62 protein-coding genes and 3 pseudogenes (2 of these 65 running past the window's edge) are annotated in these 53,132 nt (G+C 64.6%); 52 read left to right on the forward strand and 13 right to left on the reverse strand.

Annotated features, from left to right (window positions below; translation table 11 throughout):
* From rplB to I6F28_RS10930, 26 genes and pseudogenes are all read left to right on the forward strand, one after another.
* A protein-coding gene (gene rplB / locus I6F28_RS10805) for a 50S ribosomal protein L2 (RefSeq protein ID WP_024342450.1) crosses the window boundary here: on the forward strand, positions 1 to 41 show its 3' portion. The gene continues 793 nt to the left of window position 1, outside the view; only the last 41 of its 834 coding nucleotides appear in the window; its start codon lies beyond the left edge, outside the window; it ends in the stop codon at positions 39 to 41.
* Between the two features lie 12 nt (positions 42 to 53).
* Positions 54 to 332, forward strand: a complete 279-nt coding sequence (gene rpsS, locus I6F28_RS10810; RefSeq protein WP_008136357.1) for a 30S ribosomal protein S19 — start codon at positions 54 to 56, stop codon at positions 330 to 332.
* 10 nt (positions 333 to 342) lie between these two features.
* Positions 343 to 729, forward strand: coding sequence for a 50S ribosomal protein L22 (gene rplV / locus I6F28_RS10815; protein WP_008549264.1), 387 nt, complete (start codon positions 343 to 345; stop codon positions 727 to 729).
* Between the two features lie 17 nt (positions 730 to 746).
* Positions 747 to 1,472, forward strand: coding sequence for a 30S ribosomal protein S3 (gene rpsC / locus I6F28_RS10820; RefSeq protein ID WP_036011029.1), 726 nt, complete (start codon positions 747 to 749; stop codon positions 1,470 to 1,472).
* 30 nt (positions 1,473 to 1,502) lie between these two features.
* Positions 1,503 to 1,916, forward strand: coding sequence for a 50S ribosomal protein L16 (rplP, locus tag I6F28_RS10825; protein ID WP_008136349.1), 414 nt, complete (start codon positions 1,503 to 1,505; stop codon positions 1,914 to 1,916).
* Positions 1,917 to 1,921: 5 nt separating this feature from the next.
* On the forward strand, positions 1,922 to 2,128 hold the full coding sequence (gene rpmC / locus I6F28_RS10830; RefSeq protein WP_025036989.1) for a 50S ribosomal protein L29: 207 nt from the start codon (positions 1,922 to 1,924) through the stop codon (positions 2,126 to 2,128).
* A 13-nt stretch (positions 2,129 to 2,141) separates the two neighbouring features.
* Positions 2,142 to 2,390: a 30S ribosomal protein S17 gene (rpsQ, locus tag I6F28_RS10835; RefSeq protein ID WP_024342452.1), complete on the forward strand. Its 249-nt coding sequence runs from the start codon at positions 2,142 to 2,144 to the stop codon at positions 2,388 to 2,390.
* A gap of 84 nt (positions 2,391 to 2,474) precedes the next feature.
* Positions 2,475 to 2,843 carry a 50S ribosomal protein L14 gene (rplN, locus tag I6F28_RS10840; protein WP_007603030.1) on the forward strand — a complete coding sequence of 123 codons (369 nt, stop codon included), beginning with the start codon at positions 2,475 to 2,477 and terminating at the stop codon, positions 2,841 to 2,843.
* Positions 2,843 to 3,157 (forward strand): 50S ribosomal protein L24, encoded by a 315-nt coding sequence (gene rplX / locus I6F28_RS10845; protein WP_011088142.1) that lies wholly within the window; start codon positions 2,843 to 2,845, stop codon positions 3,155 to 3,157. Before rplN ends, rplX begins: the two co-directional genes overlap by 1 nt.
* Positions 3,150 to 3,707, forward strand: coding sequence for a 50S ribosomal protein L5 (gene rplE, locus I6F28_RS10850; protein ID WP_025036988.1), 558 nt, complete (start codon positions 3,150 to 3,152; stop codon positions 3,705 to 3,707). The genes rplX and rplE overlap by 8 nt, the downstream gene beginning before the upstream one ends.
* A gap of 46 nt (positions 3,708 to 3,753) precedes the next feature.
* Positions 3,754 to 4,059, forward strand: coding sequence for a 30S ribosomal protein S14 (gene rpsN, locus I6F28_RS10855; protein WP_028137018.1), 306 nt, complete (start codon positions 3,754 to 3,756; stop codon positions 4,057 to 4,059).
* A gap of 14 nt (positions 4,060 to 4,073) precedes the next feature.
* Positions 4,074 to 4,472, forward strand: coding sequence for a 30S ribosomal protein S8 (gene rpsH / locus I6F28_RS10860; protein WP_024342456.1), 399 nt, complete (start codon positions 4,074 to 4,076; stop codon positions 4,470 to 4,472).
* Positions 4,473 to 4,488: 16 nt separating this feature from the next.
* Positions 4,489 to 5,022 carry a 50S ribosomal protein L6 gene (gene rplF, locus I6F28_RS10865; RefSeq protein WP_036011036.1) on the forward strand — a complete coding sequence of 178 codons (534 nt, stop codon included), beginning with the start codon at positions 4,489 to 4,491 and terminating at the stop codon, positions 5,020 to 5,022.
* Positions 5,023 to 5,033: 11 nt separating this feature from the next.
* The gene (rplR, locus tag I6F28_RS10870) at positions 5,034 to 5,396 is read left to right on the forward strand and encodes a 50S ribosomal protein L18 (protein ID WP_024342458.1); all 363 of its coding nucleotides are present in this window, start codon (positions 5,034 to 5,036) and stop codon (positions 5,394 to 5,396) included.
* A gap of 44 nt (positions 5,397 to 5,440) precedes the next feature.
* Positions 5,441 to 6,034, forward strand: coding sequence for a 30S ribosomal protein S5 (gene rpsE, locus I6F28_RS10875; RefSeq protein WP_025036985.1), 594 nt, complete (start codon positions 5,441 to 5,443; stop codon positions 6,032 to 6,034).
* 25 nt (positions 6,035 to 6,059) lie between these two features.
* Positions 6,060 to 6,254, forward strand: coding sequence for a 50S ribosomal protein L30 (gene rpmD / locus I6F28_RS10880; RefSeq protein WP_025036984.1), 195 nt, complete (start codon positions 6,060 to 6,062; stop codon positions 6,252 to 6,254).
* A 75-nt stretch (positions 6,255 to 6,329) separates the two neighbouring features.
* On the forward strand, positions 6,330 to 6,815 hold the full coding sequence (rplO, locus tag I6F28_RS10885) for a 50S ribosomal protein L15 (RefSeq protein ID WP_036011044.1): 486 nt from the start codon (positions 6,330 to 6,332) through the stop codon (positions 6,813 to 6,815).
* 149 nt (positions 6,816 to 6,964) lie between these two features.
* Positions 6,965 to 8,296, forward strand: coding sequence for a preprotein translocase subunit SecY (secY, locus tag I6F28_RS10890; RefSeq protein ID WP_036011045.1), 1,332 nt, complete (start codon positions 6,965 to 6,967; stop codon positions 8,294 to 8,296).
* Positions 8,293 to 9,504: a preprotein translocase subunit SecY gene (locus tag I6F28_RS10895; RefSeq protein ID WP_036011047.1), complete on the forward strand. Its 1,212-nt coding sequence runs from the start codon at positions 8,293 to 8,295 to the stop codon at positions 9,502 to 9,504. The genes secY and I6F28_RS10895 overlap by 4 nt, the downstream gene beginning before the upstream one ends.
* Positions 9,501 to 10,369, forward strand: a pseudogene (locus tag I6F28_RS10900) (adenylate kinase). The gene I6F28_RS10895 and the pseudogene I6F28_RS10900 overlap by 4 nt, the downstream one beginning before the upstream one ends.
* A gap of 187 nt (positions 10,370 to 10,556) precedes the next feature.
* Positions 10,557 to 10,925, forward strand: a complete 369-nt coding sequence (gene rpsM / locus I6F28_RS10905) for a 30S ribosomal protein S13 (RefSeq protein WP_008549231.1) — start codon at positions 10,557 to 10,559, stop codon at positions 10,923 to 10,925.
* A 131-nt stretch (positions 10,926 to 11,056) separates the two neighbouring features.
* Positions 11,057 to 11,446, forward strand: coding sequence for a 30S ribosomal protein S11 (gene rpsK / locus I6F28_RS10910; protein WP_007603045.1), 390 nt, complete (start codon positions 11,057 to 11,059; stop codon positions 11,444 to 11,446).
* Positions 11,447 to 11,560: 114 nt separating this feature from the next.
* Complete coding sequence (locus I6F28_RS10915) at positions 11,561 to 12,592, forward strand: DNA-directed RNA polymerase subunit alpha (protein WP_057029637.1); 1,032 nt, start codon at positions 11,561 to 11,563, stop codon at positions 12,590 to 12,592.
* Positions 12,593 to 12,740: 148 nt separating this feature from the next.
* A complete protein-coding gene (rplQ, locus tag I6F28_RS10920) occupies positions 12,741 to 13,157 on the forward strand; it encodes a 50S ribosomal protein L17 (protein ID WP_025036979.1) in 417 nt (138 codons plus the stop codon).
* A 189-nt stretch (positions 13,158 to 13,346) separates the two neighbouring features.
* Positions 13,347 to 14,135, forward strand: a complete 789-nt coding sequence (locus tag I6F28_RS10925) for an SDR family NAD(P)-dependent oxidoreductase (RefSeq protein ID WP_109143365.1) — start codon at positions 13,347 to 13,349, stop codon at positions 14,133 to 14,135.
* Positions 14,136 to 14,145: 10 nt separating this feature from the next.
* Positions 14,146 to 14,442: a DUF1330 domain-containing protein gene (locus tag I6F28_RS10930; protein ID WP_036027590.1), complete on the forward strand. Its 297-nt coding sequence runs from the start codon at positions 14,146 to 14,148 to the stop codon at positions 14,440 to 14,442.
* A gap of 89 nt (positions 14,443 to 14,531) precedes the next feature.
* Here I6F28_RS10930 and I6F28_RS10935 read toward each other — a convergent pair whose 3' ends face one another.
* Complete coding sequence (locus I6F28_RS10935; RefSeq protein ID WP_109143366.1) at positions 14,532 to 15,545, reverse strand: zinc-binding alcohol dehydrogenase family protein; 1,014 nt, start codon at positions 15,543 to 15,545, stop codon at positions 14,532 to 14,534.
* A gap of 123 nt (positions 15,546 to 15,668) precedes the next feature.
* Here I6F28_RS10935 and I6F28_RS10940 point away from each other — a divergent pair, with 123 nt between their 5' ends.
* Positions 15,669 to 16,043 (forward strand): winged helix-turn-helix transcriptional regulator, encoded by a 375-nt coding sequence (locus tag I6F28_RS10940; protein ID WP_036011060.1) that lies wholly within the window; start codon positions 15,669 to 15,671, stop codon positions 16,041 to 16,043.
* 121 nt (positions 16,044 to 16,164) lie between these two features.
* On the opposite strand, the gene I6F28_RS10945 is transcribed toward I6F28_RS10940, so the two are convergent.
* Entirely contained in the window at positions 16,165 to 17,778 is a 1,614-nt protein-coding gene (locus tag I6F28_RS10945) for an OprO/OprP family phosphate-selective porin (RefSeq protein ID WP_225139877.1), read from the reverse strand.
* Between the two features lie 312 nt (positions 17,779 to 18,090).
* On the opposite strand from I6F28_RS10945, the gene I6F28_RS10950 reads away from it, so the two are divergent.
* The 8 genes from I6F28_RS10950 to blaOXA all read left to right on the forward strand — a co-directional run bounded on the left by I6F28_RS10950 (position 18,091) and on the right by blaOXA (position 26,121).
* On the forward strand, positions 18,091 to 19,497 hold the full coding sequence (locus I6F28_RS10950; protein WP_036011123.1) for a DegQ family serine endoprotease: 1,407 nt from the start codon (positions 18,091 to 18,093) through the stop codon (positions 19,495 to 19,497).
* Complete coding sequence (locus I6F28_RS10955) at positions 19,494 to 20,831, forward strand: replication-associated recombination protein A (protein WP_225139878.1); 1,338 nt, start codon at positions 19,494 to 19,496, stop codon at positions 20,829 to 20,831. The genes I6F28_RS10950 and I6F28_RS10955 overlap by 4 nt, the downstream gene beginning before the upstream one ends.
* Positions 20,832 to 20,883: 52 nt before the next feature.
* Positions 20,884 to 22,098, forward strand: a complete 1,215-nt coding sequence (locus I6F28_RS10960; protein ID WP_036011066.1) for an RluA family pseudouridine synthase — start codon at positions 20,884 to 20,886, stop codon at positions 22,096 to 22,098.
* 83 nt (positions 22,099 to 22,181) lie between these two features.
* Positions 22,182 to 22,439: a hypothetical protein gene (locus tag I6F28_RS10965; RefSeq protein WP_225139879.1), complete on the forward strand. Its 258-nt coding sequence runs from the start codon at positions 22,182 to 22,184 to the stop codon at positions 22,437 to 22,439.
* 74 nt (positions 22,440 to 22,513) lie between these two features.
* Entirely contained in the window at positions 22,514 to 23,299 is a 786-nt protein-coding gene (locus I6F28_RS10970) for an ATP12 family chaperone protein (RefSeq protein ID WP_036011070.1), read from the forward strand.
* 65 nt (positions 23,300 to 23,364) lie between these two features.
* Positions 23,365 to 24,966: a flagellar hook-length control protein FliK gene (locus I6F28_RS10975; RefSeq protein ID WP_036011072.1), complete on the forward strand. Its 1,602-nt coding sequence runs from the start codon at positions 23,365 to 23,367 to the stop codon at positions 24,964 to 24,966.
* A complete protein-coding gene (locus I6F28_RS10980) occupies positions 24,963 to 25,226 on the forward strand; it encodes an EscU/YscU/HrcU family type III secretion system export apparatus switch protein (RefSeq protein ID WP_025036968.1) in 264 nt (87 codons plus the stop codon). The genes I6F28_RS10975 and I6F28_RS10980 overlap by 4 nt, the downstream gene beginning before the upstream one ends.
* A gap of 64 nt (positions 25,227 to 25,290) precedes the next feature.
* Entirely contained in the window at positions 25,291 to 26,121 is an 831-nt protein-coding gene (blaOXA, locus tag I6F28_RS10985) for a class D beta-lactamase (RefSeq protein ID WP_370130464.1), read from the forward strand.
* Between the two features lie 59 nt (positions 26,122 to 26,180).
* Here the strand turns inward: blaOXA and I6F28_RS10990 are convergent, their stop codons facing one another.
* The 3 genes and pseudogenes from I6F28_RS10990 to I6F28_RS11000 all read right to left on the reverse strand — a co-directional run bounded on the left by I6F28_RS10990 (position 26,181) and on the right by I6F28_RS11000 (position 28,041).
* Positions 26,181 to 26,600, reverse strand: a complete 420-nt coding sequence (locus tag I6F28_RS10990; RefSeq protein WP_036011074.1) for a hypothetical protein — start codon at positions 26,598 to 26,600, stop codon at positions 26,181 to 26,183.
* Positions 26,601 to 26,790: 190 nt separating this feature from the next.
* The gene (locus I6F28_RS10995; RefSeq protein ID WP_036011077.1) at positions 26,791 to 27,381 is read right to left on the reverse strand and encodes a hypothetical protein; all 591 of its coding nucleotides are present in this window, start codon (positions 27,379 to 27,381) and stop codon (positions 26,791 to 26,793) included.
* A 258-nt stretch (positions 27,382 to 27,639) separates the two neighbouring features.
* A pseudogene (locus tag I6F28_RS11000) lies at positions 27,640 to 28,041 on the reverse strand (DUF4260 family protein).
* Positions 28,042 to 28,181: 140 nt separating this feature from the next.
* On the opposite strand from I6F28_RS11000, the gene I6F28_RS11005 reads away from it, so the two are divergent.
* Both I6F28_RS11005 and I6F28_RS11010 read left to right on the forward strand, forming a co-directional pair.
* Positions 28,182 to 29,714 (forward strand): acyl-CoA carboxylase subunit beta, encoded by a 1,533-nt coding sequence (locus I6F28_RS11005; protein ID WP_225124913.1) that lies wholly within the window; start codon positions 28,182 to 28,184, stop codon positions 29,712 to 29,714.
* Positions 29,715 to 29,824: 110 nt separating this feature from the next.
* Positions 29,825 to 30,172, forward strand: a complete 348-nt coding sequence (locus I6F28_RS11010; protein ID WP_036011086.1) for a hypothetical protein — start codon at positions 29,825 to 29,827, stop codon at positions 30,170 to 30,172.
* 120 nt (positions 30,173 to 30,292) lie between these two features.
* Here I6F28_RS11010 and I6F28_RS11015 read toward each other — a convergent pair whose 3' ends face one another.
* On the reverse strand, positions 30,293 to 30,445 hold the full coding sequence (locus I6F28_RS11015; RefSeq protein ID WP_193374987.1) for a hypothetical protein: 153 nt from the start codon (positions 30,443 to 30,445) through the stop codon (positions 30,293 to 30,295).
* Between the two features lie 75 nt (positions 30,446 to 30,520).
* Entirely contained in the window at positions 30,521 to 31,174 is a 654-nt protein-coding gene (locus I6F28_RS11020) for a glutathione S-transferase family protein (protein WP_036011089.1), read from the reverse strand.
* A 130-nt stretch (positions 31,175 to 31,304) separates the two neighbouring features.
* Between I6F28_RS11020 and I6F28_RS11025 the strand changes: the two genes are divergently transcribed.
* Positions 31,305 to 31,619 (forward strand): hypothetical protein, encoded by a 315-nt coding sequence (locus tag I6F28_RS11025; RefSeq protein WP_036011092.1) that lies wholly within the window; start codon positions 31,305 to 31,307, stop codon positions 31,617 to 31,619.
* A 143-nt stretch (positions 31,620 to 31,762) separates the two neighbouring features.
* On the forward strand, positions 31,763 to 32,050 hold the full coding sequence (locus I6F28_RS11030) for a twin-arginine translocation signal domain-containing protein (RefSeq protein ID WP_074448158.1): 288 nt from the start codon (positions 31,763 to 31,765) through the stop codon (positions 32,048 to 32,050).
* 150 nt (positions 32,051 to 32,200) lie between these two features.
* Here I6F28_RS11030 and I6F28_RS11035 read toward each other — a convergent pair whose 3' ends face one another.
* The 3 genes from I6F28_RS11035 to I6F28_RS11045 all read right to left on the reverse strand — a co-directional run bounded on the left by I6F28_RS11035 (position 32,201) and on the right by I6F28_RS11045 (position 34,517).
* Positions 32,201 to 32,452 carry a GCG_CRPN prefix-to-repeats domain-containing protein gene (locus I6F28_RS11035; protein WP_036011098.1) on the reverse strand — a complete coding sequence of 84 codons (252 nt, stop codon included), beginning with the start codon at positions 32,450 to 32,452 and terminating at the stop codon, positions 32,201 to 32,203.
* A 195-nt stretch (positions 32,453 to 32,647) separates the two neighbouring features.
* Positions 32,648 to 33,658 carry an alpha/beta fold hydrolase gene (locus I6F28_RS11040; RefSeq protein WP_036011126.1) on the reverse strand — a complete coding sequence of 337 codons (1,011 nt, stop codon included), beginning with the start codon at positions 33,656 to 33,658 and terminating at the stop codon, positions 32,648 to 32,650.
* 160 nt (positions 33,659 to 33,818) lie between these two features.
* On the reverse strand, positions 33,819 to 34,517 hold the full coding sequence (locus I6F28_RS11045) for a winged helix-turn-helix domain-containing protein (protein ID WP_036011101.1): 699 nt from the start codon (positions 34,515 to 34,517) through the stop codon (positions 33,819 to 33,821).
* 158 nt (positions 34,518 to 34,675) lie between these two features.
* Here I6F28_RS11045 and I6F28_RS11050 point away from each other — a divergent pair, with 158 nt between their 5' ends.
* The 3 genes from I6F28_RS11050 to I6F28_RS11060 are packed head-to-tail and all read left to right on the forward strand — an operon-like array spanning position 34,676 to position 36,220.
* On the forward strand, positions 34,676 to 34,984 hold the full coding sequence (locus I6F28_RS11050; RefSeq protein WP_036011128.1) for an NIPSNAP family protein: 309 nt from the start codon (positions 34,676 to 34,678) through the stop codon (positions 34,982 to 34,984).
* Between the two features lie 24 nt (positions 34,985 to 35,008).
* On the forward strand, positions 35,009 to 35,359 hold the full coding sequence (locus I6F28_RS11055; RefSeq protein ID WP_036011104.1) for an antibiotic biosynthesis monooxygenase family protein: 351 nt from the start codon (positions 35,009 to 35,011) through the stop codon (positions 35,357 to 35,359).
* A 51-nt stretch (positions 35,360 to 35,410) separates the two neighbouring features.
* Positions 35,411 to 36,220: an isocitrate lyase/PEP mutase family protein gene (locus I6F28_RS11060; RefSeq protein ID WP_036011106.1), complete on the forward strand. Its 810-nt coding sequence runs from the start codon at positions 35,411 to 35,413 to the stop codon at positions 36,218 to 36,220.
* Positions 36,221 to 36,379: 159 nt separating this feature from the next.
* On the opposite strand, the gene I6F28_RS11065 is transcribed toward I6F28_RS11060, so the two are convergent.
* A complete protein-coding gene (locus I6F28_RS11065) occupies positions 36,380 to 36,769 on the reverse strand; it encodes a hypothetical protein (RefSeq protein WP_036011109.1) in 390 nt (129 codons plus the stop codon).
* Between the two features lie 165 nt (positions 36,770 to 36,934).
* Between I6F28_RS11065 and I6F28_RS11070 the strand changes: the two genes are divergently transcribed.
* Positions 36,935 to 37,579: a trimeric intracellular cation channel family protein gene (locus tag I6F28_RS11070; RefSeq protein WP_225139880.1), complete on the forward strand. Its 645-nt coding sequence runs from the start codon at positions 36,935 to 36,937 to the stop codon at positions 37,577 to 37,579.
* Between the two features lie 48 nt (positions 37,580 to 37,627).
* Here the strand turns inward: I6F28_RS11070 and I6F28_RS11075 are convergent, their stop codons facing one another.
* Positions 37,628 to 38,875, reverse strand: coding sequence for a c-type cytochrome (locus I6F28_RS11075; protein ID WP_225139881.1), 1,248 nt, complete (start codon positions 38,873 to 38,875; stop codon positions 37,628 to 37,630).
* A 283-nt stretch (positions 38,876 to 39,158) separates the two neighbouring features.
* Here I6F28_RS11075 and I6F28_RS11080 point away from each other — a divergent pair, with 283 nt between their 5' ends.
* The 8 genes from I6F28_RS11080 to I6F28_RS11115 all read left to right on the forward strand — a co-directional run bounded on the left by I6F28_RS11080 (position 39,159) and on the right by I6F28_RS11115 (position 52,045).
* Complete coding sequence (locus I6F28_RS11080; protein WP_225139882.1) at positions 39,159 to 42,650, forward strand: indolepyruvate ferredoxin oxidoreductase family protein; 3,492 nt, start codon at positions 39,159 to 39,161, stop codon at positions 42,648 to 42,650.
* A 978-nt stretch (positions 42,651 to 43,628) separates the two neighbouring features.
* Positions 43,629 to 44,786 (forward strand): thiolase family protein, encoded by a 1,158-nt coding sequence (locus I6F28_RS11085; RefSeq protein ID WP_225139883.1) that lies wholly within the window; start codon positions 43,629 to 43,631, stop codon positions 44,784 to 44,786.
* Positions 44,786 to 45,175, forward strand: coding sequence for a Zn-ribbon domain-containing OB-fold protein (locus I6F28_RS11090; RefSeq protein WP_036011139.1), 390 nt, complete (start codon positions 44,786 to 44,788; stop codon positions 45,173 to 45,175). The genes I6F28_RS11085 and I6F28_RS11090 overlap by 1 nt, the downstream gene beginning before the upstream one ends.
* Positions 45,176 to 45,372: 197 nt before the next feature.
* Positions 45,373 to 46,233: a MaoC family dehydratase gene (locus I6F28_RS11095; RefSeq protein WP_225139884.1), complete on the forward strand. Its 861-nt coding sequence runs from the start codon at positions 45,373 to 45,375 to the stop codon at positions 46,231 to 46,233.
* A gap of 179 nt (positions 46,234 to 46,412) precedes the next feature.
* A complete protein-coding gene (locus I6F28_RS11100) occupies positions 46,413 to 47,291 on the forward strand; it encodes an SDR family oxidoreductase (RefSeq protein WP_057029663.1) in 879 nt (292 codons plus the stop codon).
* Between the two features lie 125 nt (positions 47,292 to 47,416).
* Positions 47,417 to 48,370: a dihydrodipicolinate synthase family protein gene (locus tag I6F28_RS11105; protein ID WP_225139885.1), complete on the forward strand. Its 954-nt coding sequence runs from the start codon at positions 47,417 to 47,419 to the stop codon at positions 48,368 to 48,370.
* A 4-nt stretch (positions 48,371 to 48,374) separates the two neighbouring features.
* Positions 48,375 to 49,169, forward strand: coding sequence for an NUDIX hydrolase (locus I6F28_RS11110; protein WP_225139886.1), 795 nt, complete (start codon positions 48,375 to 48,377; stop codon positions 49,167 to 49,169).
* A gap of 188 nt (positions 49,170 to 49,357) precedes the next feature.
* Positions 49,358 to 52,045 carry a PAS domain S-box protein gene (locus I6F28_RS11115; protein WP_036011152.1) on the forward strand — a complete coding sequence of 896 codons (2,688 nt, stop codon included), beginning with the start codon at positions 49,358 to 49,360 and terminating at the stop codon, positions 52,043 to 52,045.
* Here the strand turns inward: I6F28_RS11115 and I6F28_RS11120 are convergent, their stop codons facing one another.
* Positions 52,046 to 52,399 (reverse strand): GrlR family regulatory protein, encoded by a 354-nt coding sequence (locus I6F28_RS11120; protein ID WP_036011154.1) that lies wholly within the window; start codon positions 52,397 to 52,399, stop codon positions 52,046 to 52,048.
* Between the two features lie 255 nt (positions 52,400 to 52,654).
* Here I6F28_RS11120 and I6F28_RS11125 point away from each other — a divergent pair.
* Positions 52,655 to 53,132: pseudogene (locus I6F28_RS11125) on the forward strand (hypothetical protein) (it continues 19 nt past the right edge of the window).

Raw genomic sequence — 53,132 nt, forward strand, 5'->3', positions numbered from 1 at the left:
ACAAATTCATTCTCCTAAGCCGCCACAAGCGGAAGAAGTAAGGAACGCCGGACATGGTTCGTTCAGTCTGGAAAGGCCCGTTCGTCGAGGGTTCTCTGCTCAAGAAGGCAGATGCCGCGCGCGCGTCCGGCCGTCACGACGTTATCAAGATCTGGAGCCGTCGCTCGACGATCCTGCCGCAATTCGTCGGCCTGACCTTCGGCGTCTACAACGGTCAGAAGCACGTGCCGGTGGCCGTGAACGAGGAAATGGTCGGTCACAAGTTCGGCGAGTTCTCGCCGACCCGGACCTTCCATGGCCACTCCGGCGACAAGAAAGCCAAGAAGGCTTGAGGATTAAACGATGAGCAAACCTAAGCGCGAACGGAGCCTCGCCGACAACGAGGCCAAGGCGGTCGCCCGGATGCTGCGGGTGAGCCCCCAGAAGCTCAACCTGGTCGCCCAGCTCATTCGCGGCCGGAAGGCGTCTGCCGCGCTCGCCGACCTGCAGTTTTCGCGCAAGCGGATCGCGGTCGACGTGAAGAAGTGCCTGGAATCGGCGATCGCCAACGCCGAGAACAACCACGACCTCGACGTCGACGATCTCGTCGTGGCGCAGGCCTTCGTCGGCAATGGCCTCGTGATGAAGCGCTTCGCCGCCCGCGGCCGCGGCCGCTCGGGCCGTGTCTACAAACCGTTTTCGCAGCTGACGATCATCGTTCGTCAGGTCGAAGCTGAAGCCGCCGCTTAAGGGCGCAGGAGAACACGATGGGTCAAAAGATCAATCCGATCGGTCTGCGTCTCGGCATCAACCGGACCTGGGATTCCCGCTGGTTCGCCGGCAAGCAGGAATACGGCAAGCTGCTGCACGAGGACGTCAAGATTCGCGAGATCCTGCACAAGGAGCTCAAGCAGGCGGCCGTCGCCCGCATCGTGATCGAGCGTCCGCACAAGAAGTGCCGCGTCACCATCCACTCGGCCCGTCCGGGCGTGGTGATCGGCAAGAAGGGCGCCGACATCGACAAGCTGCGCAAGAGGGTCGCGGACATCACCTCGTCCGACGTCGTCATCAACATCGTCGAGATCCGCAAGCCGGAGCTCGATGCGACGCTGGTGGCCGAATCGATCGCGCAGCAGCTCGAGCGCCGCGTGGCGTTCCGCCGTGCCATGAAGCGCGCCGTGCAGTCGGCAATGCGTCTCGGCGCGGAGGGCATCCGCATCAACTGCTCGGGACGTCTGGGCGGTGCGGAAATCGCGCGCATGGAGTGGTACCGCGAAGGCCGCGTGCCGCTGCACACGCTGCGTGCCGACATCGACTACGGCGTTGCGACCGCGTTCACGACCTTCGGCACCTGCGGCGTCAAGGTCTGGATCTTCAAGGGCGAGATCCTCGAGCACGATCCGATGGCCCAGGACAAGAGAATGGCCGAAGGCGAGACCGGCGGCAGTGGCGATCGCGGTGGCCGTCAGCGCCGCGAGACGGCCGCTGCCTAAGGCCAGACAGGAATTTGAGGGCTTAAAGCCATGATGCAACCTAAGAAAACGAAGTTCCGGAAGGCGCATAAGGGCCGCATCCACGGCGTTGCGTCTTCGGGCGCGACGTTGGCGTTCGGCCAGTTCGGCCTGAAGGCGACCGAGCCTGAGCGCGTCACCGCGCGCCAGATCGAAGCCGCCCGCCGCGCGCTGACCCGCCACATGAAGCGCGCCGGCCGCGTCTGGATCCGCGTGTTCCCCGACGTTCCGGTGTCGAAGAAGCCGGCCGAAGTCCGCATGGGCTCCGGCAAGGGTTCGCCGGAATTGTGGGTCGCGCGCGTCAAGCCGGGCCGGGTGCTGTTCGAGATCGACGGCGTCAATACCCAGACGGCGCGTGAGGCGCTGACCCTGGCGGCCGCCAAGCTGCCGATCAAGACGCGCTTCGTCGAGCGCATTGCGGAGTAATGGCCATGGCACAGATGAAGATCGAAGACATCCGCGCGATGAGCCCCGACCAGCAGGATGAGGCCATCCTGAACCTGAAGAAGGAGCGCTTCAACCTGCGCTTCCAGCGCGCCACCGGGCAGCTCGAGAACACCTCGCGCCTGCGCGAGGCCCGCCGCGACATCGCCCGGATCAAGACCATCGCCGCGCAGACGCGCGCGAAGAAGAAGTAAGAGGCTTACGAAGATGCCGAAACGTACTTTGCAGGGCGTGGTCGTCAGCGACAAGCAAGCCAAGACCATCGTGGTGCGCGTCGACCGCCGCTTCACGCACCCGATCTACAAGAAGACGATCCGCCGTTCGAAGAACTACCACGCGCACGACGAGAGCAACCAGTTCAAGCCGGGCGACATGGTGTGGATCGAGGAAACGAAGCCGATTTCGAAGTTGAAGCGCTGGGTCGTGATCCGGGGCGAACACAAGAAAAGCGCCTGATCTGTTGGCTTTAGCCGACTGACTTCAGGGAAATGTTGAGCGCCGGCTGGGCTGGCGCAAAGAGAAAGAGGACGAGGTGCATCAATGATTCAGATGCAGACCAACCTCGACGTGGCCGACAATTCTGGCGCACGCCGTGTCATGTGTATCAAGGTGCTCGGAGGCTCCAAGCGCCGCTACGCCACGATCGGCGACATCATCGTCGTGTCGATCAAGGAAGCCATTCCGCGTGGCAAGGTGAAGAAGGGCGACGTGATGAAGGCCGTCGTGGTGCGCGTCCGCAAGGACATCCGCCGCGCCGACGGCTCGGTCATCCGTTTCGACCGCAACGCCGCCGTGCTGATCAACAACCAGTCCGAGCCGGTCGGCACCCGTATCTTCGGGCCCGTGCCGCGCGAGCTGCGCGCCAAGAACCACATGAAGATCATCTCGCTCGCGCCGGAGGTGCTGTGATGGCTGCGAAGATCCGCAAGGGCGACAAGGTCGTCGTGCTGACCGGCCGCGACAAGGGCCGCACCGGCGAAGTGTTCGAGGTTCGCCCCGACGCCGGCACCGCGCTGGTGCGCGGCATCAACATGGTCAAGCGTCACCAGAAGCAGACGCAGGCCCAGGAGGGCGGCATCATCTCGAAAGAGGCGCCGATCCAACTGTCCAACATCGCGTATGTCGGCAAGGACGGAAAGCCGACCCGCGTCGGATTCAAGATTCTGGCGGACGGCAAGAAGGTCCGCATCGCCAAGAGCTCGGGAGCTGAGATCGATGGCTGAGGCCGCTTACACGCCGCGCCTGCGCGCGGAATATGACGCGAAGATCCGCACGGCTCTGACCGAGAAGTTCGGTTACGAGAATGTCATGCAGGTTCCGCGCCTGGACAAGGTTGTGCTGAACATGGGCGTTGGCGATTCCGTCAACGACCGCAAGAAGGCCGAGACCGCCGCTGCCGAATTGACCCAGATCGCCGGCCAGAAGGCGATCGTCACCTATTCGCGCATCGCGATCGCGACCTTCAAGCTGCGTGAGAACCAGCCGATCGGCTGCAAGGTCACGCTGCGCAAGGCCCGCATGTACGAGTTCATCGATCGCCTGGTGAACGTCGCGCTGCCGCGCGTGCGCGACTTCCGCGGCCTGAACCCGAAGAGCTTCGACGGCCGCGGCAACTACTCGCTCGGCATCAAGGAGCACATCATTTTCCCCGAGATCGACTTCGATAAGGTCACGGAAGCCCGCGGTATGGACATCACGGTCTGCACCACGGCCAAGACCGACGAAGAGGCGAGGGCCTTGTTGACCGCTTTCAATTTCCCGTTCCGGCAGTGAGACGCTGACTTAGAGCCTCTCAAACGCGGATACCCAGGAGCCAAGCATGGCAAAGAAGAGTTCAGTCGAGAAGAACAACCGGCGCAAGCGGATGGTGAAGAACGCCGCCGCCAAGCGCGAGCGGTTGAAGGCGATCATCGCCGACAAGACGCTGCCGATGGAGGAGCGGTTCGCCGCGACCCTGAAGCTGGCGGAAATGCCGCGCAACTCGTCGGCGACCCGCATCCGCCTGCGTTGCGAGTTGTCGGGCCGTCCGCGCTCGAACTATCGCAAGAACAAGCTGTCCCGTATCGCGCTGCGCGAACTTGGCTCCAAGGGCATGGTCCCGGGCCTCGTGAAGTCCAGCTGGTAAGGAGGGTCGTTTAGATGTCTACGCACGATCCAATCAGCGATCTGATCACCCGTATCCGCAACGCGCAGATGCGTTCGAAGACCAAGGTCTCCACGCCCGGCTCGAAGATGCGCGAGAACGTGCTCGAGGTTCTGAAGGCTGAGGGCTACATCCGCGGTTACGCCACGCTCGAGCACTCCTCGGGCCGCAGCGAGATTGAGATCGAGCTGAAGTATTTCGACGGCGAGCCCGTCATTCGCGAGATTGAGCGCGTTTCCAAGCCCGGGCGCAGAGTCTACGCCTCGGTGAAGAACCTGCCGCGGGTGAACAACGGTCTCGGCATTTCGGTGTTGTCGACGCCGAAGGGGATCATGGCCGACCACAGCGCGCGCGACGCGAATGTGGGCGGTGAAGTCCTCTTCACGGTGTTCTGAGAAGGATTTTTCATCCATGTCACGAGTTGGCAAAAGGCCTGTGGCGGTTCCGTCGGGTGTGACCGCGACCGTCGATGGGCAGACCGTCAAGATGAAGGGGCCGAAGGGCCAGCTTCAGTTCGTCGTCCACGACGACGTCGAGGTGAAGCTCGAGAACGGCCAGGTCAAGGTCAAGCCGCGGACCGAGACCAACCGCGCGCGGGCCCTCTACGGCACCGCTCGCGCCCAGGTCGCGAATCTGGTCGAAGGCGTCACCAAGGGTTTCGAGAAGAAGCTCGAGATCACCGGCGTCGGCTATCGCGCCGCGATGCAGGGCAAGAACCTGCAGCTCGCGCTCGGCTACAGCCATGACGTGATCTACCCGATCCCCGAGGGGATCACGATCACCGTGCCGAAGCCGACCGAGATCACGGTGGCGGGCAGCGACGTCCAGCGCGTCGGCCAGGTCGCCGCCGAGATCCGCTCCTATCGTCCGCCGGAGCCCTACAAGGGCAAGGGCGTGAAGTATGTGGGCGAATTCATCTTCCGCAAGGAAGGCAAGAAGAAGTAACGGAGCCGGTCATGTCGAAAGCCAAGGTTACGAATGCCCGGCGCAAGCGGAGTGTGCGGCTGAAGCTGCGCCGTTCCGCCGGCGGCCGTCCGCGCCTGTCGGTGTTCCGCTCGTCCAAGCACATCTACGCCCAGGTCATCGACGACCTGAAGGGCGAGACGCTAGCCTCTGCTTCGTCGCTCGAGAAGTCGATGCGCGACGGCGGCAAGACCGGCGCCGACATCGATGCGGCGAAGGCGGTCGGCAAGCTGCTGGCCGAGCGCGCTGCAGAGAAGGGTGTCAAGGAAGTCGTGTTCGATCGCGGCAGCTATCTCTATCACGGGCGCGTCAAGGCTCTTGCCGATGCAGCGCGTGAGAGTGGGCTGAGCTTCTAACAGAATTTGAGGATTGAGGCGTAAGTCTCTGAAGGATTAGAAAAATGGCAGAACGCGAACAACGTGGTGGACGCGATCAACGCGGCGGCGGACGTGAACGCAGGGAGCGCGAGGAGCGCGACAGCGAGTTCGTCGACAAGCTCGTCCACATCAACCGCGTGGCCAAGGTCGTCAAGGGCGGCAAGCGCTTCGGTTTCGCAGCGCTGGTCGTGATCGGCGACCAGAAGGGCCGCGCCGGCTTCGGTCACGGCAAGGCGCGCGAAGTGCCCGAGGCGATCCGCAAGGCGACCGAGTCCGCCAAGCGCAACCTGACGCGGGTGTCGCTGCGCGAGGGCCGCACGCTCCATCACGACATCGCCGGCCGTCATGGCGCGGGCCGTGTCTATCTGCGTGCAGCTCCGGCCGGTACCGGCATCATCGCCGGTGGCCCGATGCGCGCCGTGTTCGAGACGCTCGGCGTCCAGGACGTGGTGGCGAAGTCGATCGGCTCGTCGAACCCGTACAACATGGTGCGCGCGACCTTCGACGCGCTGAAGCACCAGGATTCGCCGCGTTCGGTCGCAGCCCGCCGCAACATCAAGGTGTCCACCCTCCAGTCCCGTCGTATCGGCGGCGATGCCGAGGCGGCCGCCGACTAACGGAAGCTTTTCGGAGTAGACTCCCATGGCCAAGGCCGCAAAGACGATCAAGGTCGAGCAGACCGGCAGCGCGATCCGCCGCCATCACTCGCAGCGTTCGACCCTGATCGGGCTCAAGCTCAACAAGATCGGCCGCACCAGCGAACTGCCGGATACCCCGGCGGTCCGCGGCATGATCGAGAAGGTTCACCATCTCGTCCGCATCATCGACGAGAAGTAAGCAAAGGCGCACGGTCCCGGAGAGCGGGAAGCGGTTTTCGGTGAAGATCGTGCGCAAGACACAAGGAGAAGGGCGATGAAGCTCAGCGATATCGCCGACAACGCCGGCTCGCGCAAGAAGCGTATGCGCGTCGGCCGCGGCATCGGTTCCGGCAAGGGCAAGCAGTCCGGCCGCGGCGGCAAGGGCCAGACCGCGCGTTCGGGCGTGCGCATCAAGGGTTTCGAAGGCGGCCAGATGCCGATGCATCGCCGTCTGCCCAAGCGCGGCTTCAACAACATCTTCCGCGTCGAGTTCGCCGAGATCAATCTCGACCGGCTCCAGGAAGCGGTCGACGCCAAGAAGATCGACGCCGGCAGCGTCGTCAACGTCGAGGCCCTGGTGAAAGGCGGCGTGCTGCGCCGCGCCAAGGGCGGCCTGCGGCTGCTCGGCCGAGGCGAGCTCAAGTCCAAGCTCAACATCGAAGTGCACGGCGCCAGCAAGACCGCGATCGCCGCGGTCGAGAAGGCCGGCGGTTCGGTGAAGATCCTCGCCCAGCCCAAGGAAGAAGGCGAGGCGGCGTAACAACTGCGTCATTGGCCCGCGGCGCGCGGGCCTTTACGCATGCGGGACGTGGACTTATCGAAGCCGAGCCCCAGATAATGTCCGGCGTCCGCTAATTCAGCCCGGCCGCGGGCATCAACGGCGCAATAGGCGGCGGGAGAAAGTCCAAGATGGTCTCTGCAGCGGAACAACTGGCAGCCAATCTCAATTTCGGCGCGTTTGCCAAGGCCGACGAACTGAAGAAGCGCATCTGGTTCACCCTGGGTGCGCTGCTCGTTTATCGGCTCGGGACCTACATTCCGCTGCCCGGCATCGACCCGAGCGCCTGGGAACAGGTGTTCCGCTCGCAGGCCGGCGGCATCCTCGGCATGTTCAACATGTTCGCCGGCGGCGGCATCAACCGCATGGCGATCTTCGCGCTGAACATCATGCCGTATATCTCGGCCTCCATCATCATCCAGCTGTTGACTACGGTGTCGCCGCAGCTCGAAGCGCTGAAAAAGGAAGGCGAAGCCGGCCGCAAGACGCTGAATCAGTATACCCGCTATCTCACGGTGATCCTGGCCGCGTTCCAGTCCTACGGCATCGCGGTAGGACTTCAGGGCGCCGGCAATGTCGTCAGCGAACCTGGACTGTTTTTCCTGCTCTCGACCTCTATCACGCTGACCGGCGGCACCATGTTCCTGATGTGGCTCGGCGAGCAGATCACCTCGCGCGGCATCGGCAACGGCATTTCGCTGATCATTCTGGCCGGCATCGTCGCCGAGTTGCCCGCGGCACTCGCCGGCATGCTCGAGCTCGGCCGTCAGGGCGCGATGTCGACCGGCCTGATCCTGGTCGTCATCATCATGGCCGTCGTCGTGATCGCCTTCATCGTCTTCATGGAGCGCGCCCAGCGCCGCCTCTTGATCCAGTATCCGAAGCGCCAGGTCGGCAACAAGATGTTCGAGGGCCAGTCCTCGCATCTGCCGCTCAAGCTCAACACCTCCGGCGTGATCCCGCCGATCTTCGCATCCTCGCTGCTCCTCTTGCCGACGACGGTTGCGAACTTCAACACGGGCAGCGGGCCGGAATGGTTCCAGTGGATCACCACACAGCTCGGCCATGGCCGTCCGCTGTTCCTGATCATGTATCTGGCGCTGATCGTGTTCTTCGCCTTCTTTTACACCGCGATCGTGTTCAACCCGACCGAGACCGCGGACAATCTGAAGAAGCACGGCGGTTTCATTCCCGGCATTCGCCCGGGCGAACGCACCGCGGAATACATCGACTACGTGCTGTCGCGCATCACCGTGCTGGGTGCGATTTATCTCGCCATCGTCTGCTTGATCCCGGAAATCCTGATCTCCTACGCTTCGGTGCCGTTCTATTTCGGCGGCACCTCGCTGCTGATCGTCGTCAGCGTCACCATGGACACGGTGGCGCAGGTCCAGGGCTATCTGCTGGCGCACCAGTATGAAGGTCTGATCCGCAAGTCCAAGCTGCGGGGCCGCCGTAGATGAGCAGGGAGCTCGCGCGCCGAATCGCTTTCACGATCGGCGCGCTGCTCCTTTTCAGGCTCGGCATGCAGATCCCGATTGCGGGACTGAATCTCTCCGACGTCTCGCCGGCGCTGGATCTCGTCTCCCGGCTTTCGATCTTTGCGCTCGGCCTCATTCCCTATCTGACTGCGGCAATCTTGATCCGGCTGCTGTCCATGGTGTGGCGCGGCCTGAGTTCGCTCGAACGATCCGGCGAGGGCGGACGGCGTAAGATCGCACGTGCCACGCTCGGGCTCACACTCGGAATTGCGGCCTTTCAGGCCTACGGCATCGCCTCGGCACTGACGTCGATCCCGGGCCTCGTCAAAAATCCCGACGGCTGGTTCGTGACGACGGGCACGGCCTCGATGGTCGGCGGCGTCGTCGTGCTGGTGTGGCTCAGCGAACAGATGACCCGCTACGGCATCGGCAATGGCTTGGCGCTGATCTTGAGTGCCGGCTTCATCGTCGCCGTTCCGCAAAACATTGCCGGTATCGCGGATCTCGTGCGGAGCGGGACGATCTCGGGCAATCTTGTGCTCGGCCATGTCGTGTTTTGGATCGCGATCGTCGTCGTGATCGTGCTTGTCGAAGGTGCGCGGCGAAATATCCGGGTCCAGTTCGCAGCACAAAGCGTCGGTACGCGGCAGCTGCCTGTGCGCGATGCAGTACTGCCGATCAAGCTCAACAGCGCCGGGTTCGTGATTCCCGTCACCGTGGCGCCGTGGATATTCTATCTGCCGCTTGCCTTTGCGGGCTTCATCCTGGGAGGCGATCATCCCCTGGTTGCCGCAACCTACCGGCATCTCCAGCTGGGGCAGCCGGCGCACCTCATTCTCGTGTCGATCGCCGTGTTCGTGCTCGCCTTCGTCTACACTGCTTATGTGATTGATCCCGAATACACCGCCAAATCCCTGACCCGCCATGAGGGCGCAATTCCCGGTGTCGCTCCCGGCGAGGCCACCGCGGACTATCTCGATCGCGTCGTGTCATTGACGACAGTCGTCGGAGCCGTCTACCTGACGGCGTTGCAGTTGATTCCGGAGGTGTTCGAGCTTTACGGGATCGGGCTGCCTTATAGTATGGTCGTCAATGGTGGTGCAGTGCTGGTTGTGGTTTGCACCGTTCTTGATATCAAAACGCAGGTGCGCGAGGTGTCGCTCACCAATCCGGGGGGCGTACGCCGATGAGAATTATACTTCTGGGACCGCCGGGGTCGGGCAAGGGGACCCAGGCCCAGCTCCTGGTGCAGCGCTATGGCATCGTCCAGCTCTCGACTGGCGAGATGCTGCGTGCCGCGGTTGCGGCCGGCACCCCGGTCGGGTTGAAGGCCAAGGAGATCATGGCGAGCGGCGGCCTCGTGCCCGATGACGTCGTGGTGGGAATCATTTCCGACCGCATCGAGCAGCCGGACGCCAAGAGCGGTTTCATCCTCGACGGTTTCCCCCGCACCGTGCCGCAGGCCGAGGCGCTGGACGAGCTGCTCAAGCGCAAGCACCTCAAGCTGGACGCGGTGATCGAGCTCCGGGTCAATGAGAGTGCGCTTCTGAGCCGCGTCGAGACCCGCGTCGCCCAAATGCGGGAGCGCGGCGAGGAGGTCCGGCTCGACGATACCCCGGAGGTCCTGACCAAGCGGCTGGCCAGCTATCGCAGCCAGACGGAACCGCTGATTCACTACTATTCCGAGCGGCGGAAACTCTCGACCATCGACGGCATGATGACCATCGACGAGGTCACCCGCGCCATCCATCGCCAGCTGCTGGCTCTGGGGGCGGTCGAGCCCAAGACGCATGCCCGGAGCGCCGCCAAGGCGGCGCCGGCTAAAAAGGCCCAGGCGGGGAAGAAGGCGGCGGCAAGGCCGGCAAAACGGCCAAAAAGGGCGTCAAATCGGCTAAAAAGGCCGCCAAATCGGCGGTGAAAGGCCCAAAGAAGGCGGCCAAGAAAGCCTCCAAGAAAGCCACCAAGAAAACCGTCAAGAAAGCAGCCAAGAAGTCGGTCAAAAATGGTGCCAAAAAGGCCGCAAAAAAGGTCACGAAAAAGCGAGCCAAGCGCTAGCAGCGGTTGACGAAAGCCCCCGGAATCCCCTAATAAGCCCCGCATCCAAGTCGGATAGTTTCAGACGATGCCGGGCCCCAGGAAGACCGGGGGTGGGCGTCGTGTTCGCGTTTGTGAACACCTGCCCGAGAAAGCAAGCACTTAAAGCCCGAGCCCTGACGAGGGATCGGCAACAGGAGAGAAGGCCGTGGCCCGTATTGCCGGCGTGAACATTCCCACCAACAAGCGCGTACTGATCGCGCTCCAGTACATCCATGGCATCGGCCAGAAGATCGCTGGTGAGATCCTCGAGAAGGTGAAGATCCCCGTGGATCGTCGCGTCAATCAGCTCAGCGACGCCGAAGTGCTCCAGATCCGCGAAGTGATCGACCGCGACTATCTCGTCGAGGGCGACCTGCGTCGTGAGGTCGGCATCAACATCAAGCGTCTGATGGACCTCGGCTGCTATCGCGGCCTGCGTCATCGTCGCGGTCTACCGGTGCGCGGTCAGCGGACCCACACCAATGCGCGCACGCGCAAGGGCCCGGCCAAGGCCATCGCCGGCAAGAAGAAGTAAACTGGCGAATTGGACGTGGCGAGTGGCGAGTAGGGGGCTTCCCTATTCGCCACTCGCTACTCGCTATTCGCTTCCATAGGTGTAGCCGCTGGCATTACGGCGGCGTTTGAGATCTTCAGGAAAGGGACTCAATGGGCAAGGAAGCCACCCGCGTTCGTCGTCGTGAGCGCAAGAACATCGCCTCCGGCGTCGCGCATGTGAACTCGTCGTTCAACAACACGACCATCACCATCACCGACGCGCAGGGCAATACGATCGCCTGGTCCTCGGCCGGCACGATGGGCTTCAAGGGCTCGCGCAAGTCGACCCCGTATGCCGCGCAGGTTGCCGCCGAGGACGTGTCCAAGAAGGCGCAGGAGCACGGCATGCGCACGCTGGAAGTCGAGGTCGCCGGTCCCGGTTCGGGCCGCGAATCGGCGCTCCGCGCGCTCCAGGCCGCGGGCTTCACCGTCACCTCGATCCGCGACGTGACCACGATCCCGCACAACGGTTGCCGTCCCCGCAAGCGTCGGCGCGTTTGATTTTGACGAGCTGCGGGCGCGTCGGCGCCCGCGGCGACTTTGCAAGAAGCCGCGGGAATGATCTGCGGCCTTTCTCCAACGCCAGTATTTGCACCGTCAAATTGACTGGCCTGTATGGGTGAAACAGTGACGATCCAGAAAAATTGGCAAGAACTGATTCGGCCGAACAAGCTCCAGGTCACGCCCGGCAGCGATCCCTCGCGTTTCGCGACCATCGTCGCCGAGCCGCTCGAGCGTGGCTTCGGCCAGACCCTCGGCAACGCGCTGCGCCGCATCCTGCTCTCCTCGCTCCAGGGCGCGGCGGTGCAGTCGGTGCACATCGACGGCGTGCTGCACGAGTTCTCCTCGATCGCGGGCGTCCGTGAGGACGTCACCGACATCGTGCTCAACATCAAGGACATCTCGATCAAGATGCAGGGCGAAGGCCCCAAGCGCATGGTCGTGAAGAAGCAGGGCCCGGGCGTCGTCACCGCCGGCGACATCCAGACCGTCGGCGACGTGGTCGTGCTCAACCCCGATCTGCAGATCTGCACGCTCGACGATGGCGCCGAGATCCGCATGGAGTTCACGGTCTCGACCGGCAAGGGCTACGTGCCCGCCGAGCGCAACCGTCCCGAGGACGCGCCGATCGGCCTGATCCCGGTCGACAGCCTGTACTCGCCGGTCCGCAAGGTCTCCTACAAGGTCGAGAACACCCGCGAGGGCCAGATTCTCGACTACGACAAGCTGACCATGACGATCGAGACCAACGGCGCGATCACGCCGGATGACTCGGTGGCCTACGCCGCCCGCATCCTGCAGGACCAGCTCAACGTGTTCGTCAATTTCGAAGAGCCGCGCAAGGAAGTCGCCCAGGAGATCATCCCGGACCTCGCCTTCAACCCGGCCTTCCTCAAGAAGGTGGACGAGCTCGAGCTGTCGGTGCGTTCGGCCAACTGCCTGAAGAACGACAACATCGTCTACATCGGCGACCTCGTGCAGAAGAGCGAGGCGGAAATGCTCCGCACCCCGAACTTCGGCCGCAAGTCGCTGAACGAAATCAAGGAAGTGCTGGCCCAGATGGGTCTGCACCTCGGCATGGAAGTGCCGGGCTGGCCGCCGGAGAACATCGACGAGCTCGCCAAGCGCTTCGAGGATCATTACTGAGCGAATGGCGAGTAGGGAGTGGCGAGTAGGGGAAGAAGATCTATTCGCTACTCACCATTCGCCACTCGCGACCTAGGGCGAACGCAGGAAGCCCACCTGAAAACCAGTCGCTGAACCACCGCGACACAATCGAAGAAGGACTACACACATGCGTCACGGCAAGGTTCATCGGAAGCTCAACCGCACGGCCGAGCACCGCAAGGCGATGTTCGCCAACATGGCGGCCGCGCTGATCAAGCACGAGCAGATCGTCACCACGCTGCCCAAGGCCAAGGAGCTTCGCCCGATCGTCGAGAAGCTCGTCACCCTCGGCAAGAAGGGCGGCCTGTCGCTGCGCCGTCAGGCCATCTCCGAGCTGCGCGACGTCGACATGGTCAAGAAGCTCTTCGACACGCTGGCGACCCGCTACAAGGACCGCCAGGGCGGCTACACCCGCATCATCAAGGCCGGCTTCCGCTACGGCGACAACGCCGCGATGGCCGTGATCGAGTTCGTCGATCGCGACGTCGATGCCAAGGGCCAGGATTCCGGTCCGGTGCAGGAGAAGGAAGCCGAGGCGGCGTAAAGCCCGATCGGCATGACGTTTCAAGAGCGGCGCCTTTGGCGCCGCTTTTTTGTTGGAACGGTCGGGTGGACAAAGGCCCGCTCTTAGCGCGCCGTGCCCACCATTCACGCTCCTCACGCGTCGGTGAGCCCCGATTGCAGCTGAGGGAGCCGCTTCCGATATCTCCATCCGCATCCATGGAGATATCGCATGAAGATCGACCTTTCCGGAAAAACCGCTCTCGTGACCGGCTCGACCGCCGGTATCGGCCACGCCATCGCCAGGGGTCTCGCCGGCTCCGGCGCCAGCGTCGTGATCAACGGCCGCGGCCAGGACAAAGTCGATGCGGCGGTGCGCAGGTTGGAAGGGACGGGCGCCAAGGTCCGCGGCATCGCGGCCGACGTCTCGACCGCGGCAGGCTGCAAGGCACTCGTTGCGGCGCTGCCCGAGGTCGACATCCTCATCAACAATGCCGGCATCTTCGAGCCCAAGGATTTCTTCGACATCTCCGACGAGGACTGGAGCCGTTTCTTCGAGGTCAACGTGATGAGCGGCGTGCGGTTGTCGCGCGCCTACATGAAGGGCATGCTGAAGCGCAATTGGGGCCGCATCGTCTTCATCTCCTCGGAATCCGGGCTCAACATTCCCGTCGAGATGATCCACTACGGCATGACCAAGACGGCCCAGCTTTCGGTGGCGCGCGGCCTGGCGCAGCTCACCAGCGGCACCGGCGTCACCGTCAATTCCGTGCTGCCGGGCCCGACCATGTCGGAGGGCGTCGAGACGTTCGTCAAGGATCTCGCGAAGCAGAACGGCCAGTCCGTGGATGAAGCCGCCGCCAACTTCGTCAAGCAGCATCGCCCGAGCTCGCTGCTGCAGCGTTTCGCCAGCGTCGACGAGATCGCCAACATGGTGGTCTATGTCGCCTCGAAGGAGGCATCCGCCACCAACGGCGCAGCGCTGCGCGCAGAAGGTGGCATCGTCAACACGATCGCCTGAGGAGATGCGCATGGCGGCCTATGTGATCTCGGAGGTCGAGGTGCGCGATCCCGCCGCATTCGAGGCCTATCGCGCCCTGGCTGCCAAGACGATCGCGCAGTACGACGGGCGTTATCTCGTCCGCGGCGGCAAGGCCGAGCTTGCCGAAGGCAATTTGCCGCCGAAGGCCATTATCATCGTCGAGTTCGCGTCGATGGCGCGGCTGAAGGAATGGTACGCCTCGCGGGAATATGCCGAAGCGCTCAAGGTGCGGCAGACGGCGCTGGAGCGGCGGCTGTTGTTCGTTGAAGGGACGCCGGTGCCGTAGGGTGGGCAAAGCGAAGCGTGCCCACCATTGTCGCGACTAGAGAGAGATGGTGGGCACTGCGCAAGTGCGCGTTGCCCACCCGACGAAAGCTACCATCCCTCCAGCACGATCTTGCCGCGCGACTTGCCGCTCTCCAACAGCGCGTGCGCGCGCTTCAGGTTGGCTGCGTTGATTGTGCCGAAGGTCTGGTCGAGTGTGGTGCGCAACACGCCCTTGTCGATGAGGTCGGCCACGTCATTGAGCAGATGATGCTGCGCGATCATGTCAGGCGTCTGGAACGAGGAGCGCGTGAACATCGATTCCCAATGCACCGAGATTGCCTTGCCCTTGAATGCGGCAATCGTGAACTCCGGGGGATCGTCGATCAGGCCGAACTTGCCCTGTGGTGCCATGAATTCCGCGATCGCCTTGTAGTGCTGGTCGGTAAAGGTGAGGCTGGCCACCAGCGCAACCGGCGGCAGGTTCAATTTCTCGATCTGCTCCTTCATCGGCTTGCCATGGTCGATCACCGCATGCGCGCCGAGATCGAGGCACCATTTCTGCGACTCCGGCCGTGTCGCGGTGGCGAGCACCGTCAGCCCGGTGAGGCGGCGGGCGAGCTGGATCAGGATCGAGCCGACGCCGCCGGCGCCGCCGGTGATCAACAGCGTGCGCGGATCGACGCTCTTGCCCGGCACCGCACCGAGCCGGTCGAACAGCAGCTCCCAGGCGGTGATCGAGGTGAGGGGAAGAGCGGCGGCTTGGGCGAACGACAGGCTCTTCGGTTTGGCGCCGACGATGCGCTCGTCGACCAGATGGAATTCGGCGTTGGTGCCCTGGCGCAGGATCGAGCCCGCGTAGAACACCTCGTCCCCTGGCTTGAACAGCGTGACCTCAGACCCGACCGCATCGACCACGCCGGCCGCGTCGTAGCCGAGGATTTTCGTCTCGCCCTCGGGCGGGGCGGCGCGCTTGCGCACTTTGTAGTCGACCGGATTGGCCGAGATCGCTTTCACCGCGACGCGGATGTCGCGCCCTTTGGGGTCGGGTTTAGCGGTCTCGAAATCGAACAGTGATTCCGCGTCCTCGATCGGAAGCGATTTCTTGTAGCCGACGGCTTTCATGGCGTGTCTCCATCAGATGGCTTTGTTCGCCCGCTGCCCTAACTGTCGCTCTAGCTCCGATTTGGCAAGTACTGTAAATTTGGGGATATAGTCCCTGTTTGGATACTATTGGGAAAAAGCCGCATGAAACGCCGTAACTTCGCCCGCCGTCCAGGCTGCTCGGTCGAGGCGACGCTGGACCTGATCGACGGCAAGTGGAAGGGCGTGATCCTCTACCACCTGCAGAGCGGCACCCAGCGCTTCGGCGAATTGCGCCGCCGGATGCCTGGCATCACCCAGCGCATGCTGACGAAGCAGCTGCGCGCGCTGGAGGAAGACCGGCTCGTCATCCGCAAGGTCTATGCCGAGGTGCCGCCGCGGGTGGAGTATTGCCTGTCCGAACTGGGCGAGAGCCTGAGGCCCGTGATCGACATCCTGAAGGCCTGGGGCGAGAGCCACCAGGAGCGGTTGTCCTGCGCGCCGCCGCCCGTGGTCGTGAAGAAGAAGCGCGCGGCGTGATCGTTCGGAAGCGGACGCTGCCGCTCCCGAACGAGCGCGTTCTAAAGCGCGATCGCGCTTTAGGTTTTTGTTTGAGCATGATCTTTTCGGAAAACCGCTTCACACTTTTCCGGATCATGCTCTAGAACGCGAACTGCGTGCGCATCGCGACCGCGTCGAACTTCGAGCCGACGTCGGCGGTCGAGATCGGCGAGGCCTGTCGCGACACCGTGCCGTGCAGATAATCGAGCATGAAGCGCACGTTGCCGTTGACGTACCAGTTGAGCGCGAGCGTATAGACGGTCTGCCGGCCGCCTGCGACGCCGCTCGCGGTCGCGAGCTGATCGTTGAGGTCGATCGTCGAGAACCGTCCTGCGATCTCCCACGCGCCCCAGCCGCCGCCGTCGAGCGAGAACGGATGTGCCGGCTTGACGCCGCTATAGGCCGCGTTCGCCGCATTGTAGGAGCGGCCTTCGCCGGTCAGCACATAGCCGGCCTGCGCGTAGCCGCCTTGGAATTTCAGGCTCGGTGCACCCGTCAGCGGCACGGCCGTGTTGGCAGTGCGATCGACATTGTACCAGAAATACTCGCCCTGGACGATGAACGGACCGTAGGTCGCCGCCGCCTCGACGCTGTAGACCTGCGCGCCCGAGGCATTGGCGATAGCGCCGGTCGAGATCAGCGTGGTCGGGTCGAGACGCAATTCCGGACGATCGCTGAGCGTGACCGTCTGGGTGTTGGCGATGAGATTGCGCGGCGGCTGGATCAGCCATTGCGCATTGGCGCCGATATGCACCGAGTAGTCCTTCGTGCTGATCGGATTGCCGGCGACGCGCGCCACGGCACCATATTGCTCGCTGGTGCCGGGCGGCGCCGCGCTCGAGGCGGAATGGATCGCACCGGTCGTCGGTCCCGTGACATAGCCGCCGATCCAGAGCTGGTCGTTGAACCAGCGCGCACCGGCTGCGGAACGGAAGTCACCGGCAGCGATGTTGGTCGCGATCACGCCGGGCGAGGCGCGCTCCATGAACATGATGTCGTTCGAGCTCGTCGCTTCGTCGAGCGTGTATGGCAGATCCATGATGCCGGCCTCGATCGCCATCTTGCCGCCGAACGGCTTCAAGCCGGTATAACTGATATAGGCGTTCTCGACGCCGGAGACGCCGCCGCCGGGCAGCGATCCCGGCGCGGCGCCGCCAAATCCGTCGGACGAGCCGCCGAAATCGTAGACCAGCGCGAAATTCCAATCGTGGAAGAACTTGCCGGTGACACCGATGCGCGCGCGGCGGACGTTCTGGCCGCTGTCGAGCTTTTGCGGCACGGTCGCCGCGGTGTTGGGACGATAGTCATAGCCGCCGACATCCCAATGCAGGCGGCTGGTGATGGCGACGCAATTGGCCTGGTCGGCGGTGCAGATCGTCGGCCGGTTGTTCGGCATCGTCACGACGACGCCGGACGCCGGCGCCGGCCCCTTGACGGGAATTGCCGCGTTGGCATTGGCCACCGCGGCCTTTGCCTCCGCGCGCGCCTCGGCCTTTGCCTCTGCCTTGGCTTCGACTTTCGCCTTTGCTGCGGCTGCCGTGTTCGCCGCGGTCTGGCTCTGCAGCTTGTCGAGCTTCTGTTCGAGCATCTTCAACTGCTGCTTCAACAGCGCGATCTCCTGCTCACTGCTGCTTGCCGACTGGGCCTGGGCCTGCGAGGCCGCCAGCGCGCCGGCGAGACCAATCGCGGTGGCCGCAATTCTTGTTCTGCTCACGTTACGCTCCATCATCTGACTGTTTTCCCCAAGTCGCGAAGGGAGAGCCTAGGTGTGATCGATGACTGCCCCGCGACGCTGCGAGCGGTTGCGTGGGTTCCCACTGATGCAAATTCGCCGCAACCGAATCCGCTTCACACCACCATGCAAGATGACGCACATCATGCCAATCCGCCGCCGGGCAAATGGCCGATTCGCACGGCACCCTTGCATGCCGGACACGGCTGCGAAGGGACCGAATATTGCCCGCCGGCGGCCTTCTATTGGGAGGCGAACGCGCCTATATTCCGGCGTCTTTTCCAAGAGGTAGGAATGTTTCGAGCGACCTGGACTGCCGCCCTTACGGCGCTGTGCGTAGCCTTTTCGGCCACCTTCAATCCGACTGCTGCGCAGGACCGTCGGGTCCCGTCGTCGCCGGCCGAGCTGCGGATGTCCTATGCGCCGATCGTGCAGCGGGTGCAGCCGGCGGTCGTCAACGTCTATGCCGCCAAGGTGGTGCAGAACCGCAATCCGCTACTGGACGATCCGATCTTCCGCCGCTTCTTCGGCGTGCCGGGCCAGCAGCCCGAGCAGATGCAGCGCTCGCTCGGCTCCGGCGTCATCGTCGATGCCTCCGGCCTCGTCGTCACCAACGTCCACGTCATCGAGGGCGCTGACCAGGTGAAGGTGTCGCTGTCGGACAAGCGCGAGTTCGAGGCCGAGATCCTGCTCAAGGATTCCCGGACCGATCTCGCCGTGCTGCGCCTGAAGGACAGCAAGGAGAAGTTCCCGACGCTGGACTTCACCAATTCCGATGAGCTCTTGGTCGGCGACGTCGTGCTCGCGATCGGCAATCCGTTCGGCGTCGGCCAGACCGTGACCCAGGGTATCATTTCGGCGCTGGCGCGCACGCAAGTGGGCATCACCGACTATCAGTTCTTCATTCAGACCGATGCGGCGATCAACCCGGGCAATTCCGGCGGCGCGCTGGTCGACATGGGTGGCAAGCTCGCCGGCATCAATACCGCGATCTATTCGCGCTCCGGCGGCTCGCAAGGCATCGGCTTTGCGATTCCCGCCAACATGGTGCGCGTCGTCGTCGCCTCCGCCAAGAGCGGCGGCAAGGCGGTGAAGCGGCCCTGGCTCGGTGCGAAATTGCAGGCGGTGACGCCCGACATCGCCGAGAGCCTCGGCTTGCGCTCGCCGACCGGTGCGCTGGTCGCGAGCGTGGTGTCGAACGGTCCGGCGGCGAAAGCCGGCCTGAAATCCTCCGACCTCATCACCGGGATCGACGGCCAGATCGTGGATGATCCCAACGCCTTCGACTATCGCTTCGCAACCCGTCCGCTCGGCGGCACCGCGCAGCTCGACGTGCAGCGCGGCGGCAAGTCGGTGAAGCTCACGGTAGCGCTGGAGACCGCGCCCGACACCGGGCGCAACGAGCTCGTCGTCACCGCGCGTTCGCCGTTCCAGGGCGCGAAGGTTTCGACCATCACGCCGGCCGTCGCCGATGAGCTGCGTCTGGATGCCGACACCGAAGGCGTCGTGATCACCGATATCGGCGGCGATACCGCGGCTGCGAGTGTCGGCTTCCAGAAGGGCGACATCATCCTGGCCGTCAACAATCAGAAGATCAGCAAGACCGGCGACCTCGAGAAGGCTGCAGGTGAACGGGCACGGATCTGGCGCATCACGCTGGTGCGTGGTGGCCAGCAGATCAACGTCACGCTGGGCGGATGAGTCCGAAGCGACCAACGGAGACACCGACTCTCTTTGCTGCGGCGGGGCTCGATCACGATGCTCCGCATCCGCTGCCGGACCGGCTGCGCCCGCGTGCGCTGTCGGAGGTCGTCGGCCAGGATCACATCCTCGGCCCCGATGGTGCGCTGACGCGCATGCTGGAAACGCGCACGCTCGGCTCGCTGGTGTTCTGGGGCCCGCCCGGCACCGGCAAGACCACGGTGGCGCGGCTCCTGGCTGACGCGACGGATCTGCATTTTGAGCAGATCTCTGCGGTGTTCTCTGGCGTCGCCGACCTCAAGAAAGCGTTCGATGCCGCGCGCGCCCGTCGCGAGATGGGCAAGGGCACGCTGCTCTTCGTCGATGAGGTGCACAGATTCAACCGCGCCCAGCAGGACTCCTTTCTGCCGGTGATGGAAGACGGCACTGTCGTCATGGTCGGCGCCACCACCGAGAACCCGTCCTTTGAGCTCAATGCGGCGTTGCTCTCGCGTGCGCGCGTGCTGGTGTTTCGCTCGCTCGATGCCGCCGCGATCGAAAAGCTGTTCGTGCATGCCGAAGCCGTCGAGGGCAGGAAGCTGCCACTCGATGCGGAGGCGCGCGCGGTGCTGGTGCGCATGGCCGACGGCGATGGCCGTGCGTCGTTGACGCTCGCCGAAGAAGTCTGGCGTTCGGCGCGGGCGGACGAGATTTTCAATGCCGCGCAGCTGCAGGAGATTCTGCAGCGCCGCGCGCCGATCTACGACAAATCGGCCGACGGCCACTACAATCTCATCTCGGCGCTGCATAAATCGGTGCGCGGCTCCGATCCCGATGCCGCGCTGTATTACCTCGCGCGCATGCTGGACGCTGGCGAGGACCCGCTGTTCCTGGCCCGCCGCGTCGTGCGCATAGCGGTCGAGGACATCGGGCTGGCCGATCCGCAGGCGCTCGTCATCGCCAATGCCGCCAAGGACGCCTTCGACTTCCTCGGCCATCCCGAGGGCGAGCTCGCCATCGCCCAGGCCGTGGTCTATCTCGCCACCGCGCCGAAATCGAACGCGGTCTACACCGCCTTCGGCACCGCGATGCAGGTCGCCAAGCAGGCCGGCTCGCTGCTGCCGCCAAAGCACATCCTCAATTCCCCGACCAAGCTGATGAAGTCGGAAGGCTACGGCTCCGGCTACGCATACGACCACGATGCGCCGGATGCCTTCTCCGGCCAGGACTACTTCCCGGAGGCCCTGGGCCGCCAGACCTTCTACGACCCGCCCGACCGGGGTTTTGAACGCGAGATCAGGAAGCGGCTGGATTACTGGGCCAAGCTGCGCAAGGAGCGGGGCGACTCCCGCTAGAAGCGGCCATTTCGTCGTGACGGAAGGCCGCTTTTGGGGTACGCAGGCAACCATGAGCCGCCGTATCAAGAGAATGAACCCAAAGCCACGGTCGCGTGACGAACGCGACGACTCGCGGGCGCATCAGGCGCGTAGCGCGAAGAAGGCCGGGCCGCGTCCGGGTGGCAAGCCCGGCGGTAAGCCGCCGCGCTTTGCCGGCGAGCGCGCCGAGCGGCGTCCGCCCAAAGCGGTCCAGGAGAGGCCTGCGCCTGAAAAGTCCGTCGAGGCGCTGCTACCGACCAAGGTGCAGACCGTCACGGTCACGGCCGACGAGAACAACATGCGCGTGGATCGATTCCTCGAGGCGCGCTTTCCCGGCCTGTCGTTCTCCCACATCCAGCGCGTCGTACGCAAAGGCGAGCTGCGCGTCGACGGCAAGCGCGTCGACAGCAAAGACCGGCTGGAGGAGGGACAGAGCGTCCGCATCCCGCCGCTCAAGCTCGATGCGCCGAAGGTCGTCGGCGAGCTCTCGGAGGCCGCGCAGAAGACGCTGAAGGCGCTGAAGGAGATGACGATCTGGGAGGACGACGACGTCCTCGTCCTGAACAAGCCGGCCGGCCTTGCCGTGCAGGGTGGCTCGGGCATGACGCGGCACATCGACCAGATGCTTGAAGTGATGCGCGATGCCAAAGGCCAGAAGCCCCGCCTCGTGCACCGCATCGATCGCGAGACCTCGGGCTGTCTCCTGATCGCCAAGACGCGCTTCGCTGCCTCACACCTGACCGGCGCGTTCCGCTCGCGGTCGGCGCGCAAGGTCTATTGGGCATTGGTGCCGGGCCTGCCGAAGCCGAAGCAGGGCCGCATCTCGACCTTCCTTGCAAAGGAGGAGGGCGAGGACGACACCATCATGCGCATCGCCCAGCATGGCGATGAGGGCGCCAGTCACGCGGTGACGTACTACGCCGTGGTCGAGACCGCCGGCAACAAGCTGACCTGGGTGTCGCTGAAGCCGGTGACGGGCCGCACCCACCAGCTGCGCGCCCACATGGCCCATATCGGCCATCCCATCGTCGGCGATCCCAAATATTTCAACATCGAGAACTGGCAGCTGCCGGGCGGCCTGCAGAACCGGCTGCATCTGCTCGCACGCCGCATCGTCATTCCGCATCCGCGCGGCGGCGTGATCGACGCCACCGCGCCGTTGCCGCCGCACATGCAGCAGTCGTGGAACCTGCTGGGGCTGGACGCAACCAGATTTGATCCGATCGAGAACGCGCCTGAAGAATAGTGAGGTTGAATAGGGGCGACTGACGCACGACATGTTTCCCCATGAGACGACTGTCGATCTGCTTGGCGCTCTTGGCTACTCTGTTGGTAGGGCCGGCCGTCCGCGCGCAATATGTCTCGCCGGACGCCGCGCGGCTCGCTCCACCGCTGCCTGCGCCGCCACCGCCGCCGAAGATCGAGGTGCCCAAGGTTCCGCAGTTTGACGCGCCGCCGCGCTACAATTACCAGCCGCTGCCGCGCAATTCCTTCGGCGATCGCGTCACGAAGTGCCTCCACGACGCTGCAGCCGCAGGACTGGGCCCGGCCGATCGCGGCACTTATGCGCGTAGCTGCGCGAACTAGCCGCCTCATCGGCGTCCAAGCGGGGCCATGACGACACAGGTAATTTGACAGACGATAGGATCGGAAAAACCGACATGCGCGAATTGTTCGAGGAAGCAGCAAGGCAGCCTGCGCCGGATCCCCGGGAATCGGCGCGCGCGTCCGCGCGCACGCCAATGCGCAAGCGCTTCTACAAGGAGGCCGGCGTCGTCGATGCCGAGGGCGGCTTCGCCATCACTCTCGACGGCAAGCCGATCCGTACGCCCTCCGGCCGCCAATTGGTGATCCCGACGCGCGCGCTCGCAGATAGCGTCGCCGCGGAATGGGCCGCCCAAGGCGAGGCGATCGATCCCGTGACCATGCCTTTGACGCGCATCGCCAACAGCGTGGTCGAGGGCGTTATCGATCGCGTCGAGCTCGTCAGCGACGACCTCGCCAAATATTTCGAATCTGACCTGCTGTTCTATCGCGCCGGCCATCCCGAGGGACTGGTCGCCCGGGAGGCTGCGCATTGGGATCCCGTGCTGTCCTGGGCGGCGCAGACACTGGGTGCGCATTTCATCCTGTCCGAAGGCGTCATGCACGTGAAGCAGCCGGACGAGGCGGTGAAGGCCGCACGGGCGGCGCTGCCCGGCGATCCCTGGTCGGTCGCCGCGCTCCACATGGTGACCACCCTGACCGGCTCGGCACTGCTTGCGCTGGCGCTGGACCAAGGCGTGCGCGATGCCGACCAGGTCTGGGCCGCCGCCCATGTCGACGAGGACTGGAACGTGGAGCAATGGGGCGTGGACGAGGAGGCGGCCGCCCGCCGCGCCGCCCGCCTGAAGGATTTCCAGGCCGCTGTGACGGTTCTGGCGGCGGTGAAGCAGCCGGCCATCTGAGGTCCTTAACGAGAGGTTTACGAGGCGGCGGTTACGGTAGCCGGCATTCCCCTAGGGCTGCCGAGATGCCGACGCCGGTCACCCCCATCGCTCCCGTCAACGCCGCCAGCCGCCCGGCTGATGCGGCGACGCCGGATCTCATGCTTCAAGCCGGCAGTGTCGTCGATGCCAGGGTGGTCAGCGTGCTCGCCGACAATCTGGTGCGGATCGCGATCGCCAACCTGGCGATGGACGTGATGTCTGAGGTGGCTCTGACGCCAGGGCAGAATCTCCAGCTCGCGGTCTCGCAGAGCAACGGCACCATTCGCCTCGCGGTCATGGGCGGGGCAGGCGAGGCGGCGGGAGATCAGGTCACGCTGACGCCGCGCACGGCCTCGCTGGTGGAGAGCCCGCCGCTGGCGCCGTCGGTGGCCACGGCACGGAACACCCTCACTCCGTCCGAGCAGGTGGCCGTTCAAACGGCCTCTGCCGGGGCCGTGACCAAACAGGGCAGCCAGGCGCCGCTGTTCGCCAACCTGGCCTCTGTTGTGACGAGCAGCAATCTGCCCGCTAGGCTGAAGCAGGCGGTGCTCGACGTGCTGGCGCAGCAGACGCCGCTCAACACCGCCCTCGACGGCGGCGATATCGAATCCGCGTTCCAGAAGTCCGGACTGTTTCTCGAGGCCTCATTGGCCGCAGGCACGACGCCGTCCTCCGGCGCGATCCCGGACTTGAAGGCCGCTCTGCTGGTGTTGCGCCAGACCCTGGCATCGACCTTCGGCGCGCCGCAGGCAACTGCGCAAGGTGTGGCGCTGCCGGCGAGTGCTGCGGCCACGACGCAGACCGCAGCCTCCGCGCTGGCGGGCGAAACGGCACAAGCGGCGTTGCCGGAACGCGCCCGCCCGGCGCAAGCGTCGCGCGGTGCGTTTGCTGCCGCTCTGCTGGCCGATGTGGCGGGCAACAATCCGCAAGCTTTGGTGTCGCGCACCATGTCCGGGGGCCTTGCCACGAGCCTGCTGCAGGAGGTCACGGAAAACCTGCCGCGCCTGACCGGCAACGTGCCGGGCTCCAACAAGTCCGTGCCGGATGCCCATATCTTCGAGGCGGCCGCGCATCCGACACCTCCGCCGGTCCGGGGCGCGCTGCCGGCGCCTCAGTCCATTGCCATGCCGTCGCTCGCGCCGGATACGCCGCTGGCTGCAACCGTGCATCGTCTGCTCGACGAGACCGATGCCGCGATCGCCCGCCAGACGTTGTTGCAAATTGCCTCGCTCCCCGATCGCACCGACGCCAGCGGCCACCGCATCGATCCGGCCGCGCCGCAGTGGAATTTCGAAATTCCGTTCGCGACCCCGCAAGGTACCGCGATGGCGCAGTTCGAGATCTCGCGCGATGGCGGCAATGAGTCGGACGACCCCGCCAAGCGCGCCTGGCGCGCGCGCTTCTCGCTCGATGTCGAGCCGGCCGGACCCGTGCATGCGCTGATCACGCTGAACGGCGACAAGACCTTCGTTCGGATGTGGGCGGAGCGGCCGGCCACGGCGCAGCAGCTCCGCGCCGGCATCGGTGAGCTCAGCCAGGCCTTGACGAAGGCCGAGCTCAAGCCCGGCGATATCGTGGTCCGCGACGGCACGCCGCCGCCACCGGCGCCGGCTCGCGCCGGCCACTTCCTGGATCGCGCCACATGAGCGATCCCTCCAAGCTCGCGATCGCGCTGCATTACGAGAAGGGATCTGGCGCGCCCGTCGTCGTCGCCAAGGGCAAGGGCACGATCGGTGAGAAGATCGTCGAGATCGCCAAGGCCCACGACATTCCGATCGAGGAGAACGAGGTCTTGGCCGGCGCGCTGTCGAAGGTCGAGCTCGGCGACGAGATCCCGCCGGATCTCTACAAGGCCGTCGCCGAGGTGCTGGTGTTCGTGCTGCGGCTGTCGGGCCGGGGACGGTAAAAACAACCTGTCATCGTTTCAACACTTAGCGGCTGCATGGTCGCACCGGTTTTTCCGCCGCTCAATGGACCCGCCCTTGCTGACCCGCCGTTCCACCCTCGGCCTCCTCGCCGCAACCGTGATCCTGCCTCGACGCGCGCGCGCCCATGTCGCGCCGCCGCGCAATGAAATCCGCGACGCTCTTGCAAAGCGCTTCACCGATCTCGGCACGTCGGGCACCTTCGTCGGCTACAAGGTCGAGGACTATCTGATCGTCGCCAGCGACAAGGAGCGCTCGGGCGAGGGCAAGTTGCCGGCCTCGACCTTCAAGATTCCCAACTCGCTGATTGCGCTCGAGGCCGGTGTCGTCACTGACCCCGACAAGGACGTGTTTGCCTGGGACGGCGTCAAGCGGCCGATCGAGGCCTGGAACAAGGATCACACGCTGCGCAGCGCAATCGCGGTGAGCGCGGTGCCGGTCTATCAGGAGATCGCGCGCCGCATCGGCGAGGTGCGCATGCAGCAATATGTCGACGCGTTCGACTATGGCAATCGCGACATCGGCGGCGGCATCGACCAGTTCTGGCTCACAGGGGCGTTGCGCATCGATCCGGTCGAGCAAGTCGATTTCGTCGACCGGCTGCGCCGCCGCGCGCTGCCGATCTCGAAGCGCAGCCAGGATCTCGTTGCCGATATCCTGCCGGCGACGAAGGTCGGCGACGCCGTCATTCGCGCCAAGTCCGGTCTCCTGGGCGCCGAGCGCGGCGATCCGTCGCTCGGTTGGATGGTCGGCTGGGCCGAGAAGGGCGAAGCCCATACCGTGTTCGCGCTCAACATGGATTGCAAGGAGCCGCGCCACATCGAGGCTCGCATGACGCTGACCCAAGCCTGCCTTGCCGAGATCGGCGCGCTCTAGCGAGACCGTGAGGTTTAGAAGCAACCTGTTCGCACACGGTCAATGCGTGCGGTTGCACGTCAAGCCGGCACCTGAACCTCAGTCGTCGCAATCAGACGCCAATCGGCGAGCGCGGCAAAGCGGTGGGGTTCGGCCTCACGCCGGTAATCGGAGCTCGAGACGATGACTCGAAAGGTCGCGAAGTCCGGGTAGCGCACGATTGCGGCGTCGTGCCAGGCGTCGCCTTGCGCCGCCACCAGCAGAGCTCCGACGGATCCTAGCCAAGTTGGCCTGACCCCTTGCGGAATCGCGACCTTGCGAAATGCGGGGACATAGCGCGTGAAATAGGCTTCGCGGCCGCTACAGGCTGGAAGCTCGGATTTGTCTGGGTACAAGGCCTCATCCCGATAGCGTAGAAGATTGAGCATGAAGATGGGTTGATCTCCGGGCAGGCTCGAGCCTGCCGTTTCGAGTGATGCATTATCGATATCGACGAACATTGCTCTCTCCGGTCGTGGGTGCTTGCTGCGCTGATATCGCCTTCGAACGCCCGGCCTGTAGTGGTTTCGGTGTCACTGCTATGATGACGCCATGGCAACACCACGCAGCCATCGGCAACTCCTCGGCAATTCTGAGCGCCAGCCCGGCGGTCCAGCTCGAGCTGAAAGTCGACGATTTCGGGGACGGAGTTCAGGCGTTGTCAGGCTTCGCCGTCAGCGCCCGGTCGATGGCGAAGCCGCCGATCTCGCTCATGGCCTGCGAGATCGGATCGCCGCGCCGGGCAAAGCCGCTGGAGAGATAATCGAACTGCGTCCGCGCCAGCCGCAGCACTTCGATCGGCACCGAGACCGCGGTCTCGTTGAAGCTGTCGACGGAGGCGCGCAAGCTGTCGAGCTCCGTCGTGAGCTTGCCGATATGTCTCTCGGCATGCTGCATCAGCTCGAGCAGCTTGCCGCGCTCGGCATCGAAGGCGGCGCGCTCGGCTGCGGTCGCGGCGGTGAGCTCGGCGAGCGGTGCCCGCAGCGCCGCGATCTGGCCGACCATGGCGTCGGAGGCGAGTTCGGCGGACTCGCGCAGCTCGGCGTTGCGCGTGCTCTCTTCCTGCGCCTGATGATAGAGCCGCTCGGCCGACATCGCCCGCTGGCTCAGCGTCTCGATCATGCTGGCTGCGCGCAGCAGCATCTCGCCGTTCCGCCCCGACACCATGCCGGCCATGCGGCGCAGGAAGTCGATCGTTTCGGACGCTGGGTTCGGCGGCAAGGGGACGACCGTCGCGGACATCTCGGTGATGCCAGTAGGTAGACGCTGGAGCTAGGGCATGATGATCACCGCCGTACCGATTGGGCTCACGCAACATTCGGCGCCTGATCTGACTCGGAGCAAGCCTGAATCGGTCGGCCCGGTCAACCCGCTGGTGCGACAAATGCGGTCCTGTAGCCCGGATGGAGCGCAGCGAAATCCGGGGGAATCGCGCCCGCGCTGCACCGTCCCGGATTACGCTCCGCTCCATCCGGGCTACGCACTCAGCCGGAAGGGAGATCAGGAGTCCCTCCGCCCAATCCGCCCCAGGTGGGTGAAGCCGAACCCGGCGGAATATTTCAGGCCGTAGCCGAGCGCCCGGTCGATGCCGATATGGGCAAGCCAGATCAAGGCGATGGAGAGGGTGAGGGGCGAGGCGAGGGCGAAGCCCAGCGTCAGCAGCGCCACCGGCACCAAGTAGCTGTGGGCGGCGTTGTAGACCATCGCACCGAACCTAGCGTCGGACAGGTAGGCCAGGAAACTCAGATCGGGTACGAAGAACAGCAGCGCAAACACCAGCCACGACCCGTCTCAGGCCGCATAGAGCGTCACCATTCCTGCAAACAAGGTGAGGCCCTCCAGCCGCAGCAGGATGTTGACGCCGCCTGTTGCAGCGCCCGTCTCGGCCGTTCCTTCGCTCACGCTCGCCTCCCGGGCAAAACTTTGTAATTCCTTGCGCTTTCCCGCTACGGCAGGGCAGCCCTGCGACGGCGAAAGCGGCTTTCCGGGCCGCAAAATGCCGTGTTAGAACCCGCCCATCACTTAAGAACTGGCGGGAGCAAATGAAACACATCCTGGACGCCCTTGAAGATCGTCGTGCCGGCGCAAAGCTCGGCGGCGGGGAGAAGCGCATCGAGGCGCAGCACGCCCGCGGCAAGCTGACGGCCCGCGAGCGCATCGAGCTTCTGCTCGACAAGGGATCGTTCGAGGAGTTCGACATGTTCGTCGAGCACCGCTCCACCGAGTTCGGCATGGAGAAGAGCAAGGTGCCGGGCGACGGCGTCGTCACCGGCTGGGGCACCGTCAACGGCCGCAAGACTTTTGTGTTTGCCAAAGACTTCACGGTGTTCGGCGGCTCACTCTCGGAAACGCATGCGCTGAAGATCACGAAGCTCCAGGACATGGCGATGAAGGCGAGGGCGCCCATCATCGGCCTCTATGACGCCGGCGGCGCCCGCATCCAGGAAGGCGTCGCCGCGCTCGCCGGTTATTCCTACGTGTTCCGCCGCAACGTGCTTGCCTCGGGCGTGATCCCGCAGATCTCCGTCATCATGGGCCCCTGCGCCGGCGGCGACGTCTATTCGCCTGCGATGACCGACTTCATCTTCATGGTGAAGAACACCAGCTACATGTTCGTCACCGGTCCCGACGTGGTGAAGACCGTGACCAACGAGGTCGTCACCGCCGAGGAGCTCGGCGGCGCCTCGGTGCATGCGACGCGTTCCTCGATCGCCGACGGCGCCTTCGAGAACGACGTCGAGACGCTCTTGCAGATGCGTCGCCTGATCGACTTCCTGCCCTCCAACAACACCGACGGCGTGCCGGAATGGCCGAGCTTCGATGACATCGAGCGGGTCGACATGTCGCTCGACACGCTGATCCCCGACAATCCGAACAAGCCCTACGACATGAAGGAGCTGATCCTGAAGGTCGTGGACGAGGGCGACTTCTTCGAGATCGCGGATGCCTTCGCCAAGAACATCGTCACCGGGTTTGGCCGCATTGCGGGCCGCACCGTCGGCTTCGTCGCCAACCAGCCGATGGTGCTGGCCGGCGTGCTCGACAGCGACGCATCGCGGAAAGCGGCGCGCTTCGTCCGCTTCTGCGACGCCTTCAACATCCCGATCGTCACCTTCGTCGACGTGCCGGGCTTCCTGCCCGGCACCGCGCAGGAATATGGCGGCCTGATCAAGCACGGCGCGAAGCTCCTGTTCGCCTATTCGCAGTGCACCGTGCCGCTCGTCACCATCATCACCCGCAAGGCCTATGGCGGCGCCTTCGACGTCATGGCCTCCAAGGAGATCGGCGCCGACATGAACTATGCGTGGCCGACCGCCCAGATCGCGGTGATGGGCGCCAAGGGCGCGGTCGAGATCATCTTCCGCTCAGACATCGGCGACCCCGACAAGATCGCCGCCCGCACCAAGGAATACGAAGACCGCTTCCTGTCGCCCTTCATCGCCGCCGAGCGCGGCTATATCGACGACGTCATCATGCCGCACTCGACCCGCAAGCGCATCGCGCGGGCGCTGGCGATGCTGAAGGACAAAAAGACGGAAATGCCGGCGAAGAAGCACGACAATTTGCCGTTGTAATAGGAGGTAGCCCGGATGAGCGCAGCGAAATCCGGGTCTTTGCCGAGGTCCCGCATGTCGCTTTGCTCATGCGGGCGACAGGCTCCTTCTGATTTGGCACGCTCGATCCAATGACCGAAGACGATCCGACCGATGAAATCTCCGATATCGAAGATCGGATCGAAGAGCTCGCCGAGATCGCTGAGCGGTGCCGCAAGTACATCCTCGCGTCCAAGATCGCGATCGGTGGCGGGGCGGCGCTGCTGCTGGTGACGATCCTCGGTCTGTTCGGATTTGATCAGACCGCGGCGCTCGGATCGATTGCGCTGGTGCTCGGCGGGATTGTCTCGCTCGGCTCGAATGTCTCGACGTTGCGGCAGACGGACGAGGCCATCAGTGCTGCGGAGGCGCGGCGTGCGGCGTTGATCGGCAGCATTGACCTCAGGGTCGTTGCCGATGCGCCGCTGAAGCTGGTGTGAGGTGTAGGGTGGATTAGCGAAGCGTAATCCACCAAGGTGTGCGTCATCGGATGGAGAAGTGGCGGATTACGCTATCGCTAATCCGCCCTACGCATCAGACGCCTCCAGCGCCAGCAAGCCTCACGCGGCCTGCTTGACTGTCAGCTCCGACAATTCGGCGCGGCATTCGGCGGCGTAGGCCTGGAGCCGGTCGGCGGTCTGCCGGTCGAGGATGGCCTTGGCCAACCGCTCGGCGCGGGCGATCTGTCGCTTGAGATATTCGATGCGGACCATGGGTCACCTGTCGAATTGAATCGTTCCGATGCGGGCGACTCTATGCCAAGCACAGCATCGATTATGTGAGGTGCATCACGCCCCGCGCGCCTTATCCGCCGCGGCGAAATGCGCCAGCTGGTCGGCGTGGGCCTTGGCGAACGCCGGACGTCCGGTGGCGCGCGCGACGTAAGCGCGGCAGGCAGGACTATCCGTCAGCCCGTTGAAACCATCGACGACGCGCAGCACGTCCGCCATCAGGATGTCGGCGACGGAGAAGGAGCCCGCCAACCATTCGCGGCTGGCCAGCACCGCCTCGAGATGCTTGAGCCGAAGCTTGAGGAAGTCGTCCACGAATTTCCATGCTGCCGTGTCGGTCGGATGTCCCATGAATTTGGACATGCCCCAGGGCAGGCTGGCCATCTCCACCGAATTGAGCGCCGCGAACATCCACTCCGCCGCTTCAGTGCGGCCGCGCTGGTCCTTTGGCATCAGCCTCTCGCTGAGGCCGCCGAGATGCAGCAGGATCGCGCCGGTCTCGAAGATCGAGAGGTCGCCGTCGGTCAGCCACGGAACCTGGCCGAACGGCTGGTGGGCGAAGTGCGCGGGCCCGCGGTCGTCGAATGGCACGCTGGCGACGCGATAGGGCAAGGCGGCTTCTTCCAGCGCCCAGCGCACGCGGAAGTCACGCACGAAGCCTCGCGGCGCTGCGGGAACCCAATCGAAGGTGGTCAGGGTGAGCTCGGCCATTTTCTGTCTCCGTGTCCTGGTTCGATGCAAAGGACGAACGAAGAGCGCCCGTTCCGACATCCAGGCCAACTCTTTTTGTCGCCGGCGGCTTAACCGGCTAGGCTCGCCCCAAACAACAGGAGGAAATCCGATGCCAGCAGCCTTCTTCGTCGTTCGCGCCGTCGTCTCCGACGCCGAAAAGCGCGCTGCGTTCGACCGGTGGTACGAGACGGAACACTTGCCCGACGCAGTGAAGGCCTTCGGCGTGAGCAAGGCGTGGCGATTCTGGAGCCTCGACGATCCCTCGCTGCACCAGGCGATCTATCAGTTCGATGACGAGGCCAAGCTGAACGCGATGCTGAAAGGTGACGCGCTGAAAAAGCTCGTCGCCGATTTCAACCGCGACTGGCCCGACGTGAAGCGCTCGCGCGAGACGCTGGTGCTGGCGCAGGAGTTCGCGACGTAGCGAGGTCCTGTAGCCCGGATGGAGTCACGAATTCTTCATCTCGGCTCGCAATGAATCTGAACGCCGGCTTCAGCTTCGGTTCATGGCGTTGCAGCGACATTCCTTCTGCATCACGTGCACGATGATCCAAGAAGGAAGAAACGATGGAGCGCCGGAACTTTTTGAAACTTGCCTTGGGATTGACGGCGGGCGCCGCTGCCTTCGCCGCGACCGCGGCACAGGCCGCGCCGCTGTCACCGCAGCCGCTCGCTGATCCCACTCACGCGCCGCAAGGCAATCCCGACGCTCATCCCGCCGTCACGACCAGTGAGGAAGCTGCGCAACTCGCTCCTGAGCAGGTTCACTGGCGTGGGCGTGGCCGCCACTGGGGCTGGCACCGCCGTCATTGGCGCCGGCACCGTCGGCGCTGGCGCCGCCGCCATTATTGGTAAGCTCGCGACCATTCGCGGACTCAACGGGGATCGCCGCTGGCGGTCCCCGTTTCGATTCTGGAGACGCCCGGCTCCGTGGGCGAAAGTCAGAGCGCCAAAAGAAAATGGCCGCAGCGGATGCCGCGCGGCCATTCTGGAGTGCGGAGAAGATCAGTAAGGACGGCAGCGGCCGGCGTACCAGCGGAAGCCGTAGGGGCAGACGCGCGCGCGGGGCACCACGACGACCGGCGGGGCGACCACCACGGGGGCGGGGCGCACGACGACCGCGCCACGCATCGGGCGGCACTGACCATAGGGGCCGCGATAAAACCCTCGGCCGCAGCCCTCGGCGGCGCTGGCCGCCTCGCTGAAACCGACGACGGCCGCGCTGGCGAGCATGACGGCGGCTAACAGGTATTTCATTTTTGATCTTCCTTCTCGTCCTGGGGGCAGGCTTAGGGGGATGGCGCTTGTGGCGCACAATGAATCAACAGACACGATTCGACACGTTAAAATTGGAGAAACGTGCCGGCACGTTGCGATCCAAACCTGCCAATCATGACCTGAATGCGGCATGAACGTTCCCCGCATCTGGTCCCGGACGACACGCTGGTGTCGCTAGCGGCCGAGAAAGCCCAGCACCAGTTCCTTGTACGTCTCCGGCGCCTCCAGGAACACGAGATGGCCGGTGTCGGGGATCACCTCGGCCCGCGCGTTCGGCATCTTCGCGGCGAGCTGCTTCGCAAGCTCTGCGTTCTGCCCCATCTTGGCCCGCAGCGCCTCCGGCGCGAGCGGCCGGCCCGGCGCGTTGTGGTCGTCCGCGCCCATGATGAACAGAGTCGGTGTCGCGATCAGCGGGATCTCGTGCGCCACCGGTTCACGATAGATCATCTGGCCGGAAGAGACGAAGGCGCGCAGCCAGCGCGGATAGTCCGGGCTGCCCTTGATATTGAAGCGAGCCCCGATGAACGGCGTGATCGCCTCGGCCGGCAGCTTGATTGCGTAATTGGTCTGGAGCTGCTTGCGATAGCCGTCGGCGGTGAGCTTGTCCTCGGTCTCGATCATCTTCTCGGTCGGCGTCGGCGGCACGTAGAGGCGGTAGTCCTCGAGCCCGATCGGCGCGGTCAGAACCAGATGGGCGAGGCGGTCCGGATAGGCGCGAGCGATGCGCACGCCGAGCATGCCGCCGAGCGAATGCGCGACGATCTCGGCCTTGTCGATTTTGAGGTGATCGAGCAGCGCAATGGTGTTGCGCGCCAGATTGTCGAAATGCAGCTCGCCCGCCGGCTTGGAAGACTTGCCGAAACCGACCTGGTCCGGCACCACGACACGAAAGCCGGCCTCGCTCAGCATCTTGATCACGGGCGCCCAATAGCTCGACGGAAAATTGCGCCCGTGCAGCAGCACGACGGTGCGGCCGTTCGGCCGTGCCGCGGCGACATCCATATAGGCCATGCTGAGCTGCTCGCCGTCGTTGACGACGGGGAGCAAGTGCACCGGGTAAGGATAGGCAAAGCCTTCGAGCGCGATGCCATAGGGCTCGCGGGGCGCAGTGTCGGCGGCGCGGGTCGATGTCAGTTGGGAAACGAGAAGGGCGGCGGCAAGCGCGGCCAGGAAGATGCGGTTCATCACGGTCTCCGTCATGCCCCGGGCTTGTCCCGCCTGCGCGGCCGAAGCCGCTTCGGCAAGGCGAAGGCCCGGGCATCCACGTGCCAGCCGCAATAAAGACGTGGATGGCCGGGTCAAGCCCGGCCATGACGGAAGCGAGAGGGCACACGCAAAAGTGTGCTCAGTCCTTCCCGCCGCCGAAAAGCGCGGCGAACTGCTTCTCGCCGGTGCGGGTGAAATTCACGACGCGGCTGCCGGGCATGGGATCGCGCGCGGCCCATTTCAGCTCGGCGAAGCGCTGCATCATGGCCGCGCCCAACGTGCCGGCGAGATGGTGCCGCCGCTCGCTCCAGTCGAGGCAGGCCTTGCAGACCGGGCGGCGCGGATGGCTGAGCATGTCGGGCGAGATCTGCAGGTGCTTCACAAGAAAGCGCTCGCCCTCGGCGGTCAGCTCGATCTCCTGCTTCCTCTGCCTGACCAGATGTCGCTCGCGCAAAGAGTCCAGCATCTGCACGCCGAGATCGCCGGCGAGATGGTCGTAGCAAATCCGCGCGCGCCGCAGCGCAGGGTCCTTCGGCCCGGTGCGCACGCGCATATGGCCGGTCCGCGCGGCAAGGCCGGCGAGCCCCTCGAGCACGCCGGCGACGTCGTCGTCGGTGAGGCGGTAATAGCGGTGGCGGCCCTGTTTCTCCGGCTCGATCAGGCCGCCGGCCTCGAGCTTCGACAGATGCGAGCTTGCGGTCTGCGGCGTGATGCCGGCCTCCTGAGCCAGCTCGCTCGCCGTGAGCGCACGGCCGTTCATCAGCGCCGTGAGCATATTGGCGCGGGCGGGGTCGCCAACCAGCGAGGCGACCATGGCGATGTCGGGTCCTGATTTCATGCTTCGATGGTAACCGAAGCGTTGGTGTCGGGCAAGGGCGTATCGTGTCACCACGTCGTCATTGCGAGCGTAGCGAAGCAATCCAGACTGCGTCCGCGGAGGGAGTCCTGGATTGCTTCGCTATGCTCGCAATGACGGCGAAAACAAAGGAGCCCATCATGTCCGTCACCGTCTTCATCCGCTACCAGCTCGATCCGTTCAAGCGCGCGCAGTTCGAGGAATATTCGAAGCGCTGGCTCACCATCATCCCAAGATGTGGCGGCGAGTTGATTGGCTACTTCATGCCGCATGAGGGCACCAACAACATCGCGTCCGCCCTGATCTCGTTCGAGAGCCTGGCCGCCTATGAAGCCTATCGCAAACGGCTGCGCGCCGATCTCGACGGTATGGCAAACTTCAACTTTGCCGAGGCGGAGAAATTCATCCTCGCCGAAGAACGCACCTTCCTGCGCAAGGTGGTATTGTAGGCCCACCAACAGCAGGAGACGCCCATGATCGCCGTGATCTTCGAGGTCTGGCCCAAGCCGGAACACCGCCAGACCTATTTCGACCTTGCAGCCGATCTGAAGCCGCTGCTGCAGACCATCGACGGCTTCATCTCGGTCGAGCGATTCGAGAGCCTGACCGAGAAGGGCAAGATCCTGTCGGTGTCGTTCTGGCGGGATGAAGCGGCCGTCCAGGCCTGGCGCAACACGATGGAGCACCGCCGCACCCAGGCCAGGGGCAGGGCGCAGATCTTCGCCGATTATCACTTACGCATCGCCAGCGTCATCCGCGACTACGGCATGAACGACCGCGACGAGGCGCCGAAGGACAGCCGCGCCGTGCATGACGCGCACTAGCGGACTCGAAAACGCAGCCTTATCTCTGCGCGGCTAACAAGGGAGAGAAACATGCACGTGACGACCGCTGACAAGCGCGCGACGTTCAGGAAGATGCACGAGAGCGGCTGCTTCATCCTGCCCAATCCGGTCGATGTCGGCAGCGCGAAAGCCTTGCAGCATCTCGGTTTCAAGGCGATCGCGTCATCGAGCGCGGGCTTTGCCTGGACCATTGGCAAGGCCGACAATCACGTCACCGTCGAGGACGTCTGTCAGCATCTGGCAGCATTGAGCTCGGCTGTCGACATCCCCGTGAACGCCGATTTCGAGGGTGGCTTTGCGGTCGAGCCTGACAAGGTCGCGGACAATGTCGAGCGCGGTGTACGCACCGGCGTTGCGGGCCTCTCGATCGAGGATTCCACCGGCGACAAGGACAAGCCGCTCTACGATCGCGCGCTGGCCGTCGAGCGCATCAAGGCCTCGCGCAAGGCGATCGGCGACAGCGGCACGCTGCTGGTCGGCCGCTGCGAGGCCTATCTGTGGGGCGTGACCGATCTCAAGCTCGTTATCGACCGGCTCACCGCCTATGCCGATGCCGGCGCCGACTGCCTCTATGCGCCGGGTCTGAAGAGCCGCGAGGACATCGCCGCGGTGGTCAAGGCGGTCGCACCGAAGCCGTTCAATCTTCTGATCGGCGGCTCCGGCCTGTCGCTGCAGGAAGCCCAGGATCTCGGCGTGCGCCGCATCAGCGTCGGCGGCTCGCTCGCCCGCGCCGCTTGGGGCGGCTTCATGCGCGCGGCCAAGGAGATGGCGGAGAAGGGGACCTTCAACGAGCTCGGCGGCGGCTATCCCGGCGGCGAGCTCAACAAGATGTTCGGGTAGAGCATGATCCGGAAAAGTGCGTGGCGGTTTTCCGAGAAGATCATGCTCAAACAATAACCTAAAGCGCGATGACGATTCATCCTAATCCCATCGCGCTTTAGCCAAACGAAGAGCGGCGGGATGTTGCATCCCGCCGCTCTCGCGCATCATTACGAAATGTTACTTCGCGCCGTCGGACGGAGCTGGCGTATTCGGGGCCGGCCTGTTCGGCGCTGCACCCGTGGTCACGCCCGGCTCGGTGTTGCTGCGCGGCGTCACGTCACGCATGCCGGGAGGTGCGGCCGGATTGGTCGGCTGCGTCTGCGCAGTCTGCGAGGCCGGTGTGTTGCTGGCCTCGTTGGTGGTGCTGGAATTGTTCAAGCCGTAGAACACTGCGCCCAGCACCAGGGCGACAGCGACCGCAAACAGCGCGATCTTGCCGCTGGAGGCGGGGCCTTCCCCGAGCTCGGGATCGGCCTGCAGGTCGGCATCCCGGCGCGCCGCGCGAGAGTACTCATCGTCGGCGAGGTTCGGGCGGTACGGATCGTTGGGAAAACGGTCGTCTGCCATCGATTTGGTCTCCTCGGTTATGACCCCGGGACAACCCTCAGGTGCGAGATTCTGTTCCGCCGCCTTGGTGCTTTCGTCGCATGTTGCCTCGGTGTGGGGAATCGGGAACCTGTTCCATGGGAAACCCACGCCTGAGTTCGAGGGCCATGGAGGAGGGAACACGCGATGTGGAGCCTGCCGCCTACCGATAGCGTGCTGCATTTCCTGTCCCTGGCCGCGGTGGCGGCGCAGGGCATGACGGCTGCGCTCGCTGCCGGACGCCGCAGCATGGATTGGCTGGGCGTCTGCTTCCTCGGCTGCATCACCGCGCTAGGCGGCGGCACGTTGCGCGATCTCTTCCTCGGACATTATCCGCTGGCCTGGGTGCAGAACCCGATCTATCTCGCGCTCGCCGGCGGCGCCGCCTTCCTCACCATCCTGTTTGCGCGCCTCGCGCACCGGCTGAAGGTCGCCTTCATCGTGCTCGATGCCATCGGTCTCGTCGTCTTCACCATGGCCGGCTGCGACGTTGCCTGGCAGATGGATGCCTCGCTGCCAATCGTCATCGTCTCGGGCATGGTGACGGGCTGCGCCGGCGGCGTGCTGCGCGACGTGCTCTGCAACGACGTGCCGCTGCTGTTTCGCTCCGAGCTCTATGCCAGCGTCTCGGTGGTGACGGGACTGTTCTATGCGACCGCGTTCGGTCTCAAGCTCAACGCGGAGCTCTGGACCATTTTGACATTTGTCCTCGGCATCAGCTTCCGCCTGCTTGCGGTGCGCTACAAATGGGAGATGCCGAAATTCGTGTTCACGGGGGATGAAGAGCGGTGAGCGCTGTCGCGCGCGAATGGCGAATGGCGAATGGTTCTGGGCCATTCGCTATTCCCCATTCGCCTCTCGCTTCCTTGCTTTTGCCACCTGTGCCGATGTCACCAGCGGGCCTGCATTGCCCCAGGAATTGCGGATGTAGTTCGTCACCGCGGCGATCTCGGCGTCGGACAGCTGCTTGGCGTAAGCCGGCATCTCGCCGGTGTTCGGCGCGCGCGGCGTCGTCACGGTGTGGGCACCGTCGAGGATGATGCGCAAGGTCGAGGACGGATTGATCGATTGCAGCAGCGCATTGCCCGGCAGCGGCGGGTAGATGCGCGGGCTGCCTGTGCCGTCGGCCTCGTGGCAGGCGATGCAGAGCTTTGCGTAGACCGCCTGGCCGGCCTTCATCTCGGCAGCGTCCGGCGGCGTTACGATCGTCTCGCGCCGGGCCGGCGGCAGGCTCTTCAGATAGATCGCGATCGCGCGCACGTCGGCATCGCTCATCTTCGAGGTCGAGTTGACGACGACCTCCGCCATCGGCCCGCCGGCGTGGCTTTTGGCATTGCGCCCGCTTTGCAGGTACTCCGTGATATCGGCCTCGCTCCAGGATTTCAGCCCGGTGCGCGGGGCGCCGTCGAGCCGCGGTGCGAACCAGCCGCCGACCGCGTTGCCGGACAGCGCCTGCGCATCCCGGTCGGCGCCGAAATAATTCTTGGGCGTGTGGCAGGCGCCGCAATGGCCGAGCCCGGTGACCAGGTAGCCGCCTCTGTTCCAGGCCGCGCTCTTGGTCTGGTCCGGCTCGAACAGGCCGGGCTTGAAATACATCGTGTTCCAAAGCCGCATCAGGCCGCGATAGCCGAATGGCCAGCGCAGCTCCGGCGGCTTGTTGCGGCTGGTGACGGGCGCCAGCGTGGCGAGATAGGCGCGGATCGCCAGCGTGTCGTCCTTCGTCATCCTCGTGAAATAGGGGTAGGGAAACGCCGGGTAATAATTCGAGCCGTCAGGCGCGATGCCGGTGCGCAAGGCGCGGGTGAAATCGGCATCCGTCCAGCCGCCGATGCCGGTGTCGCGGTCCGGCGTCAGGTTCGGCGCATAGATCGCGCCAAAGGGCGTGTCGATGCGCTTGCCGCCCGCGAACGGTTTTGCCGGATCGGCAGTGTGGCAGCCCGCGCAGTCGCCGGCCTCGGCCAGCGCCTTGCCATAGGCGATCAGCTCGGAAGATGGTCCGGCGGCGCCGGCCGCGCTTGTGACCGTACTTGCAACCGCACTGCACAACGCCAGGCCCACAAGCGCCAGGCCCGTCAGAATCGTCCGCATCGACAGCCTCCCCTGCGACCCATCGACCCTACCTGCATGAAGGGAAGCGTCGATTCATTTCGCAACGATGGGGGTATGGTGACACAAACTGAAAATCGCCAACGTGTTTCAGGCCACGAAATTGCGATTTTTACCCGAGGCCTCCTTTGGTCCAGAATTGTGATGCGGAGCATGAAATATCCGACATAGAGTGGCGGAGGTGGTCGGCGCGCCCTAGCTAAAACCAATGGGCAGGCAACGACTTAAGTCAGCAAGACCTGAACAGGGCGCAAGCGAGGACAGCATGGGCATCAACCAGGGTCCGATCAGTCTCGATCAAAAGTACACCCAGCAGACCGGACACGTCTTCACCACGGGCATCCAGGCCCTGGTCCGCTTGCCGATGGCCCAGATCCGGCGCGACCGCGCCAACGGCCTCAACACCGCGGGCTTCATCTCCGGTTATCGCGGCTCGCCGCTCGGCGGCTACGACCAGCAGCTGTTCGCCGCGCGCAAGCATCTCGAGCAGTACAATATCAAGTTCCAACCCGGCGTGAACGAGGACCTCGCCGCGACCGCGGTATGGGGCTCGCAGCAGCTCAACCTCTCGCCCGGCGCCAAATACGATGGCGTGGTCGGCATCTGGTACGGCAAGGGCCCGGGCGTCGACCGCTGCGGCGACGTGTTCCGTCACGGCAATGCCGCGGGCTCGGCCAAGAACGGCGGCGTGCTGTGCCTTGCCGGCGACGACCACGGCGCGAAATCCTCCACCGTCCCGCATCAGTCCGACCATGCTTTCATGTCGGCACTGATGCCGTATCTCTACCCGTCGAGCATCCACGAGATGATCGAGATGGGCCTGCTCGGCATCGCGATGTCGCGCTATTCCGGCTGCTGGGTCGGCATGAAGGTGATCACGGAGACGGTGGAGACCACCGCCGAGATCGACCTCACCGACGAGATGAAGCCGTTCATCATTCCCACCGACTTCGAGCTGCCACCCGGCGGCCTCAACCTGCGCTGGCCCGACGACCGCTTCGAGCAGGACCGGCGCCTGCAGGACTACAAGGGCTTTGCCGCCATCGCCTTTGCCCGCGCTAACAAGGTCAACCGCGTCACCATGGATTCGTCGAACGCCCGTTTCGGCATCATGGCCTCTGGCAAGAGCTACGAGGACGTTCGTCAGGCGCTACGCGAGCTCGGCATCACCGAGGAGGTCGCCGCCAAAATCGGCCTTCGTCTCTACAAGATCGGCATGCCCTGGCCGCTCGAGCCGGAAGGCGTGCACGAATTCGCCGTCGGCCTGGAGGAGATATTCATCGTCGAGGAGCGGCGCGAGATCGTCGAGAACCAGGTCAAGCAGGTGTTGTTCAACTGGCGCGACGATGTGCGCCCGCGCATCGTCGGCAAGATGGACGAGCACGACAAGCGCTTCCTGACCTTCGCCGCCGAGCTCAGCGTCGCCTCGCTCGCGACCTCGCTCACCGAGCGCCTGCTTCGACTTGATCTCAACCCTGAAATTGCGGAGATGCTCCGCGCCAAGGCCGACTGGTTCAACGGCCGCCAGGCGACCCAGATGCAGGCGGTCGCGCCTGTCTCCCGAACCCCGTATTTCTGCTCCGGCTGCCCCCACAACACGTCGACGAAAGTCCCCGAAGGCAGCCGCGCGCTGGCCGGCATCGGCTGCCACTTCATGGCGCTGTGGATGGACCGCTCGACCGAGACGTTCACGCATATGGGCGGCGAGGGCGTGCCCTGGGTCGGCATCGCGCCCTTCACCAACGAGAACCACATCTTCGCCAATCTCGGCGACGGCACCTATTTCCACTCCGGCATTCTCGCCATCCGCCAGGCGATCGCCTCCAAGGCCAACATCACCTACAAGATCCTCTACAACGATGCGGTAGCCATGACCGGCGGCCAGCGTCATGACGGCGATCTCTCGCCGCAGCAGATCACCCAGCAGCTTTACGCCGAAGGCATCCGCGAGCTCTATCTGGTCTCGGAAAACCCAGACGCTTACCCGGCCGATACCATCGCGCCCGGCGTGAAGAAGTATCACCGCGACGAGCTCGACAACGTCATGAAGATGTGCCGCGAGTTCAAGGGCACCTCGGCGATCGTGTTCGTGCAGACCTGCGCCGCCGAGAAGCGCCGTCGCCGCAAGCGCGGCCTGATGGAGGACCCGGCGCGCCGCGTCATGATCAATCCGGCCGTCTGCGAAGGCTGCGGCGATTGCTCGGTGCAGTCGAACTGCATCTCGGTCGAGCCGCTGGAGACCGAGTTCGGCCGCAAGCGCGCTATCAACCAGTCATCCTGCAACAAGGACTATTCCTGCCTGAAAGGATTCTGTCCGTCCTTCGTCACCATCGACGGCGGCGCGCCGCGCCACCGCGCGCCAGCCGAGCTCGCTGAGATCGGCACGCTGCCCGAGCCGGCCTCGCGCCCGACGCTCGACAAGCCCTATAACATCGCCGTCGGCGGCGTCGGCGGCACCGGCGTGCTCACCATCGGCGCGCTGCTCGGCATGGCCGCCCACATCGAGGGCAAGGCCTCGATGATCCTGGATATGTCGGGCCTCGCGCAAAAGGGCGGGGCGGTGCTCAGCCATGTGCGGCTATCAGATCATCCGGCCGAGGTGACCTGCTCGCGCATCGTCACCGGCACGGCCGATCTCGTGCTCGCCGCCGACGAAGTCGTCGCAGTCGCCAAGGACACGATCACCCTTTGTGACACCAGCCGCACCCACGGCATCATCAACAGCCACGTCATTCCCACCGCCGATTTCATCCTCAATCGCGATTTCAATTTCCAGACCCGCAAGCTGAACGGGCTCCTGGAAACGGCGCTGCACAAGGATTCGGTGTTCTTCGACTTCACCAAGCCTGCCGAGCAGCTGCTCGGCGATGCCATCGCCACCAACATGATGATGATGGGCTATGCCTATCAGAAGGGTCTGTTGCCGCTCTCCGCGGAAGCGATCGAGCAGGCGATCGAGGTCAATGGCGTCTCGATCAAGATGAACAAGGAAGCTTTCCGCCTTGGCCGTCTCGCGGTCGCCGACCCCAAGCGCCTTGCGGATATGCTGAAGGGCGGGGACGAAGTGGCTGCGCCGAAGGCGCTCGATGCCATGACGCTCGACGAGGTCATCGAGCACCGTGCCAAGCATCTGACCGCCTACCAGAACGCTCGTCTCGCCAAGCGCTATCGCAAGCTGGTCGACCAGGTCCGCGATGCCGCCGCGAAGGGCGGCTATGGCGATGCACTGCCGCGCGCGGTCGCCGTGAATTATGCAAAGCTCCTGGCCTACAAGGACGAATACGAAGTGGCGCGCCTCTACACCGACGGCGCCTTCGAGCAGCAGCTCCGCGACCAGTTCGAGGGCGACTTCAAGTTCAACTTCAATCTCGCGCCGCCGATCCTCAGCAGCGGTGTCGATGCACTTGGGCGCCCGAAGAAGCGCGCCTTCGGCCCGTGGATGCTGAAGGTCTTCCGAGTGCTGGCCAAGTTCAAGTTCCTGCGCGGCACGCCGTTCGACATCTTCGGCCGCAGCGCCGACCGCAAGCTCGAGCGCGATCTCATCGCCAGCTACGAGAAGGACGTCGCCACCGTGCTCGGCCTGTTGTCGCCGCTCACGATTGACACCGCGGTCGAGCTGCTCTCACTGCCCGACCGCATCCGCGGCTACGGCCCCGTGAAGGAGAAGGCCGTACACGACGCCAAGGCCCGCTACGCCCAGCTCGCCGCGGATTTGGCCAACCCGCCGCCGGCGCCCCGGCAGATCGCGGCGGAGTAGGCGCTCCCGTAGGGTGGGTTAGCCTTGTGAATGCGCGAAGCGCGTTCGCGGGGCGTAACCTACCGCTTCTGCCGCCGCTGAGAGCGAAGCGGTGGGTTACGCCTTCGGCTAACCCACCCTACGACACCACCCCTAGCACTACGCGTCGGGCAAAACACTCAAGCCATGGTCAAGCCGGTCGCGCAAAAAAATTCCGCTTTACCGAAATTCGGAATTATCGTATCTGTCCGCCACCTCATCCCTCTCAGAGGGGCGTATCGCGATCGTCACGAAACGCGGGGTGAGCGGCGGTGGACGCGGGCTGCGTCGCGCGAGTCTTTCGCGCGCACGACGGGCGCGGTCTCGCGTACGGCAAAATCGTGTGGTCCTGACGCCCGGGGTCTGTGCGTCAAGTCGTGCGGGTCTCTCTCGCAAGGCGACGGGGGCAATAGTGCATCGCTCCCCGGGGAGAGCGCGACATAAGCCGTAAAGCCACTGCGCAGGGAAGGCCGGATGTTGGGCTTCACCTGTATGCCGCTGTGCATCTGTTTTTCGCGCAATTCGCGCACAGCGGACCATGGGTGCCCAGCCGGCACCCGGTCTTCCCTGCGCCCTCTGTCTTCGGAGGGAGCAAGACGGGAGCAAAACTCGGGCGAGATGTGCCGCGAGGATGCGGGCGTGTGTCTGCGAGCGAGTCTTGAGTTGAAGCAGCGCCATCAGTGGCAACAAACTCCGTCATTGCGAGCGTAGCGAAGCAATCCAGAATTCCTCAATGGAGGGGGCTCTGGATTGCTTCGTCGCAAGGGCTCCTCGCAATGACGACGCGGAGGGCAGGTTCGCTTGCTATCTGGGGCGGATTTTCGGATGTGCTCCCCTTGCGCCAATCCACTACCCTCTCGCGGGGCGGAATATTTCCGCGCTTGCCAATCAGCCCGGTGCGGTTCAGAAAAAAGAGCCAAAAAAAGAGCCACGAACGAGACGCGAGCGGAGACTGAAGTTTTGACCATCAAGGGCAAGGCCTACATTGCCGGGATCTACGAACACCCGACCCGGCATGCGCCGGACAAATCCACCGCCCAGCTCCACGCCGAGGTCGCCAAGGGCGCGATCGAGGATGCCGGGATCAGCAAGGATGATATCGACGGCTATTTCTGTGCGGGCGACGCGCCCGGCGGCGCCTGGCCGATGGTCGATTATCTCGGCCTGAACACCAAGAGGCTTCGCCACATTGATTCCACCGAGACCGGTGGCTGCTCCTACATCATCCATCTCGGCCATGCCGCCGAGGCGATCGCCGCGGGCAAATGCTCGATCGCGCTCGTGACGCTCGCCGGCAAGCCGCGCACCGGCGCGATGCCGCCGCGCGCTTCCGGCGCCGAGGTCGATTTCGAAACCGCTTACGGGGCGACCACGCACAATGCCTATGGCATGTGTGCCATGCGCCACATGCACGACTATGGCACCACCTCCGAGCAGCTCGCCTGGATCAAGGTCGCGGCCTCGCATCACGCGCAGTACAATCCGCATGCGATGCTCAAGGACGTGGTCACTGTCGAGGACGTCCTGAACTCGCCGATGATCTCCGATCCCCTGCATCGCATGGATTGCTGCGTCGTCTCCGACGGCGGCGGCGCGCTGATCGTGACGACGCCGGAGATTGCCAAGAGCCTGAAGAAGCCGCTGGTGCGCCTGATCGGCCATGGCGAGGCGATGAAGGGCCCGCGCGGCGGCAAAGATCTCGACCTCACTTACTCCGCCGGCGTCTGGTCCGGTCCGCGTGCGTTCGAGGAAGCCGGCATCACGCCGAAGGACATCAAATACGCCTCGATCTATGACAGCTTCACCATCACCGTGCTGATGCAGCTCGAAGACCTCGGTTTCTGCAAGAAGGGCGAGGGCGGCAAGTTCGTCGCCGACGGCAACCTGATCTCGGGCGTCGGCAAGCTGCCGTTCAACACCGATGGTGGCGGCCTCTGCAGCAACCACCCCGTCAACCGCGGCGGCATGACCAAGATCCTCGAGGCCGTCAGGCAGCTGCGCGGCGAGGCGCATCCGAAGGTGCAGGTCAAGAATTGCGATCTCGCCATCGCCCACGGCACCGGCGGCCTCCTCGGCGTCCGCCACGCCGCCTCGACCGCCATTCTGGAGCGCGTGTGATGAGCGAAGTGAAAAAGTATCCGGCCCCGGTGACGAATCCCGAGACATCAGCGTTCTGGGACGCCGCGAAAGAGGGCAAGTTCATGATCAAGCGCTGCACCGCCTGCGGCGAAGCGCATTACTTCCCGCGCTCGATCTGCCCGTTCTGCTACTCCGACAAGACGGTGTGGGAGCAGGCCTCGGGCGAGGGCACGATCTACACCTACAGCTTGATGCGGAAATCGCCGACCGGTCCTTACGCCATCGGCTACGTCACGCTGAAGGAGGGGCCATCGGTGCAGACCAATTTCGTCGACTGCGATCTGGAGAAGCTCAAGATCGGTCAGAAGGTGAAGGTGGTGTTCAAGCCGACCGACGGCGCCCCGCTGCCGTTCTTCACGGTGGCTTGATTGCTTTCTTCCTTCCCCCCTTGCGGGGGAAGGTGGCGCGAAGCGCCGGATGAGGGGTTCTCTCCACGGAGAGAATCTTCAACGTGGAAGCAACCCCTCACCCAAACGCGTATGTGGCCGGCACCTCGGAGCCCTCTCCCGCAAGGGGAGAGGGCGCATCAGTAAGCGCCGGTGAAATCCCGGGAGAAACCAGAAGAATGTCCGCCAGATACGAAGAGCTCAAAAGCCTGAAAAATCTCGGCCAGAAATACGCCTACACCGATCGCGAAGTCATGCTCTACGCCTACGGCATCGGCCTCGGTGCCGATCCCATGGACGAGAACGAACTCGCCTTCGTCAACGAGGGCACGTTCACGCCGCGGCCGCTGAAGGTGGTGCCGACCTTCGCCTCTGTCGCGGCCTGGGGCTCGGGCCCGGGCGAGATGAATCTCAACCGCGTCATGGTGGTCGACGGCGAACGGGACATCACCTTCCACCAGCCGCTGCCGGTCGCCGCCAACATCACCGCCGACTCCTCGGTGCTCGAAGTCTACGACAAGGGCAAGGACAAGGGCGTGGTCATCGTTCACCAGACCGTGCTGAAGAACGAGAAGGGCGAGAAGCTGGCAACGCTGGTCGCCTCGCGCTTTGCCCGCGGCGATGGCGGCTTCGGCGGGCCGAACCTGACCCAGCCCGATCCGCACAAGATCCCATCGCGCGAGCCGGACAAGACCATCGACATCACCACGCGCCCCGACCAGGCGCTGGTCTATCGCCTCTGCGGCGACCGCAACCCGCTGCACTCCGATCCCGAGTTCGCCAAGAAAGCCGGCTTCCCGCGTCCGATCCTGCACGGCATGTGCACCTACGGCATCACCTGCCGCGGCGTGCTCCAGACCTATGCCGACTACGATGCGAGCGCCTTCCGTCAGCACGTCGCGCGGTTCTCCTCGCCGGTCTATCCCGGCGAGACCGTGACCATGGACCTCTGGAAGGACGGCAACGTGATCGCGTTCGAAGCCAAGGTGAAGTCGCGCGGGGTGACGGTGATCAAGAACGGCAAGACGGTGCTGGGTTAGTGGGCACCGGCGTTTCACTCCCTCGCCCCGCTTGCGGGGAGAGGGTGGGGTGAGGGGCTCTCACCACGAGTCGGGCCGGTATTGAGACCTGTACCCCCTCACCCGGATCGCAAGAGCGATCCGACCTCTCCCCGCAGGCGGGGAGAGGTTAGAAAGAAAACAAACACGGAGACGCCACCATGGGACTACTCGACGGCAAGGTCGCGCTGATCACCGGCGCGGGCGGTGGGCTCGGTGAGGCCTATGCAAAGCTGTTTGCGCGGGAGGGGGCCTCGGTCGTGGTCAACGATCTCGGCGGTCCCCGCGACGGCTCCGGCGCCGACAAGTCCATGGCGCAGCAGGTCGTGGACGCGATCAGGGCCCAGGGCGGCAAGGCGGTCGCGAACGGTGCCGACATCTCCACCATGGAAGGCGGCCAGTCGGTGTTCGACGACGCCATCAAGCATTTCGGCCGGGCCGACATCCTGGTCAACAATGCCGGCATTTTGCGCGACCAGACCTTTCACAAGGCCAGCGAGGCCGACTGGGACAAGGTCATCAAGGTCCATCTGAAGGGTACCTTTTGTTGCACCATGCCGGTGTTTCGCTGGATGCGGGAAAACGGCGGCGGCGTCATCGTCAACACCTCCTCGACGTCAGGGCTGATCGGCAATTTCGGCCAGACCAATTACGGCGCGGCCAAGGGCGGCATCTGGGGCCTGTCCAACGTGCTCGCGATCGAGGGCCGCAAGTACAACATCCGGATCTGGACGCTGGCCCCGGGCGCCCTGACCCGCATGACCGCAGACCTGCCCCGCTATAAGGAGAACCCCGGCGCCGCGCTCGGGCCGGACGGCATCGCGCCGGCCGTGCTATACATGGTCAGCGACTTGTCGGGCGACCAGACCGGCAAGGTGCTGGGCGTGTCCGGGCCCCGCGGCGTGCGCGAGATGCGGATGATGGAAATGGAAGGCTGGAAGCCGCCGCACTCGGGCTGGAACGCCCAGGACATTGTCGATCATGCCAAGGAGATCTTCTTCTCCGAGGAGCAGATCAAGATGGGGGCACGGCGGTTTTAGAAGGCCGTCATCTCGGGGCACGCGAAGCGTGAGCCCGGGATCCATACTCCGGATCGTGGTTATGGATTCCGGGCTCGCGACTGCGTCGCGCCCCGGAATGACAGATTAGAGAAAGACGAGGACCGATGAAACTCACCGCCGACGCCAAGGGCACTTTCGCAATCGCGCCGACGCCGTTCCACGACGACGGCCGGATCGACGAGCGCTCGATCGACCGCCTGACCGATTTCTACGAGGAGGTCGGCTGCGACGGCGTCACGGTGCTGGGCATTCTTGGTGAAGCCCCCAAGCTTGATGCCGTCGAGGCCGAGCAGGTCGCGGTGCGCTACGTCAAGCGCGCCAAGAAGATGCAGGTGATCGTCGGCGTCTCCGCGCCGGGCTTTGCCACCATGCGTTCGCTGGCCAAGGCTTCGATGGATGCGGGCGCGGCCGGCGTCATGATCGCGCCGCCGCCCTCGCTTCGCACCGACGACCAGATCATCGGCTATTTCAAGCAGGCGGCGGAAGCCATCGGCCCTGATGTGCCCTGGGTGCTGCAGGACTATCCGCTGACCTTGCAGGTGGTGTTCACCCCCGCCGTGATCCGCAAGATCGTCATGGACAATCCGAACTGCGTGATGCTCAAGCACGAGGACTGGCCGGGCCTGGAGAAGATCTCGACACTACGCGGCTTCCAGAAGGACGGCTCGCTCCGTCCGCTCTCGATCCTCTGCGGCAATGGCGGCACCTTCCTGGACTTCGAGATGGAGCGCGGCGCCGACGGCGCCATGACCGGCTACGCCTTCCCGGAGCTCCTGATCGACGTCGTGGACCTCTCCAAGGCCGGCAAGCGCGACGCTGCGCATGACATCTTCGACGCGCATCTGCCGCTGATCCGTTACGAGCAGCAGCCCGGCGTCGGCCTCACCGTGCGCAAATACGTGCTGCAGAAGCGCGGCATCATCGCCTCCAGCGCGCAGCGCAAGCCCGGTGCGACGATGACGGCGACGGCGAAGGCCGAGGTCGACTATCTCTTGTCGCGGGTCGCCCGTTTCGACAAGCGCGCCAATCTCGGCCCGCAATCCAGCGCCGCAGGCTAGTTGCATGGCCGAGACATCAGCATCACGCCCGGCCTCGACGATCCTCCTGCTGCGCGACGGCGCTAAGGAAATCGAAGTCTTCATGATGGTCCGCCATCATCAGATCGAGTTCAACTCGGGCGCGCTGGTGTTTCCCGGTGGCAGCGTCGATGCCGGCGACAACGAGATCGTCGCCCGCGCCGACCTCTATTCGGGCGGCGAAAGCCTCAGCGAAGCGGACCGCGGCTTCCGGATCGCCGCGATCCGCGAGACCTTCGAGGAGAGCGGGATCCTGCTGGCGCGGTCGAAGGACACGGGTACGCCAATCGATGCCGGGCGAGCAGGGGAGATCGCCGACAAGCATCGCGTTGCGCTGAACGAGCACAAGATCAGCTTCCTCAGCATTCTCGCCGACAACAATCTCCAGCTCGCGCTCGACACGCTCGTGCCCTATGCGCACTGGATCACGCCCGAGGGCATGCCGAAGCGGTTCGACACCTGGTTCTTCCTGGCCGCGGCACCGCCCGACCAGCTCGGTGCCCATGACGGACGGGAATCCACCGATTCGATCTGGGTGTCGCCGCGCGAGGCGGTGGAGGGCGGGGAGAGCGGCCGTTTCAAGCTGCCGTTCCCGACCACACGCAACCTGATCCGGCTCGCCAAGCAGGGAAGCGTGAGCGCGGCGCTGGAGCACGCCCGCGGCCTCTCGATCGTTACGGTGATGCCGGTGATGACCAAAACCGAAACCGGCCGTCAGCTCCGCATCCCCAGCGAGGCCGGCTATGACGGCGAGGTGTTCGAGGTCGGGGCCGTCGGCTAGTACACTTCGACACGCAACGAAGTATCGACGAATCCCGGGCCGCAGGGGCAGCCATCGTCAAACTGTCGTAAAGCTGAAGCGGGCGCCAAGTCCCGATATTAACGATATTCCGCGTCCCGAGGCATGTTCCCCCCGGGCAGCATTACGTCGTATATTGGACCTCCAGCAGTCCGGTCCTCAAACCACCAATGTCCGCCGAATTGAAGCCGTCCCCTGAGAAAAGGCGAACTTTCTCGCTCTCCATCGGCCAGCTCACCTTCGGTAGCTTCCTGTTGGTGCTGGCGGTGATCATTGTCACCTCGACTGCGAGCGTGATTGCGATCCGGCACATCGATTCGACCTTCGCCGAGCTGCAGCGGCTGCAGAGCGTCGGTGACCTCGCCGAGGACATCGATCGCCGCATGAACGAACTGCGTCTTGCCGCGCGCGACTTCGTCACAGATCCCGGTGCCGGCATCCAGTTCCAGCAGGTCGGCGAGGCGGCCTCGACGCTCAGCGACATCCTGAAGAAGACCCGCATCGAGCTCGCGCCCGAGCAGCAGGACATGCTCGACGGGGTCACCGAGCGGCTCGCAACCTATCGCTCCGGCCTCGAGCGGATCTCCACGCTGATCGACCGCCGCGCCCAGCTGCTCGCCGGACTGCCGCCGCTGCGCGAACAATTCGACGCAGCGGTTGAAGGCACCGCGGACCGCGAGCTGGCGTCCCGCCTGTCCGAGGCACAGGGCCGGATCGCGATCGGGCTGCTCGCGCGCAACCCGTCCGCAGCCGAGCAGGCTGCACAGGGAATGCGGGGGCTCGATATTGCCGATGCCAAGCTGAAGTCGGCGGTGAACGACTATGCCGAGGCGATCATGGCCGTCGCCGTCCGCGAGCGGCAGATCGCCGACATCGATCGCGAGGTGCTGGGAACGGAAGGACGGCTGATCGGCCGCGTCACCGAATTGCTGCGCGAGGTCAGCTCCCGACGCGGTCACGTGCTGTCGCGCGACTTCGCCCGGACACTGACCGAGGCGCGATGGCAGAGCATCGTGCTCGGCACGGTCGGCGTGCTGATCGGCATCGGCGCTGCCTGGTTCGTGGTTCGCAGGACGGTGCGTCCGCTCGCCCAGATCGCGCGATCCATTCGCGCGCTTGCCGCCGGCCGGAAAGATGTCTCAATTCCGTCCGCCGACCTCGGCAACGAGATCGGCGACATTGCGCGGGCGGCCGAAGTGTTTCGCCGCGCGCTGGAGGAGGCCGACACCGCGCGCGAGGCGGCGGTGCGCGCGCTCACCGAGCAGCGGCTCGCCGAGGAGAGCTATCGAAAACTGTTCGAAGGCTCCATCGACGGCATCTACGTGACGACCCCGGCCGGTGACCTCCTCAACGCCAATCCCGCGCTGGCGCGCATGATGGGCTACGACAGCCCGCAGCAGCTGATCGACAGCATCAGCGACATCGCCCACACGATCTACGTCCACCCCGAGGCGCGCGCCGAATACCAGCGGTTGATGGCGCGCGACGGCATGGTGCGCGAGTTCGAGTATCAGGTGCGCCAGCGCAGCGGCGACATCCTCTGGCTCTCCGACAGCGCCACGGGCGTGCGAGACGAAGCGGGCAACATCATCCGCTACGAGGGCACGCTGCGCGACATCACCGACCAGAAGCGGGCGGAGGAAGCCATCGCCGAAGGCCGGCGCCTGCTCCAGCAGGTCATCGACACCGTGCCGGCGGTGATCAACGTCAAGGATCGCAATCTGCGCTACGTGCTGATGAACCGCTACATGGCCGGCATCTTCGGCATCGAGCCCGGCGAGGCGCTCGGCCGCACCACGGCCGACCTGATGTCGCGCTACGGCGCATCCAAGTCGGACGAGAGCGACAAGCGGGTGCTCAAGCTTCGAAAAGGTCTCGGTTTCTACGAGGAGGAGTATCAGGACGCCTCCGGCAACATGCGGCAATGGCTGGTCAACAAGTTGCCGCTGCTCGACGCCGAGGGCGAGATCGAGCGGATCGTGACCGTTGCGCTCGATATCGGCGAGCGCAAGCGCGGCGAGCAGGAGATGCGCAAGGCCAAGGAAGCCGCCGAAACCGCGCTGCGCAATCTCCGCGAGACCCAGGCCTCCCTGATCGAGGCCGAGAAGCTGGCCGCGCTCGGGCGCCTCGTCGCCGGCGTCGCCCACGAGGTCAACAATCCCGTCGGCATCAGTCTCACCGTCGCCTCCGCGCTGGAGCGCAAGACCGCCATGTTCACCGCCGAAGTCGAGCGCGGCGAGCTGCGCCGCTCCACGCTCAACGATTTCCTCAGTACCAGCCGCGATGCGTCCTCGCAGCTCGTCTCCAATCTCAACCGCGCCGCCGAGCTGATCCAGTCGTTCAAGCAGGTCGCCGCCGACCGCAATTATTCGGATCAGCGTACTTTCGATCTCGGTGACCTCACCGAGCAGGTGGTGATGAGCCTGCGGCCGGGCCTGCGTAAGCACAATCTGACGCTCAACGTCGAGTGTCAGCCGGACCTGACCATGAACAGCTATCCCGGCCCGTACGGCCAGGTGCTGACCAATCTGTTTCTGAACTCGGTGGCGCACGCCTTCCCGGACGGCCGGCCCGGGACGATCGAGATCCAGGTGCGCGAGTCCGGCAAGGACAACGTCGAGATCATCTTCTCCGACAATGGCTGCGGCATGTCGCTCGACGTCCGTCGCCGCGCCTTCGATCCGTTTTTCACCACGCGGCGCGACCAAGGCGGCACCGGCCTCGGGCTGCACATCGTCTACAGCATCGTCACCAACCGGCTCGGTGGCCGGCTCGATCTCGATTCCGAACCGGGTGGCGGTACGCGCATCCAGATGATCCTGCCGCGTGTGGCGCCGCTCGAACAGGCCGCGGAATAGCTAATCGACGTCTGCAAGCTTGTGCAGCGTCGCGCCGAAGATCTGGCTGGCCTTGCCGACCAGCGCGGTGCCGGTCATCTGTCCGCGCGTGTCCGTGAACGTGCCGGTGACGCCGATGCCGACCGGGGCAGGGCCGCCGAACAGCGGATTGTCATCGCCTCGAGGCGAGGTGTGCCGTTGCACCAACACCTCGCCCTTGAAGCTGTTGTTGTCCTTCACCGTGTAGCTGCCGGTGTAATACAGGTAGGCATCGCCGCCGAGAATCTTGCCGTCGCGGAAGAGAATCACGCCGCTGCCCTTGCCGACTCGACCATCGAGCAGGGTGACGTGAATTGAATAGAGGCCGTTTTTCATAACGTCCCGTAGGCCGGCCGCCATCGCCCAATGGCGCAACCGGTCCCGCTTTTATGCCAAAGCCCATCCCTGCGCGCAACGAGGCAGTTTGCCGGCCGGTCGCGGCGGCCTGCGAGCCGTAGTTGTTCCGGTTTGTCCATGACACCGTCGTGACGCTCTGATGGTGAGGCGAGGCCCGACGTTGCGAATCAGAGTTGGCCCGCGAAATGCATAACCATTGTTGCACTGGCCGCGGGGTGCTGGAGCAAGACGAACGTGACCAACTGGATCGATTCCGGCGGCAATGAGCCGCGTCTGTACGGTGCGCGTCCCACGATTGCAAAAGCGAACAACGGCGGATTGGTGATGCGATACGCCGGGCAAGCCTGACGAGGCTGGCGCCCGCGTTGGCTTTGATCGCGCTCGCAGCCTCCTCGGGGCACGTGCGCGACCGCGGACAGTTCGCCAACACCAATCCCGAATTGAAGGCCTGGTTCGACAGTCTGCGCAGCGGCAAGGGGCCTTGCTGCTCCGATGCCGACGGTTCGGCGCTCTCGGACTCCGACTGGGACAGCAAGGACGGGCATTATCGCGTTCGCGTCCCGCGCTATGGCTTTGCGCTCGATGGCCAGCAGCAGGAGCTCGTCTGGGTCGACGTGCCCGCGGAGGCCGTGATCTCGGAGCCGAACCGGGTGGGACGCACCATGGTCTGGCCGATCTACGGCTACATGGGTGTCACCATCCGCTGCTTTAT

Origin of the sequence: Bradyrhizobium sp. NBAIM14 (assembly GCF_020193895.1) — a bacterium.
GTDB lineage: Bacteria > Pseudomonadota > Alphaproteobacteria > Rhizobiales > Xanthobacteraceae > Bradyrhizobium > Bradyrhizobium yuanmingense.

Excerpts from the sequence above, each read along its gene's own strand:
- I6F28_RS11020 (WP_036011089.1), bottom strand. The coding sequence starts at position 31,174 with ATGGCCGAGCTCACCCTGACCACCTTCGATTGGGTTCCCGCAGCGCCG.
- I6F28_RS10955 (WP_225139878.1), top strand. The coding sequence starts at position 19,494 with ATGAGTCCGAAGCGACCAACGGAGACACCGACTCTCTTTGCTGCGGCG.
- I6F28_RS11045 (WP_036011101.1), bottom strand. The coding sequence starts at position 34,517 with ATGAAATCAGGACCCGACATCGCCATGGTCGCCTCGCTGGTTGGCGAC.
- I6F28_RS11060 (WP_036011106.1), top strand. The coding sequence starts at position 35,411 with ATGCACGTGACGACCGCTGACAAGCGCGCGACGTTCAGGAAGATGCAC.
- I6F28_RS11015 (WP_193374987.1), bottom strand. The coding sequence starts at position 30,445 with ATGGTCCGCATCGAATATCTCAAGCGACAGATCGCCCGCGCCGAGCGG.
- I6F28_RS10895 (WP_036011047.1), top strand. The coding sequence starts at position 8,293 with ATGAGCAGGGAGCTCGCGCGCCGAATCGCTTTCACGATCGGCGCGCTG.
- rpsS (WP_008136357.1), top strand. The coding sequence starts at position 54 with ATGGTTCGTTCAGTCTGGAAAGGCCCGTTCGTCGAGGGTTCTCTGCTC.
- I6F28_RS11100 (WP_057029663.1), top strand. The coding sequence starts at position 46,413 with ATGGGACTACTCGACGGCAAGGTCGCGCTGATCACCGGCGCGGGCGGT.
- rplP (WP_008136349.1), top strand. The coding sequence starts at position 1,503 with ATGATGCAACCTAAGAAAACGAAGTTCCGGAAGGCGCATAAGGGCCGC.
- I6F28_RS11095 (WP_225139884.1), top strand. The coding sequence starts at position 45,373 with ATGTCCGCCAGATACGAAGAGCTCAAAAGCCTGAAAAATCTCGGCCAG.
- rplR (WP_024342458.1), top strand. The coding sequence starts at position 5,034 with ATGTCGAAAGCCAAGGTTACGAATGCCCGGCGCAAGCGGAGTGTGCGG.
- rpmC (WP_025036989.1), top strand. The coding sequence starts at position 1,922 with ATGGCACAGATGAAGATCGAAGACATCCGCGCGATGAGCCCCGACCAG.
- I6F28_RS11115 (WP_036011152.1), top strand. The coding sequence starts at position 49,358 with ATGTCCGCCGAATTGAAGCCGTCCCCTGAGAAAAGGCGAACTTTCTCG.
- rplF (WP_036011036.1), top strand. The coding sequence starts at position 4,489 with ATGTCACGAGTTGGCAAAAGGCCTGTGGCGGTTCCGTCGGGTGTGACC.
- I6F28_RS10995 (WP_036011077.1), bottom strand. The coding sequence starts at position 27,381 with ATGTCCGCGACGGTCGTCCCCTTGCCGCCGAACCCAGCGTCCGAAACG.
- I6F28_RS11035 (WP_036011098.1), bottom strand. The coding sequence starts at position 32,452 with ATGAAATACCTGTTAGCCGCCGTCATGCTCGCCAGCGCGGCCGTCGTC.
- rplE (WP_025036988.1), top strand. The coding sequence starts at position 3,150 with ATGGCTGAGGCCGCTTACACGCCGCGCCTGCGCGCGGAATATGACGCG.
- rpsQ (WP_024342452.1), top strand. The coding sequence starts at position 2,142 with ATGCCGAAACGTACTTTGCAGGGCGTGGTCGTCAGCGACAAGCAAGCC.
- I6F28_RS11110 (WP_225139886.1), top strand. The coding sequence starts at position 48,375 with ATGGCCGAGACATCAGCATCACGCCCGGCCTCGACGATCCTCCTGCTG.
- I6F28_RS10940 (WP_036011060.1), top strand. The coding sequence starts at position 15,669 with ATGAAACGCCGTAACTTCGCCCGCCGTCCAGGCTGCTCGGTCGAGGCG.
- rpsN (WP_028137018.1), top strand. The coding sequence starts at position 3,754 with ATGGCAAAGAAGAGTTCAGTCGAGAAGAACAACCGGCGCAAGCGGATG.
- rplV (WP_008549264.1), top strand. The coding sequence starts at position 343 with ATGAGCAAACCTAAGCGCGAACGGAGCCTCGCCGACAACGAGGCCAAG.
- I6F28_RS11040 (WP_036011126.1), bottom strand. The coding sequence starts at position 33,658 with ATGAACCGCATCTTCCTGGCCGCGCTTGCCGCCGCCCTTCTCGTTTCC.
- I6F28_RS10960 (WP_036011066.1), top strand. The coding sequence starts at position 20,884 with ATGAGCCGCCGTATCAAGAGAATGAACCCAAAGCCACGGTCGCGTGAC.
- I6F28_RS11070 (WP_225139880.1), top strand. The coding sequence starts at position 36,935 with ATGTGGAGCCTGCCGCCTACCGATAGCGTGCTGCATTTCCTGTCCCTG.
- I6F28_RS10990 (WP_036011074.1), bottom strand. The coding sequence starts at position 26,600 with ATGTTCGTCGATATCGATAATGCATCACTCGAAACGGCAGGCTCGAGC.
- I6F28_RS11025 (WP_036011092.1), top strand. The coding sequence starts at position 31,305 with ATGCCAGCAGCCTTCTTCGTCGTTCGCGCCGTCGTCTCCGACGCCGAA.
- rpsC (WP_036011029.1), top strand. The coding sequence starts at position 747 with ATGGGTCAAAAGATCAATCCGATCGGTCTGCGTCTCGGCATCAACCGG.
- secY (WP_036011045.1), top strand. The coding sequence starts at position 6,965 with ATGGTCTCTGCAGCGGAACAACTGGCAGCCAATCTCAATTTCGGCGCG.
- rpsH (WP_024342456.1), top strand. The coding sequence starts at position 4,074 with ATGTCTACGCACGATCCAATCAGCGATCTGATCACCCGTATCCGCAAC.
- I6F28_RS10930 (WP_036027590.1), top strand. The coding sequence starts at position 14,146 with ATGGCGGCCTATGTGATCTCGGAGGTCGAGGTGCGCGATCCCGCCGCA.
- rplQ (WP_025036979.1), top strand. The coding sequence starts at position 12,741 with ATGCGTCACGGCAAGGTTCATCGGAAGCTCAACCGCACGGCCGAGCAC.
- I6F28_RS10975 (WP_036011072.1), top strand. The coding sequence starts at position 23,365 with ATGCCGACGCCGGTCACCCCCATCGCTCCCGTCAACGCCGCCAGCCGC.
- I6F28_RS10950 (WP_036011123.1), top strand. The coding sequence starts at position 18,091 with ATGTTTCGAGCGACCTGGACTGCCGCCCTTACGGCGCTGTGCGTAGCC.
- rpsE (WP_025036985.1), top strand. The coding sequence starts at position 5,441 with ATGGCAGAACGCGAACAACGTGGTGGACGCGATCAACGCGGCGGCGGA.
- I6F28_RS11090 (WP_036011139.1), top strand. The coding sequence starts at position 44,786 with ATGAGCGAAGTGAAAAAGTATCCGGCCCCGGTGACGAATCCCGAGACA.
- I6F28_RS10925 (WP_109143365.1), top strand. The coding sequence starts at position 13,347 with ATGAAGATCGACCTTTCCGGAAAAACCGCTCTCGTGACCGGCTCGACC.
- I6F28_RS11010 (WP_036011086.1), top strand. The coding sequence starts at position 29,825 with ATGACCGAAGACGATCCGACCGATGAAATCTCCGATATCGAAGATCGG.
- I6F28_RS11075 (WP_225139881.1), bottom strand. The coding sequence starts at position 38,875 with ATGCGGACGATTCTGACGGGCCTGGCGCTTGTGGGCCTGGCGTTGTGC.
- rpmD (WP_025036984.1), top strand. The coding sequence starts at position 6,060 with ATGGCCAAGGCCGCAAAGACGATCAAGGTCGAGCAGACCGGCAGCGCG.
- rplN (WP_007603030.1), top strand. The coding sequence starts at position 2,475 with ATGATTCAGATGCAGACCAACCTCGACGTGGCCGACAATTCTGGCGCA.
- I6F28_RS11055 (WP_036011104.1), top strand. The coding sequence starts at position 35,009 with ATGATCGCCGTGATCTTCGAGGTCTGGCCCAAGCCGGAACACCGCCAG.
- I6F28_RS11005 (WP_225124913.1), top strand. The coding sequence starts at position 28,182 with ATGAAACACATCCTGGACGCCCTTGAAGATCGTCGTGCCGGCGCAAAG.
- I6F28_RS11120 (WP_036011154.1), bottom strand. The coding sequence starts at position 52,399 with ATGAAAAACGGCCTCTATTCAATTCACGTCACCCTGCTCGATGGTCGA.
- I6F28_RS10935 (WP_109143366.1), bottom strand. The coding sequence starts at position 15,545 with ATGAAAGCCGTCGGCTACAAGAAATCGCTTCCGATCGAGGACGCGGAA.
- I6F28_RS11050 (WP_036011128.1), top strand. The coding sequence starts at position 34,676 with ATGTCCGTCACCGTCTTCATCCGCTACCAGCTCGATCCGTTCAAGCGC.
- I6F28_RS11065 (WP_036011109.1), bottom strand. The coding sequence starts at position 36,769 with ATGGCAGACGACCGTTTTCCCAACGATCCGTACCGCCCGAACCTCGCC.
- I6F28_RS11030 (WP_074448158.1), top strand. The coding sequence starts at position 31,763 with ATGGAGCGCCGGAACTTTTTGAAACTTGCCTTGGGATTGACGGCGGGC.
- blaOXA (WP_370130464.1), top strand. The coding sequence starts at position 25,291 with ATGGACCCGCCCTTGCTGACCCGCCGTTCCACCCTCGGCCTCCTCGCC.
- rplX (WP_011088142.1), top strand. The coding sequence starts at position 2,843 with ATGGCTGCGAAGATCCGCAAGGGCGACAAGGTCGTCGTGCTGACCGGC.
- I6F28_RS11105 (WP_225139885.1), top strand. The coding sequence starts at position 47,417 with ATGAAACTCACCGCCGACGCCAAGGGCACTTTCGCAATCGCGCCGACG.
- rpsK (WP_007603045.1), top strand. The coding sequence starts at position 11,057 with ATGGGCAAGGAAGCCACCCGCGTTCGTCGTCGTGAGCGCAAGAACATC.
- I6F28_RS10915 (WP_057029637.1), top strand. The coding sequence starts at position 11,561 with ATGGGTGAAACAGTGACGATCCAGAAAAATTGGCAAGAACTGATTCGG.
- rplO (WP_036011044.1), top strand. The coding sequence starts at position 6,330 with ATGAAGCTCAGCGATATCGCCGACAACGCCGGCTCGCGCAAGAAGCGT.
- I6F28_RS10970 (WP_036011070.1), top strand. The coding sequence starts at position 22,514 with ATGCGCGAATTGTTCGAGGAAGCAGCAAGGCAGCCTGCGCCGGATCCC.
- I6F28_RS10980 (WP_025036968.1), top strand. The coding sequence starts at position 24,963 with ATGAGCGATCCCTCCAAGCTCGCGATCGCGCTGCATTACGAGAAGGGA.
- I6F28_RS11080 (WP_225139882.1), top strand. The coding sequence starts at position 39,159 with ATGGGCATCAACCAGGGTCCGATCAGTCTCGATCAAAAGTACACCCAG.